Origin of the sequence: Shinella sumterensis (assembly GCF_004514425.2) — a bacterium.
GTDB classification, from domain to species: Bacteria; Pseudomonadota; Alphaproteobacteria; order Rhizobiales; family Rhizobiaceae; genus Shinella; species Shinella sumterensis.
Map to the genome: position 1 here is coordinate 1 of NZ_MYFN02000003.1, position 57,671 is coordinate 57,671.

Sequence of the window (57,671 nt, forward strand, 5' to 3'; positions counted from 1 at the left end):
GACCAAGAACACCATCCTCAAGGTCTATGACGGCCGCTTCAAGGATATCTTCCAGCAGGTCTTCGACGCCGAATTCGCCGAGAAGTTCAAGGAAGCCAAGATCTGGTACGAACACCGCCTGATCGACGACATGGTCGCTTCGGCGCTGAAATGGTCCGGCGGTTACGTCTGGGCGTGCAAGAACTACGACGGCGACGTGCAGTCCGACATCGTGGCGCAGGGCTTCGGCTCGCTCGGCCTGATGACCTCCGTCCTGATGACGCCCGATGGCAAGACGGTGGAAGCCGAAGCCGCGCACGGCACGGTGACCCGTCACTACCGCCAGCACCAGAAGGGCGAGGAAACCTCGACCAACTCGATCGCCTCGATCTTCGCCTGGACGCGTGGCCTTGCCCACCGCGCCAAGCTGGATGGCAATGCGGAACTGGCGAAGTTCTCCGAAACGCTGGAGAAGGTTTGCGTCGAGACCGTCGAATCCGGCTTCATGACCAAGGATCTCGCGCTCCTCATCGGCCCCGACCAGCCCTGGCTCTCCACCACCGGCTTCCTCGACAAGATCGACGAAAACCTCCGCAAGGCCATGGCGGCCTGATCGGCGTCCATAAGCATGAAAAGCCCGGCCATCGCGCCGGGCTTTTTTATTTGGGGGCGGGCTTGCCGCCGCGGGTCTCAGGACGCCGTATCGCCATCCGGCTGGAGCGGCAGGCCGATCTCCGTCAGCAGCGCCTCGGGCGCCACATCCCGCGGGCTGTTGAGATAGTGCTCGAACATCACCTCGTCGCGGATCGACCGGCCCGACGCGGGCAGCCATGCCTCGAAGAGCCAGCGATAGGCAGCACCCATATTCGCATAAGGCCCCTGATGACGCAGCACGGCATAGTCTCCGCCGGACAGCGTGCGTTGCTCCAGCGGCGGCGCGACGGCAGGCGCGGCATCGACCGTGACGCAGGCAAAGGAGCGCAGCTTGTCCTCGGCGACAAGATCGGGATCGTCGAGATACAAGCCGATCATGCGCATGCCGGGTCGAAAGAGGCCGCGCGAATAAAGCGTGCCGTAGAGCGCCTCGAAGGCCTTGCCGATGCCCATATAGGACCCGGTATGCGGAATGCAGAGCAGGTTCTGCGGCGGGAGCGTGCGGATCGTGACGTCGAACATGCCGGTGGTTTCCTCTTGGTTTTCCGTTGCGTAGGCACGGTGGGGGCCCTCCCGCCTGTAGCGGGCCGGCGGCATGCCATAGGCAGCCGAAAAGGCCCGCGTGAAGGATTGAAGGTTGGGATAACCCCATCGCGCGGCGATATCGCGAACGGGACGATCGCTGCGCACCAGATCACCCGCCGCCCGGTGCAGGCGAAGCCGCCGGACGGTCATGGCCAGCGTCTCCTTGTGAACCGCGCGATAGACGCGATGCCAGTGATGCGCGGACAGGCAGGCAATTTCGGACAGGCGGTTGAGATCCAGCTCTTTGTCCAGGTGATCGTGGATATAGTCTGAAACGCGCGTCAGACGCTTCTCGTAGGCCGCCCATATGTCATTGCTGCTCATGTCTCGCCTCCCGTTCGCATGCCTCGAACCATGGCACGGTCCAACTTCGCAAATCTTGCTCATCTGCATGGCCGCGCGGTTTTCCCTTGCGAGCGGTTTGATCCAGAGCGATGTGCATGGCAAAGTGTACCATCAGCCGCTATCCTGCGGAATTCATGGGGAGTTTCACACGGGAGACGACATGGCGCATTTCAAGATTGTCTATCAGGGTTATCCGCTCGACCTTGCCGTTGAGGAACCGCGCATCACCTTGCGGGCGAGCAGTGGATCCTGGCCCGGCCAGACGCTGGAAGACCATGTCGTCCTGGACTTGACCGTGACATCCCCAAAATTCTTCTTCGATCCCAACAATGACCCCGAGGATGACGTTTCCCAATGGTTGAACCCGGCGCTTGATACACAATGGCTCAAAATACCGGTGAAGCGCTTCGAGAACCGCGATTATCGCAGCCTGCAGGACATCCGGGCAGACTTCCAGGGCGAAGGAACGCGAAACGCCCTGACGGGTGAGGATTGGTGGGAAGCCCCCGGCCTCATCACCACCTACAGCGACGAGTTTTTCACGCGTGCGGACATCGCCATCCGTCACGACGGCAACGGCACGTTTTCGGTTCAGCTCTCAGGCACAACCCAGTTCGACACGGCCTTTGACATCGCCTTCAGTGCTCCTCTCAGCGTCAGGTTGGTGGGCTATCGCAACACGGCGACGAAGGATGAACTTTTGGGCTGGTTCGACCGCTTTCTCAAGAAAGACGACTTCACCTTCACGTCTCTGCAACGCGGTGAAGACCTCTATCTCGACGGTACGGTCAAGTGACCGCCGTCCCAATCGTGCCGAGGCTCCGGGAAATTTCCAAAGAGGACGGGCGCGGGCTAACCGGCTGCGGCCGCTCCCGCATCGGGCGCGATGGTGGCCCGCAGGCGGCTCGCGAGGTCCGAGAGGCCTGACGACGGCTGGGCCCGCTTCACCCGGTCGCGGCCCTCGTCCTTGGCGGCATAGAGCGCGCGGTCGGCAGCGGAATAGAGACGATCGAAATCGGCGCCGAATGTCTCGACATCCGCAAGCCCGATGCTCACGGAAAGACTGATCGCGCGGCCCTCCCCGTCATCCAGCGAAAGGGCGGCTATCTCGCGCCGCAGGGACTGGGCGAAAGCCTCCGCCCGATCCATGCCATGATGCGGGGCAAACAGCGCAAACTCCTCACCGCCGAAGCGGCAGAACAGCATGCCACGTTCCATTCGCGCGGAAACGGTCTCGACGAAACGCTTGAGCACGGCATCGCCCGCGGCATGGCCATAGGTATCGTTGATGCTCTTGAAACGATCGAGATCGAAGACGAGCAGGCTGCCGCCGGACCGCCCGGCAAGCCGCGCCTGCACATCATCGAGGAAGGAGCCGCGATTGGCGATGCCGGTGAGCGCATCGGTGCGCGACGCCTGACGGTACAGTGCCTCCCCCCGCTCCTTGATCAGCACCAGCATGGCGACGGCCGCCAGGATCGTATGGGCGAACAGTTCCAGCGAGAAAATCGCGAACCATGCCGAATAGGCCGTGCCGTGGCCGAAGGCCGAAGGCGCCAGCAAGGTCATGGGCACGCGCAGGAAATAGATGACGCCATGCGACACGAAGAAGAGTGCGGCGAGAAACCGCGTCGGTAGCGGGTCCGTGCGTTGGCCGCGCCAGATATCCACGCCCGTCGCCACCGAATAGGCGGTGATCATCAGCGAAATGATGATGACGCGGTTGTTCACGTCCTGCGCCACCGCATCCACGCCCAGATAGGCAACGAGCCAGAGAACCGCTCCGGACAGCACGACGACGCCGTGGACCGGGCGGTTGTCGAACACCCTGAATCCGGCCCACGTCATGGCATAGCCGAAGACGGCGAGCATATTGGCAAGCCCGACCGTCACGAGCGGATAACCGAATGCACGAAAGGTGAAAAGCAGCGTGCAGAGCGAGCCCACCCACATGGACAGGCACCAGTAGCCCGCAGCCGCATGGCGCCGATCGGTCAGCCAGACCTGAAGCAGAAAGATCCCGACGACGGTGGTCGACAGGAACGTGCACATCATCAAGGTCGAAATACTGACGAGATCTTCGATCAAAACAAAAACTCCGCGCGGCACCACGCTACACGGAAACGTTGAAGACTTCGCAAACGAACGGCGGGCCAAGGCCCGCCGTAGCGTATCAGATCGGGTCGATTCCGGCCGCCGGCCGCGCGGTCAGCCGCCGATGGCAGCGGCCACGGCGTCGATCGCCTCGGCCGCCCTGGCGCCATCGGGCCCGCCGGCCTGCGCCATGTCGGGACGCCCGCCGCCGCCCTTGCCGCCGAGCGCTTCGGAGGCGACGCGCACGAGATCGACGGCGCTGAGGCGGCCCGTCAGATCCTCGGTGACGGCGACGACGGCGCTCGCCTTGCCATCCGGCGAGACGCCGATAAAGGCGACGACGCCGGAGCCCAGGCTCTTCTTGCCCTCGTCGGCCAGGCCCTTCAGGTCCTTCGGCTCGACGCCCGTCACGACCTTGCCGAGATACTTGATGCCGGCGACATCGCGCACGCCATCGTCACCGCCGGCCGAGCCGCCGGACAGGGCGAGCTTCTTCTTGGCCTCGGTCAGTTCGCGTTCGAGCTTGCGGCGTTCGTCGGCGAGCGCCTCGACGCGGGCCAGAACCTCGCCGGGCTGCACCTTCAGTGCACTGGCAAGCGACTTCACGCGCTCGTCCTGCTCGGCGAGATAGGCGCGAGCGGCCTCGCCCGTCAGCGCCTCCAGGCGGCGCACGCCCGAGCCGACGGCACTTTCCGAGAGGATGCGAACAAGGCCGATCTCACCGGTGGCGGAGACATGCGTGCCGCCGCAAAGCTCGACCGAATAGGGCCGGTTCGCCTTGGCGCCGTGCAGGCCGGTGCCCATGGAGACGACACGGACCTCATCCCCGTACTTTTCGCCGAACAGCGCCATGGCGCCTTCCGCAATGGCATCATCCACCGACATCAGGCGGGTGGTGACCGGCGCGTTCTGCACGATGATCTCGTTGGCCATGTCCTCGATGACGCGCAGTTCCTCGGCCGTCATCGGCTTGGGATGCGAAACGTCGAAACGCAGGCGCTCGGGCGCCACGAGCGAACCCTTCTGGGCGACATGGGTGCCCAGGACCTCGCGCAGCGCCTCGTGCAGCAGGTGCGTGGCGGAGTGGTTGGCGCGCAGGCGCGACCGGCGCGCATGATCGACCGTGAGCACGACCGCATCGTCGAGCTTCAGCGTGCCGTTCTCGACGACGGCGCTATGCACGAACAGCCCCTCGCCCTTCTTCTGCGTATCGGTGACGGCAAGGCGGGCATTGTCCGAGGTGATGACACCGGTATCGCCCATCTGGCCGCCGGATTCGCCGTAGAACGGGGTCTGGTTCACGACGATCTGCACGCTGTCGCCGGCCTTGGCGCTGCCGACGGCCTTGCCGTCGACGACGATGGCCTGAACCACGCCTTCGGCCGTTTCGGTGTCGTAGCCGAGGAATTCGGTGGCGCCGTGCTTTTCCTTCAATTCGAACCAGACGGCCTCGGTCGCCTTGTCGCCCGAGCCCGACCAGTTGGCGCGGGCCTCGGCCTTCTGGCGCTGCATCGCATCGTTGAAGCCGGAGAGATCGACATTGATCTCGCGGGCGCGCAGCGCATCCTGCGTCAGGTCGAGCGGGAAGCCGTAAGTGTCGTAGAGCTTGAAGGCGGTTTCGCCGTCCAGCATGTCACCCTTCTTGAGCGTGACGGTGGCGTCCGACAGCAGCGAGAGGCCGCGCTCCAGCGTCTTGCGGAAACGGGTTTCCTCGAGCTTCAGCGTCTCGGAAATCAGCGCCTCTGCGCGCACGAGTTCCGGATAGGCGCGGCCCATCTCGCCGACGAGTGCCGGCAGCAGCGACCACATCAGCGGCTCCTTGGCGCCGAGCAGCTGCATGTGACGCATGGCGCGGCGCATGATGCGGCGCAGGACGTAGCCGCGGCCTTCGTTCGAGGGCAGCACGCCGTCGGCGATCAGGAACGCGGACGAGCGCAGGTGATCGGCGATGACGCGGCAGCTCGCGGCGGCCTCGCCCTCGGCCTTGGTGCCCACCGTTTCCTCGACGGCGGCAATCAGCGTGCGGAACAGGTCGGTCTCGAAAACGCTCTGCACGCCCTGGAGGATGCAGGCCATGCGTTCCAGGCCCATGCCGGTATCGATGGACGGACGCGGCAGCGGACTGCGCTCGCCGGGCGCGGTCTGGTCGAACTGCATGAAGACGAGGTTCCAGAACTCCAGGAACCGGTCGCCGTCCTCTTCCGGCGAGCCCGGAGGGCCGCCCCAGACATGCTCGCCCTGGTCGATGAAGATTTCCGAACAGGGGCCGCAGGGGCCGGTATCGCCCATCTGCCAGAAATTGTCGGAGGTCGGGATGCGGATGATGCGGTCGTCGGAGAAACCGGCGATCTTCTTCCACAGCAGCGCGGCCTCGTCGTCATCGGCATAGACGGTGACGAGAAGACGATCCTTCGGCAGGTCGAAGCCCTTGGTGACGAGCGTCCAGGCATGCTCGATCGCCTGCTCCTTGAAGTAATCGCCGAAGGAGAAGTTGCCGAGCATCTCGAAGAAGGTCAGATGACGCGCGGTATAGCCGACATTGTCGAGATCGTTGTGCTTGCCGCCGGCGCGCACGACCTTCTGGGCCGTCGTCGCCTTGGTGTAGGGCCGCGTCTCCAGCCCCGTGAAGACGTTCTTGAACTGCACCATGCCGGCATTGGTGAACATGAGCGTCGGATCGTTACGCGGCACAAGGGGGCTGGAGGCCACGACCTCGTGCCCGTTCTTGCGGAAATAGTCGAGAAAAGTCGACCGGATGTCATTCACGCCGCTCATATCGCGTCCTTCATCTTAGCACTGTCTGCACCGGAACCGGCGCGTCATCCACCCAATTGCCCCACAGCGACGCGACACCGCCTCGCCGGCCGGAGTGCCCGCCCGGAAGGCCTTGTGGACCGTCCATCCGCGAATTCCGTCGAAACCGCGCTTCGCCCGACGCCTTCCGAAGGAAGGCCTGAAACCGCGGGCATGCGCGAGAACTGAAGGCTTTTATCGTCCGGCCCGGCACCTGTCCAGACACGAAGAAACCGGCCCTTCGCGAAGAAAGGCCGGTTTTCCGTCGTTTTCCGAAAGCGTTGCGGGAAGACTACATGTTCGCCGCGTCTTCGGCATCGTTCGGATCGGGACCGCCGTTTTCCAGGAAGCGATCGGCGATGAGACCGGCATTCTGACGCAGCGACGTCTCGATCTCGCGCGCGAGGTCCGGGTTGTCACGCAGGAACGTCTTGGCGTTCTCGCGGCCCTGGCCGAGACGCTGGCTGTTGTAGGAGAACCAGGCACCCGACTTTTCGACGATGCCGGCCTTGACGCCGAGATCGATGAGCTCGCCGGTCTTGGAAACGCCCTCGCCATACATGATGTCGAATTCGACCTGCTTGAAGGGCGGCGCCATCTTGTTCTTGACGACCTTGACGCGGGTCTGGTTGCCGATCACCTCGTCACGCTCCTTCACCGCACCGATGCGGCGGATATCGAGACGCACGGAGGCGTAGAACTTCAGGGCGTTGCCACCCGTCGTCACTTCCGGCGAACCGTAGACGACGCCGATCTTCATGCGGATCTGATTGATGAAGATGACCATCGTGTTGGATTTGGAGATGGAGGCCGTCAGCTTGCGCAGCGCCTGGCTCATCAGGCGGGCCTGAAGCCCCGGCAGGCTTTCGCCCATCTCGCCTTCGATTTCGGCGCGCGGCGTGAGTGCCGCGACCGAATCGACCACCAGCACGTCGATGGCGCCGGAACGGACCAGCGTATCGGTGATTTCCAGCGCCTGCTCACCGGTATCCGGCTGCGAAATGAGGAGGTTCTCCAGGTCCACGCCGAGCTTGCGGGCATAGACCGGATCCAGTGCGTGCTCGGCGTCCACGAAGGCGCAGATGCCGCCCTTCTTCTGCGCCTCGGCGATGGTCTGCAGTGCCAGCGTCGTCTTGCCCGAGCTTTCCGGCCCGTAGATTTCGATGATGCGCCCCTTGGGCAGGCCGCCGATGCCGAGCGCGACATCCAGGCTGAGCGAGCCGGTCGAAACCGTCTCGATCTCCACCACGCTGTCCTTGCCGCCGAGCTTCATGATGGAGCCCTTGCCGAACGAGCGCTCGATCTGGGAGAGAGCCGCTTCGAGTGCCTTGCTTTTATCCACTGTTTTATCCTCTACGAGCCGCAAACTGTTCTGTGCCATTTTGTCCACCTTTAGGTTATTGAAGCAAGACAGGCAACGAACCCGCCGATGAAAGCTATGTACACATTTTGTTCTCTTTTTGCAAGGACCGTTCATCCATTTGAGTGAATTGGCAAATCAGGCGTGTGTTCTACTTTCGTTTCAAGTGGATGATCGTGGATTGAAAACAACGGTTTGACCGCCCTGCAACCTGCCTGGGACGGACGAATCGGCATGCGGATGCGAAGGACTGTGATGACGGACAGAACGATACTGGTGATGGGCGGCGCCCATGTGGACAGGCGCGGGCGCATTGCCGGCGAGACGGTGCCCGGCGCCAGCAATCCGGGCGGGTGGTTCGTGGAAGCGGGCGGCGGCGCCTTCAATGCGGCGCGCAATCTCGCCCGGCTCGGCCGCCGCGTGCGGCTGGTCTCGCCGCGTGGCGGCGACACGGACGGCGAGATCGTCGCGGCCGCCGCACAGGCGGCGGGCGTCGAGGACACGCCCTTCACCTTTCTCGACCGCGCGACCCCGAGCTACACGGCGATCATCGAGCGCGACGGCAACCTCGTCATCGCGCTGGCCGACATGGAGCTTTACCGGCTGTTTTCGCCGCGCCGGCTGCAACAGCGCGCCATGCGCGAGGCGATTGCCGAAGCGGGCGCCCTGCTGACCGATGCCAACCTGCCGGCGGAAACGTTGGAGGCGATGGCAGCGATGGCGCGGGAAGCCGGCATTCCGCTTGCCGCCATCGCCATTTCGCCGGCCAAGGTCGTGCGCCTTGGAAAAACCCTGCCCGCCCTCGCCTTCCTGTTCATGAACGAGGCGGAGGCGCGCACGCTCTGCGGCGCCAGCCCGGAAAACCCGGCCGACTGGCCCGACGCGCTGCGCGCCGTTGGCCTTCGCGCCGGCGTGGTCACGCGCGGCGGCAGAGGCGTCATCGCCTTTGACGAGAAGCGTGCCGCTTCGGTGGTGCCGCCGGCCATACCGGCGCTCGGCGATGTCACCGGCGCGGGCGATTCGCTCGCCTCCGGCTTTCTCGACGCGTGGCTTCGCGGGGTGCCGATCGACGAGGCGTTGCGCCATGGCGTTGCCGCCGCCGTCATCACCGTGCGCTCGCCGCTCGCCGTTGCGGAGGAAATGTCGCAGACGGCCCTTGCCGACGCACTTTCTCTTGTGCCGCCTGCCGAAATCCTGTCATGAGACTTTTTTGCCCAAAATCCTTCAAGGACATCGCATGACCAGACCCGTCTCCTCCCTCCTGCCGATGCAGTATTCGGACGAAGTCGCCGCCGCCAAGGCCCGCGGCGCGCCGATCGTCGCCCTCGAATCGACAATCATCACGCACGGCATGCCCTATCCGGGCAATCTCGATATGGCGCGCAGCGTGGAGACGATCATCCGCGACAACGGCGCCGTGCCGGCCACCATCGCCGTCATCGAGGGCGTGCTGCATATCGGCCTGGAAGCCACCCAGCTCGAGGCGCTCGCGCAGACCAAGGGCGCGATGAAGGTATCGCGCGCCGATATGGCGTTTGCCATTGCCGAGCGCCGTACGGGCGCGACCACGGTCGCCGCCACGATGATCGGTGCTGCGCGCGCCGGCATCAGGGTCTTCGCCACCGGCGGCATCGGCGGGGTTCACCGCGGCGCGGAAGAGACCTTCGACATCTCGGCCGACCTCGAGGAACTCGCGCGCACTGGCGTGATCGTCGTCTGCGCCGGCCCCAAGGCGATCCTCGACATCCCCAAGACGCTGGAGGTGCTGGAAACGCGCGGCGTGCCGGTCGTGACCTATGACAGCGCCATCTTCCCGGCCTTCTGGTCGCGCGATTCGGGCCTGAAGAGCCCGCTGACGCTCAACAGCCCGGCGGCGATCGCCAACTTCCAGACGGTGCGCGACCAGCTCGGCGTCGACGGCGGCATGCTGATCGCCAATCCGGTGCCGCAGGCCGACGAGATCCCGCGCGAGGAGATGGAAATCTACATCACCCGCGCGCTCGACAATGCCGAGCGTGACGAGATCGCCGGCAAGGCCGTCACGCCCTACCTGCTCGACAGCCTGTTCCACCTGACCGACGGCCGCAGCCTCAAGACGAACATCGCGCTCGTGGAGAACAATGCCCGCCTGGCGGCAGAGATCGCCGTCGCGATGGTGGCCTGATAACGACGTAGCGGCCGGTTTGATCCGGCCGCTTTTCGCTACGCGACGTGGGAACACTAGCGATGCTTGGCGAACAAGTCTCGTTGGGCTTGGTTGATCGCGCCTTCGTTCCAATCCACTTCACGCTTTGACGGCGGGATGTGGTCGCGCCGACGGTCATTGTCGTAAAACAGAGTGCCATGGATGCCAAGCGCATCGCGCTTCAGGATTGGGCGGCTCCAGATTGGCGCCAACACAGCACCGGCCATTTCCTCTCCAAGTCGGTCGAGCAAATCCTCGGCCAGTTCGATATCTCGTCCGTTCGGGAAGATTGCTTCAAACTCCGCCTCCGTCGCCTGGAAAAGGCTGTAGGTAGCGTTGTCAGCATCATCGATGATCTGGATGTTCTTCATGTCGCCGTTTTGGCATTGATAGAGCCCCGCTGCAACCGAAGTCAGTGCTATTCGGCCGGACGCTATACAAGCAGTGAAATTGCATCGAGCGAACGTCCGGACATCAAAAAATCAACCGTGCCATCGCAACCAGAGAAGATCAACTCGCGAATAGCTTCTCCGGCATGATCCATCTCGCCACGACCAGATACTGGCTCAATTTTATCCAAGCCTAGGCTCAGGACTCATTGATTAAAGCCAGAAGATGACGGTTGCTGCGATGCAGATGGCTGAGAAGAAAGTATGCGCGCACCGGTCGTATCGGGTTGCGATGCGCCGCCAGTCCTTGAGCTTGGCAAAGAGGTTCTCGACCTTGTGGCGTTTGCGGTAGAGCGCCTTGTCATAGGAATATGGCACCTTCCTGCTGCGGCTTGAAGGAATGCAGGGTTCGATGCCCTTTGCCTCCAAGGCTTGCCGGAAGGTCTTGCTGTCATATCCACGGTCAGCAATCAGCGTCCTGGCTGGTGGCAAGGCATTCAGCATGAGACGAGCGCCTCTATGGTCGCTCATCTGGCCCTCACTGAGCAGCATGATGATCGGGCGTCCCTCGCCGTCGCATACGGTGTGCAGCTTGGAGTTCAGTCCGCCTTTGGTTCGCCCGATACGACGGGGAACATCCCCTTTTTGAGCAGGCTCGCCGCCGTTCGGTGTGCTTTCAGATGTGTGGCGTCGATCATGATACGCTCCGGCCTTGGGCCTTCACCGGCCAGCGCCGAGAAGATGTCGTCGAATACGCCAAGGCGGCTCCAGCAGATGAACCGGTTATAGAGCGTTTTGTGTGGCCCGTAGTCTTTTGGCGCGTCCTTCCATTGCAGGCCATGCTTGATGACGTAGACAATGCCACTGACGACGCGACGATCATCGACGCGGGGAACGCCATGAGCCAGGGGAAAATGCGGTGCGATCCGAGCCATCTGGCTCTCGCTCAACAGAAACAAATCACTCATCACGGTCTCCTTCCAGAAACCGTGAATCACAGCTCAAACCAAATTAATAGGTCCTGAGCCTAGTCTCTTGCTGTATTTGCAAGCAATATAATCACCGTCGGATAAGCACGTGAAGCGAAGACGCCCTACCCTTCGTCCAGCATTTCCCGCACGGCTTCAGCCAGCTGCTTCAGCGAGAACGGTTTTGGCAGGAAGCCGAACTTGGCGTCGGCGGGCAGGTTACGGGCGAAGGCGTCCTCGGCGTAACCCGAGACGAAGATGAACTTGAGATCCGGATAGGACTTGCGCAGTTCGCGCAGCAGAGACGGCCCGTCCATTTCGGGCATCACGACGTCGGACACGACGATATCCACGGCGCCGTTCAATTCGTCCATGATGTCGAGCGCTTCCACGCCCGATCCGGCCTCATGCACCGTATAGCCGCGGGTTTCCAGCATGCGCTTTCCGCCGCGGCGGACGGCTTCCTCATCCTCGACGAGAAGCACGACGGCCGAACCGCCGGTGAGGTCGCGCGGCTCCTTCTCGGCAATCTGTGCGACGGATGCGACCGGCTGGGCGCCGGTTTGCGCGGCATCGGCCGCGGTATCGACGGGAACGGCCTCTTCCACATGGCGCGGCAGCAGGATGCGGAAGGTCGTGCCCTTGCCGACTTCCGAATCCAGATAGATGTAGCCGCCGGTCTGCTTGACGATGCCGTAGACCATCGAGAGGCCGAGGCCCGTGCCCTTGCCGACATCCTTGGTCGTGAAGAAGGGCTCGAAGATCTTGTCGATGATCTCGGGCGGTATGCCGGTTCCCTGGTCGGAAACCTCCACTTCGACATAGTCGCCGGGCGGCAGGTCGCGCAGGTTGCGCGCTGCGGCCTCCTCGGCCTCCACATTCCGGGTACGGAACGTGATGGTGCCGCCGTCCGGCATGGCATCGCGAGCGTTGACGGCGAGGTTGATCAGCACCTGCTCGAACTGGCCGAGATCCGTCTTCACCGTCCACAGGTCGCGGCCGTAATCGACATTGATCTTCACATTGGTGCCGGTCATCCGGTCGACCAGCATGCGCAGGTCGCCGATCACGTCGGTGAGGTTGAGCACCGTCGGGCGCATCGTCTGCTTGCGCGAGAAGGCGAGCAGCTGGCGCACCAGCACCGCGGCGCGGTTGGCGTTGCGCTTGATCTCCATGAGATCGGCAAAGCTTGCATCGGCGGGACGCGCCGACAGCAGGAGATGGTCGGACGAGAGCAGGATGGCCGTCAGCACGTTGTTGAAATCGTGCGCGATGCCGCCGGCGAGCGTTCCGACCGCGTTCATCTTCTGGGTCTGCGCCATCTGAGTCTCGAGCGCCTTCTGCTCGGTGATCTCCACGGCGTAGACGATGGCCGCCTCCTCCGGCGCCTCGTCGCTCTGGTCGATGACGGCGTTCACGTAGAAACGGAAGTGGCGCCCGTCGTCGGCGGGATGCAGCGAATCGATCGGCGGGATATCGCCCTGCCGGTCCTTGGCCGCATCGAACGCGGCCTGCAGGCGCAGCCGGTCCGTCTCGTGCACGATGGTCTCAAGCTTGGCGCCGCGATCGATGTCGTCACGCGACACGACGCCGGAAAACAGCTTCAGGAACGGCGCGTTGGTGCGCAGGATGCGTCCGTTGCCGTCGACGGAGGCGATCGCCATCGGCGTGTTGTTGAAGAAACGCGTGAAACGCATGGAGGCGATCGAAGCGGACTGGTCGGCCTCGCCGCCCTCCTCGCGCGCCAGGACGATGGTGCGGCTGTCGCCGGGCGCACCGTCGCGCATGGAGGACACGCGGTGCACGATGCGCACCGGCAGGCTCTGGCCATTCGTCTTGCGCAGGTCGAGATCGAGCGTCTCGGTGCGCTTCAGGCCAGGCTCGGCCTGCACGGACTGGATGAGCGCAAGCCCCTCGCCCGCCACCACATCGGCGATCGACAGCGATCCCGGATGGAACTTCGTGAGGTCGATGCCCAGCCACTCCGCGAGCGTCGCGTTGAGATAGACGATCTCGCCCTTGCGGCCGGCGGAGAAGAAGCCCGCGGGCGCGTGGTCGAGATAATCGATCGCGTTCTGCAACTCCTTGAAGAACCGCTCCTGATCGTCGCGCTCCGAGGTGATATCCGAGATCTGCCAGATATAGAGCGGCCGCCCGGCCTTCTTGCCGTTGGGCAGCACGCGGGCCTTCAGCCGGTACCAGTGCGCGCCGGAACCGGCCGAGGCGGACGCGTCGAGGGATTTCTGGACGCGGAATTCCTCGGCGCCCTCCTTGCCCTCGTGCAGGCCGTTGGTGAGGCGGTAGACGGCTTCCGTGGCGTCGCGGTTGCGCGACAGCAGCGTCTCGAGCGACTGCACTTCCGCGTCGCCCCGCGCGCCGGTCAGCGCGCCATAGGCGGCATTGGCATAGACGATGCGTCCCTTGCGATCGGTGATGACGGTGCCGTCGGGATGGCTGTCGAGAAAGGCATGCGCGAGATCGTCGGCACCGGCAGGTTCCGGCATGAACTCGATGAAACCGATCAGCGCCGACACGACGAAGAAGATCCCCGCCATGGCAAGCACGCCCAGCACGCCGAGCACGAGTTCGTTGTCGAGCTGGTTCTTGAAAACGATGAAGGCACCGGCCGAGGCCGCCAGCACGACGGCCAGCAGCACGACGCGAAGCGCCATCGCCGGCCGCAAGCCGCGGTCCACGATCGGCAGATTGTCGTCGCCCGGCCGTTTCATCGTCGTCATCAATCCCTCATATGCAACGCGCCTGCCCTTCACGTGGCGCGGCAACGATGCGAGAATCATGTTTAGCTGCCCGAGGGAAGCGCAAAAAGCCGCCGAGGGGAAGCAAGGCCGCGAATTCACAGGGAATATTACCGCCAAAACCCTCGTATTTTCCGCGCGCCGCCATAGTTACGACGCAAGCGCGACGGCAATGGATGCTGGACAACCGTCGCCAAGCGCTTGTAGGACCTCGCAAAAGGCCGTCAGATGCCGTGGTGAGCGGCTGGGGCCGACCGGACAAAAGGAGTGCACGCGCCATGTTGCCTGAGATCCTCGCAGACAACGGTCAGAAGTTCGTCATCGCCGTGGTCGTCGTCCTGCTCGGCCTTCTCTGCCTCGCGCTGGTGCTGTGGATCATCCGGGGCCGTCCGTCTTCGCCCTTCATTCGCGGCGGCCGCAACCGCACGCCCCGCCTTGCGGTGCTGGATGCCGCCGCGATCGATACGCGCCGCCGCCTCGTTCTCGTCCGGCGCGACGACGTGGAACACCTCGTCATGATCGGCGGCCCCACGGACATCGTCATCGAATCGCGGATCGTGACGACGCCGAGCGAAAGCGTGCAGCCTGCCGAAAAGCCCGTCGAGACGGTCGAGCGGGCCGAGCCCACACGACGCGAACCCGCCGTCGCCGCCGTGGAGACACCCGTGGTCACCCGGCCGGCGGCAAGCGTCACGGCTGCAACCCCGACCACCACCACCGAGCGACGGCCGGCCACGGCACAGGATGGCGTCTCCGCCATGGGCAAGGTGCTCTATGCCGGCGATGAGGATGCGCGCCCGGTCCCCGCACGTAGCGTGTCCCAGCCGGTTTCCGCCGTGCAGCAGACGCAGCCGGGCCAGCAGCAGCGCACGCCCGAAAAGCGCGTGGAAGACCTGCTGGAGCAGAACCGCCAGCGCGTGCTGACGCCGCAGCCCGTGGCAACCGCAACGGCTTCGTCCGTGGGCGCCGTGAACCCGGCTGTCGTTCCCGCCCAGAGCCATCAGGTCGCGCAGCAGCGCCCGGTAACCGCCGTTACGGCGACGCCGGTCAGACCGGAAGGCAGCGCCGCGGACAATCCGGCCCTCGTCAGCGAATTCGAAAAGCTGCTCGAAGCGGAGATGGCGAACAATCCCGCGCCGACCGCCGGTGCCGGCCAGGTGCGCACCGCCGCCCAGCCGACGTCGAACCCGACACAGACCGCCGCCATGGCCGGACAGGCGCAGCAGCCGGCCGGCAAGAGCCGTGAGGAGACGGAAGCCGAGATGGCGCGCCTGCTCGGCGAGATCGCCGCCAACCGCAAGGGCTGATGCGGCCAAGAAAAAACCCCTGGAAGCGGAAGCTCCAGGGGTTTGAGTTATTTCGGCTTCCTGAGGAACGAGCGTGGAGGGTTGGCCCCCGGTGCCCGTTTCGCCCGTCAGGCAGACGCCTATTCGTCGCGATACACCTTTTCGCGGCGCTCGTGACGCTCCTGCGCCTCGATGGACAGCGTTGCGATCGGACGGGCGTCGAGACGCTTGAGGCCGATCGGCTCACCCGTTTCCTCGCAGTACCCGTATGTCCCCTCGTCCAGGCGCTGCAACGCGGCATCGATCTTGGAGATCAGCTTGCGCTGGCGGTCACGAGCCCGAAGCTCGATGGCGCGGTCGGTTTCCGAGGATGCCCGGTCTGCGAGATCCGGATGATTGGCGCTTTCTTCGGCCAGATGTTCGAGAGTTTCGCGCGCTTCGCGCAGAATGTCGTTTTTCCAGGCGTTAAGCTTCGCTCGAAAGTAAGCCCGCTGGCTGGCACTCATGAATTCATCGTCCTCATTGAGGACGAAATTGCTAAGATCGATCTTCTCACTCAACGCGATTCTCCTGAAGAACATCTCAAGGCGCGCTGTATATCCCTACAATTACGCCGTTTCAAGCCTTCTGAGACTTACCCACGGTTTTCACGCGTGCCTATGTTTTGGACCTTGCCAGAGTAATATTTCATCAAAATTACAATAGGATGGCAAAACAGCCGCTCCCATATCGCGCCGAAGACGGCATTGCCGCGGCCGTTGGAAGGAAGACCGCCTGCTCCGCCTTCGGCGCGTGCCGAGAATATAGGCACGACTTTCCGTCCCCCAAGGGCACCCTATCAAGATTTTATTTGACGGGCCGCGCTGCCATTCCCCGCAATCGTGAATGCATCCGCCCGCGAAACCGGTTGATCTTTGCCGCGGGGAAAGACATGAAGTCGGAAAGCGGTTCTGATGGTCGGCCGCGGGCGGATGGAGCATCGATTTGACATCTCTCGGCACGCCGGCTTTCCGGCTCTACATCCTTCGCCACGCCCGCGCCGCCTGGGCGCAGCCGGGCCAGTCCGATTTCGAGCGCGCTCTTGACGACGAAGGCTTCGCCGAGGCAGAGGTCATCGCCGAAGAAGCCGCCGACCAGGGCTACCGGCCGGCCCTCATCCTCTCCTCCACGGCCCTGCGCTGCCGTCAGACGGCGGCGCCGTTCCGCCGCACGGTTGGCGAGGAGCTGCCGATCGATTATGTGGATTCGCTCTATTCCGGCGGAATCGAGACCTATGCCGAACTGGCCTTCGCCGCCCGCGCGGAAACGTCGGTGATGATCGTCGGTCACAATCCGATGGTCGAGGCGTTCTTCCATAGCCTCGTCGGCCGTGAGATCGCCGAGACCGCGGCGCCCTTGGGCTATCCCACCGCCGGTCTCGCCATCCTGGATTTCGACAACCGCCCGACATACAGCGACCAGGGCGGCGCCTGCCTGGCGGGCTTCATGGCGCCGCGCCCTCTGCGCTGAAAGACGCGCGGGCGTCCCGGCGCCTCTTTTTCGGCGTCGTCGGGTTTCCTATATCGCCTTCGATGATGGAAGAGAAATCGTGCCCCCCAGCCTGACGACCCTGACCGATGAAGCCCTGCTCGCGCTCGACGCGCTGACGGGCCGCGCCACCAATCTCGTCAACCCGTCGATCCGGCTCGGCGTGACGGGCCTGTCGCGCGCCGGCAAGACGGTTTTCATCTCCTCGCTCGTACACAATCTTCTGAACGGCGGACGCCTGCCGCTGTTCGAGGCCGGGCGCTCCGGCCGGGTCTCGAAGATCCGCCTGGAACCGCAGCCGGATGATGCCGTGCCGCGCTTCCAGTACGAGGACCATATCCGTGCGCTGGTGGCCGACCGCGTCTGGCCGGATTCGACCCGCGCCATATCGCAGCTCCGCCTCACGCTGGAATATGAAAGCGCCTCCGGCTGGGGCCGGCTGTTTTCGCCCGGCAAACTCTCCATCGACATCGTCGATTATCCCGGCGAATGGCTGCTCGATCTTCCCCTGCTGGCGCAGGATTACCGGACCTTCAGCGAAAAGACCGTTGCACTCGCAAGCTCCGGTGTCCGCGCCGAGCTTGCCCGCGACTGGCTGGCTCTGTCCACGACGGTCGATCCGGCGGCCGATGCGTCGGAGGCGACGGCGCGGGCGCTCGCGGAGGCCTTCACCGCCTATCTGCGTGCCTGCAAATCCGACGAGCGCTCGCTGTCCACCCTGCCGCCGGGCCGCTTCCTGATGCCGGGCGATCTGGAAGGCTCGCCGGCGCTCACCTTCGCGCCGCTGCCCGACCTTGCCAAGGGCAACCCGGCGCGCGGTTCCTTGCAGGCGATGATGGAGCGGCGCTACGAAGCCTACAAGTCCCATGTGGTGCGCCCGTTCTTTCGTGAGCACTTCGCCCGCCTCGACCGGCAGATCGTGCTGATCGATGCGCTCCAGGCGATCAATCGCGGCGCGGAGGCCGTGCACGATCTGGAGCGCGCGCTCGGCGACGTGCTGGATTGTTTCCGTGCTGGCTCGAATAGCTTCCTGTCCTCCTTCGTCACGCGGCGTATCGACCGCATCGTGATCGCCGCCACCAAGGCCGATCACCTGCATCATGAAAGCCATCCGCGACTGGAGGCCGTCACCCGCCGCCTCGTCGAGCGCGCCATCGAGCGCATCGGCATGAGCGGCGCGGGCATCGAGGTGATGGCGCTCGCCTCCGTGCGCGCCACCCGCGAGGCCACCGTCAAGCATGGCGGCGAGGACCTGCCCGTGATCGTCGGCGTGCCCATGGCGGGTGAGAAAATCAACGGCGAAATTTTCGATGGCGAACGCAAAACCGCGATATTTCCCGGTGACTTGCCGAAGAATCCGGATTCACTTTTCGAAGCGCTTGAATCGGCTCCTGAAGGCGAACACCTGCTCAACTTCGTGCGCTTTCGCCCGCCCCATATCGAGGAAACCGGCGGCGGGCTGAAACTGTCGGTGCCGCACATACGGCTCGACCGCGCGCTGCAATATCTGATCGGAGACCGGCTCGCATGACCGACCGTCCGCGCAAGCCCGCCGCCTTCTCCCTGCCGGCCGATGCAACCACCCGGCCGGAGAGCGAACGCACCCGTGCGCCCGCAGCCTTCGACGCACCCGTGCGGCTGACCACGGACGCGGAGGACCCCTTCATCGCAACGACGGCGGACCTGCCCGACCTTACCCCGCCCGTCGCCGCACCGCGTCCTCGCCGCATCACGCTCGGCCGCATCGTCTTCGGCGCGCTCGGCGTGCTGATATCGCTCGCCGTGGGCCTCTGGGTCGATGCCCTGATCCGCGACCTGTTCAGCCGCAACGACTGGCTGGGCTACCTCGCCCTCGCCGCCGCCGTGGTGGCGGTCCTCGCCCTTCTCGGCGTCGTGCTGCGCGAGCTGATCGGCCTTCGCCGCCTCGCCGCCGTGCAGGATCTCAAGCACGATATCGAGGAGGCGGCCGCCTCGCCCACGCCGGCCGGCGGCCGGGTCATGGTCGCCCGTCTCGTCCAGTTGCTCGCCGCCCGCCCGCAGACGGCGCGCGGCCGTGCACGGCTTGCCGAAACCGACGGCGAGATCATCGATGCCGCTCATCTGATCGAGCTTGCCGAGCGCGAATTGATGAGCCCGCTCGACCGCGAGGCCCGTGCGCTGATCCTCGGCGCATCCAAGCGCGTCTCCATCGTCACCGCCGTCAGCCCGCGCGCGCTGGTGGACCTCGGCTATGTCATCTATGAAAGCAGCCGGTTGGTGCGCAGCATGGCCGAACTCTACGGCGGACGCCCGGGCAAGATCGGCATGCTGCGGCTGATGCGTGACGTGATCGCCCATCTCGCCGTGACTGGATCGATCGCGATGGGCGACAGCCTCGTGCAGCAGGTCCTGGGCCATGGGCTGGCCTCGAAACTCTCCGCAAGGCTCGGCGAAGGCGTCATCAACGGCCTGATGACCGCCCGCATCGGCATCGCCGCCATGGACCTCTGCCGGCCCATGCCCTTTCGCGCGCTCAAGCGCCCCGGCATCGGCGATTTCATTGGCGACCTGACGCCCGGCACCACGGGCAGCCGCCGCGACGAGGCGTGACCTTGCTGCAACACCCCGGTTTCCCGGGCCGTCATGCGCCATCAAAAGACGCGAGCACGCCCGCCGGAAACCGTCCGTTAACCATTTTCGCGCAAACCTGAACGCACAAAGCAGGCCAACGGCCATCGCCCATCAAGGATCGTTCATGTACTCGCGCACCTCTTTGATCGCCCGCGCCTCCGCAGCGGCCATTCTCGCAGCCAGCGCCATTGCGCTTCCCGCATCCGCCTCGCAGCGCGACAGGGCCTTCTTCGAACAGGTCGCCGGCAACTGGCAGGGCGCGGGTGAAATCGTCGCCGGAAAATACAAGGGCACCAAGTTCAACTGCGACCTGACGGGCAACCCCGTCGCCGCCAAGGGCGCCGGCATCCAGCTCGATGGCTTCTGCCGCGTCGGCGTGTTCAAGCAGCCGATGTCCGCGCTGATCAGCAAGGCAGGCAGCACCTACAAGGGCAAGTTCCTCGACGGCGCCGCCGGCAAGGGCATGGACATCGTGTCCGGCCAGGTCAATGGCAACAAGGTCGTGGTGGGCATCAACCGCCAGAAGCTGAACGGCGCCATGATCGCACGCCTCGACGGCGACAAGAAGATGAACATCACCATCTCGGTGAAGGTCGAAGACAAGATGATCCCGGTCATCGGCCTGTCGCTCGACCGCAATCTCGACGACATCGCCGTCGGTTCGATCAAGTAGTCCGCCACCAGTCCGGGCCGGCGCTTGCCGGCTCTATGCCCGAGACATCCGCCGCTTCCAGCCATGCGGTGACGGGCCGACCTTCGACCATTAGCAACGGCGCGACATCGGCAAGCGGCATGAGCACGAAGCCGCGCCCCGTCATGCGCGGATGCGGCAGCTCCAGCCGCCCGCCGGCCTGCTCCACACCCTCATAGGTCAGAACGTCGATATCGATGGTGCGCGGTCCCCAGCGCTCGATGCGCTCGCGCTTCATGTCGCGCTCGATACCCAGGCAGATGTCGAGCAGAGGCTCGGGCGCCAGCTTGGTTTCGATGAGCGCGCAGGCGTTGAAGAACCAGTCCTGGTCCGTCTTTCCCCAGGGCGGCGTGCGATAGAGCCGCGACACCGCCAGCACCCGGCAATCCGCACGCAAATCGAGCGCGCGCAGCGCCGCGGCCATCGCATGGGCGGGATCGCCGATATTGCCGCCGAGGCCGAGCGTGGCCCGGCGAAACGTCTCAGACGACATGATCGACCGTGACCTGGACATAGTCCAGAACGCCCGGCACCGGCGCATTGGGCTTGCGCACGGTGATGCGGGCGCGCGAAATCTGCGGGAAACGCGCACAGAGAACCGTCGCGATCTCCTGCGCCAGCGCCTCGATCAGATAACGGCGCTGGCCGGTCACGATCTTTTCGATTTCCTGGAAGGCCACGCCGTAATCCACCGTCGAATCGATGGCGTCGTCCGACAGCGGGCGAAGCGGCAGCACGTCGAGTTCCGCATCGACGAAGAAGCGCTGCCCGAGAAACTCTTCCGCATCGTGCAGGCCGTGGCGGGCGAAGAAGGCGCAATTCTTGAGCGTGATCGTGTAGCTGGTGGTCATGGTGTATCCTGTCTCGCCGGCGTTTCGCCCTGCGCCTCGCGCGCAGCGACCCTGCGCCGCGCTGAAAGCATAGCATCGGCAACGGCCAATGCGTCCCTGTTGATTGCGACATCGTGTACCCTGAAGACCGCCGCACCGGCCATGCGCAGCAAGGCGGTCGTGGCGGCCGTGCCAGCATCGCGGTCTTCCGCCGCCTCGCGTCCCGTCACCGCGCCGAGGAAACGCTTGCGCGACGTGCCGGCAAGGATGGGCAGCTCGAAACCGTAGAGTTCGCCGAACCGCGCCATCAGTTCCAGGTTCTCGTCCGCGTCCTTGGCAAAGCCGAAGCCGGGGTCGAGCACCATGGCCTCACGCGGCACACCGGCTGCGCGGGCGATCTCCAGCGACCGTCCGAGGAAGAGATACTGGTCCTCCACCACATCCGGCCGCTTCTCGCGATCACGTCCCGTATGCATGATGCAGAGCCCCGCCCCGCTCTGCGCCGCGACCTCCGCGATATCGGGCTCGCGCTGCAACCCATGCACGTCATTGACGATATGGGCGCCCGCGGCGACCGCAAGCCGCGCCGTTTCGGCGCGGTAGGTGTCCACGGAGATGATGGCATCCGTGGTGCCGGCAAGCGCCTCGATGACCGGCAGGATCCGGTCCTGCTCCTCGGCCGCCGAGACGGATGCTGCACCCGGCCTCGTCGATTCGCCGCCGATGTCGATGATCTCCGCACCCTCTTCGAGACACAGGATCGCCCGCGCCACGGCAGCGTCCGCGCTGTCGAAGCGCCCGCCGTCGGAAAAGGAGTCCGGCGTGACGTTGACGATCGCCATCAGGATGCCGCGCGGGCCGAGCTCCAGAAGCCGGCCATGGGCGAGCGACCAGCGGAAGGGATCGAACGGCGAGAACATGGCGTTTTCCTCCGGCGGTTAACCAGCGATCCCGAATGGGTGTTGCGCTTGCCGAGCCTATGCCCCAAGCTTAGACGAAGTTCAACCGGCGCATTGCCGGCACACCGTCGGGCTTGCCCGCCGGCGCGAAAGGAATACGGATTCGAATGAAGACCATCGCCCGCTTGATGGCCCTTGCCGCCCTCGCCTCGCTCCCTTTCCAGCCAGCCGGTGCACAGACGATCACCACCAAGACCTTCTCCTATTTCCCGGTCGGCGGACGCACCGCCGCCGAACTCGATGCGGAACTGTCGAAGCGCGGGCCGATGATGAAGCGCAGCGGCTCGCGGCATCCGGGCGCGACGAAGATCAAGTGGGGCGGCTCGGTAACCTACGTGCGCCGCAACAACCGCTGTGCGGTCGGCGAGGCCAAGGTCGTGCTCTCCACGCAGATCATCCTGCCGCGCTGGAAGAACCGCAATCGCGCGACCCCGTCGCTGGCGCTGATCTGGGATACGCTATCCAGCGACATCAAGCGCCACGAGGAGCGGCATGCGGAGATCGCCCGCACCCATGCCCGCGACCTGGAGCGCAAGTTGCGGCGTCTGCCGTCGGAACCCGATTGCGAGCGCATGCAGGCGCGCGTGGACCGCGCCACCGCCGACGCCGTCGCGCGTCACGATGCCGATCAGGCCCGTTTCGACCGCATCGAATCGAAGAACTTCAACGACCGCATGATGCGCCTGCTGACGCACCGCCTGAAAAACGGGAAGTGAGTAAAGGCCGCCCGGCCGCTCAGTATTGCCAGCACAATTGCGATGAAAACCCGCGATGCGATGCAAGCTTTGTCGTTTTATGCGTAAAATGACGGATGAATTCTTGCGATAGCGCAAATGCGCAAATCACCCTATGTTCATTTCAACGGTGACCGGGAGGATATGTTTCTCCCCGTGCAGCATGAAGCAGTTTGTAACAGGTTCTCCTGGCGCATCCACATCATAGCAGCAGGTTGTTTCCTCCCTTTCCTCGCTGCGATGCGCCCTCCTCGCCTCGCTTGTCCCATAGACCGGCGAGGCTTTTTTTGCCTCGTCCCTGCGCCTCGATCCCTGCACGGTAACGCCGGTGATTTTTCGCGCCCACGGCAATGGGGCCGGTCGCGCCAAGGCGCGCCGGCTGGCCGCAATCCGTTTTCAGGAATTTGATGTCAGGCCTGGCGCTCGGGAACGTGGACCACGAGACCGTCGAGGGCATCCGACATCTTGATCTGACAGGAAAGCCGTGACGTCGGCCGGACGTCATAGGCGAAATCGAGCATGTCTTCTTCCATCGCTTCCGGCGGGCCGACAAGCGCCGTCCAGGTCTCGTCGACATAGACGTGACAGGTCGCGCAGGCGCAAGCGCCGCCGCATTCGGCCTCGATGCCGGGCACGGAATTGCGCACGGCATTTTCCATGACCGTGGAGCCGTTGGCGACATCCAGTTCGTGACGGGTGCCGTCGAAGGCGACGATGGTGAGTTTGCTCATGATGGGTTCCGAATTCTGTGAGCGGCCCCGGGGCCTCTGACCGGCGCAGCGGGCAGCCGCCCGCCTGCCGGCGTTGCGGCCGAGGTTTCCAACAAAACCCCTCCACAGTCAACATCGCGCCTTGCCGCCCGGCCATCCGGGCGCGAGGGGCTGCCGTTATGTCACAGTTCCGGTCAGCGGCAGAGTTTCAGGATGAAGTTCTCGGCCTCGACGACGGCGGCCGTGACGGCGGCGAGCGCAATCGCATCCGCCGGGTTTTCCTCCAGCGCGGCGGCGGCGCGCGCCACGGCCGTGGCACCGGCCGACTGTGCCGAACCCTTGAGGCGATGCGCGACCGAGGCGCGCGCCTCGCCGTCGAACATGGCCAGTTCCTTCATGCTCTGGCGGGCGTGCCGCGCGAACATCTGCAGCACTTCCAGCTCCAGCGCCTTGTCGCCCATGGTCTGGCGGCCAAGGTGTACCAAATCGATCGGCCGTCCAGTCGAGGCACAGATGCCGCTGGCGTTGTCGGGGGTATCGAAGGCGATGTTGAGCGCTGCCATTTGCCAATATCCTTGTTCGCGCCGCGCGCGCTTGTTTCGTTATGGAGCATGCCACGTTTACGGGCCTGCCCGTCCGTTCGCCCGCCTGACGCGTGGAAACGGATGCCATTGTGGGTGGCGGACGCCCCTATCGGATTAAAAGGCGGCGCAAAATGGGCATGAATCGCAAACTATGGTTAATGCCTGAAAAAAGGCTTTTTTCTCAAGCTTTCCATTGCGATACAGAATCGGCTGAAATTAACTTTCTGTTAAGTTTCAGCCTAAGGGAGATGGCAATCAATTGTGTGATACAGGCTAATGTGTCACTACGATACGGCCGGATAGTCCCGGTGGATAAGCCGTTGGCGGATATACACGCTTCCGTCATTTCGGTCTATCGAACGAATTGGGAATGAACGGCGGTCCGGACGCTGCGCAACCATGAGGGTTCGCGGCAAGACCGGCCGCCAACCGGACGATCTCGAATACGCCCGAGCAGCGGCGGCGCGTATAGGGCTCGACCCGGACATGGTAACGAGGCGTACCCGCATGGCGACGAACAAGACCATTGAGTCGATCGACGACAAGGCATTCCAGGCTCTTGAAGAGGCCTTGAAAATCGATTTCGACGATCTGACCGCGGAGACGCCTTCGAAGACGGATTCGTCGGAGGCCCGTGTGTCTGAACCAGCAAGTCGAATTCAGGGAAAGACGCAAGGTCAGCAGGCGTCCGCCGAGACCCCGCGCAACCTGAACCCCGAGCCCGGCCCGAAGACGCCGGTCTTCGCGCCCGCCAATGACGGTTCGCGCAAGACGCCCGCCGCGATCCTGAAGTCGCTCGACATGCGCTCCTCGCGCGGCCCCATCCGCATGGCCGCGCTCGCCTCCGTGCTTTGGGTCATCGGCGGCGTCGGCGTTGCCAATCTTCTCTATGCACCGCAGATCTGGCAGATCCGCTCCATCGCCGATCTGGTCGCCCTGCCCGGCGCCATCGGCATGCTGGTCGCGATCATCATGCCGATCATGCTGTTCTTCGCCTTCGCCATCATGATCGCGCGCGCCCACGAACTGCGCAGCGCGGCGCGCTCCATGGCGGAAGTCGCCCTGCGCCTCTCCGAGCCGGAAACCGTCGCTGCCGACCGCATCATGTCCGTCGGCCAGGCCGTGCGCCGCGAAGTGTCGGCGATGAACGAAGGCATCGAGCGCACCATCGCACGCGCCACGGAACTCGAAACGCTCGTTCACTCCGAGGTCAACGCCCTCGAGCGCAGCTATTCCGACAATGAAATGCGCGTGCGCACGCTCGTGCAGGAGCTCGGCACGGAACGCGAGGCGATCGTCAGCCACGCCGAACGCATCCGCTCGTCCATTTCCGGCGCGCATGAGCAGCTGAAGGACGAGCTGGCCAGCGCCGGTGAGAGCATCACGGCGCGGCTTGCCACTTCGGGCGAGGCCTTCGCCTCCATGCTCGACACGCGCGCTGCCATGCTGATGGAGAAGTCCGACAGCGCGACGCAGACCATCGGCGCCATGCTCGCCGCGCGCACGGACAACCTCCTGTCCACGCTGAGCTCCTCCGGCCTTGCGCTTGCCAACGAATTCGATACGCGCCTGGAACAGCTGACGCAGAACCTCGACAGCCGCGGCCGCGATCTTCTCCAGCAGTTCGAAACGCGCGCGACCTCGCTCGACGCCAACACGGAGAAGCTCAATGCCGCGCTCAACGAGCGCGCAAAGCAGCTCAATGAAACGCTGATCGCCCGCACCCGCGAGATCAGCGAAAGCCTTTCGATCGGCCAGCACGCGGTGACGAGCGGCCTCGATCACGTTCTCCAGTCGATGAACGCGGCGCTGGACGAAAAGGGCGCGCAGTTCCGCCAGAGCCTCAAGAACGCCGCCGACGACACCGTCATGGACCTCGACCTTCGTTCGGGCTTCTTCGACGAGCGCATGCAGGCGACCGTCGGCCAGATCGCCGGCGCCTTCGACCAGCGCGTCGAGGAATTCGCTCAGGCCTTCGACCAGCGCGCCGGCTCGCTCGATTCCAAGCTGATGGAGAGCCTTGCGCGCATCAACGAGACCGTCGCCAGCGGCCGCGAGGCGATCGACGGCATCCTCACCTCCAGCATCGACCGCCTGGGCAACACGCTGACGGACCAGTCCTTCGCGCTGGCGACCACCATCGCCACCAGCCAGGAAGTGTTCGAAAGCGCCGTTTCCGGCCACGCGGAAGCCATCAGCAACGCTGTCGGCGGTGCACATGAGCGCGTGGGCGCGGTTCTGTCCGAAAAGTCGTCCGCCCTGCTCGGCGGCCTCGCCGAGGTGCAGAGCCGTATCGAAAGCGGCTTCGGCGCGCGCGCCGATGCGCTGGCCGAAAGCATCTCGGGCAGCGAACGCCGCCTGACGGAAGCGCTCGACAACCGCGGCACGGCCATCGCGACCGACATCCAGGCCGCACAGGTTCGCATGGAAGAAGCGCTCGGCGCCCGCGCCGACGAGATCACCTCCACCATCGCGGCAAGCCACAACCGCCTCGACAGCGCGCTTACCGAGCGCACGGCAGCCCTTTCGGCCATGCTGCACGAGACCGGCAGCCAGCTGGAGAATTCCGTGGGTTCGGCGGCCAATCGCGTCGAGACCGCGCTCACCGGCGCCGCCCGCCAGATCGACGAGGTCATCACCGGCCGCACCGCCAACCTCGCCTCCGTCCTGTCCAACAGCGCCGGCTCCATGCAGGCGGCCATCGACAATGCAGCCGACCGCGTCGAGCATGTGCTGTCGGAAGGCAGCCAGCAGCTCGGCGGCGTGCTGCATGGCCAGGCGACCGAGTTCGCCGATGCCTTCTCCGGCCGCGCCGCCGAGATCGCGCAAGCCCTTTCGGGCCGCGCCTCGGAGCTTGCCAGCTCGCTCGTCTCGACGCATGAACAGATCCGCGCGACGCTCGACGACCGCATCCATGCGATCAATGTCGCCATCAGCGAAGGCCGCGACCAGCTCACGGAGACGCTGAACGACCAGACTACCGCGATCGGCACAACCATCGCCACGAGCGCGGGCATGCTGGAAATCTCGCTGGAGCAGCAGCAGGAAGCACTGCGCCGCACCATCGACACCAGCGCCGACCTCCTGAACGAACGCGTGCGCGAAAGCACCGATGCCGTCGCCGAACGCCTCGGCGAGACCACGTCCAAGATCGCGCAGGCCGCCGATGCCTTCGGCGCGCGCATGGAGCAGACCGTCGACAGCGTCGCCAACCGCTTCGACACCACCGGCAGCCGCCTGGAAGAAAACCTCGGCAAGCTGGAAGCCCGCATCGAACACAGCGTCGACAACGTCTCCGGCATCGTCGATACGGCAGCCTCCCGCATCTCCGACACGCTCGGCGCGCGCCTGGCCGACCTGGAGCGCGTGGGCAGCGACGTCTCGCTGCGCGTCTCCGACGCCCTCTCCCGCCCCATCGCCGAAGTCGACCGCATCGGCGATGAAACCACGGCGCGGATCGCCGCCACCCTCGCCGGTCATGTCGGCGATATCGAGCGTGTTGCGGGCGATGCCGCCCAGCGCATCGACAGCACGCTGACCGAGCGCGCGGGCCAGATTGCGCAGGTTACCGACCAGGCCGCCGGGCGCATCGACAGCACGCTGAGCGAGCGCGCCAACCAGATCGCCCAGATTGCCGGCGAAGCCTCCGAACGCATCGCGGCCACGATCGATGACAAGACCGGCCGCATCGAGGAACGCCTCGGCACGATGGACCGGGCGCTCACGATCGGCCTCGACAATGTGAACCGCACGATCGACGGCAAGGCTGCGGGCCTCGCCCAGACGCTGCGCGAAGCCGTTTCGCAGGCGGCGCAGGACATGGATGCCGAAGCCGTGCGCTCGGCCCAGTCGCTGGCCAAGACCGGCGAGGAATTCGTCAGCATCAGCAGTTCGCTGCGCGGCGCGGTTTCCCGTGCGGCCACGGAAATGGGCACGGAAGCCCAGCGAGTGGCCGAGAACATCGCCCGCACCGGCGCCGAATTTGCCGAAAACCTCTCCACCCGCAACGAGGCCTTCGCCCGCTCCATCGAGGAGACCGAAAGCCGTCTGGCCGGTCAGGCCCAGGCCCTGCAGCAGGGTCTCGGCGAGGTTCAGAAGGCGCTGGACACGCGCGGTGCCTCCATCCGTTCCACGCTCGATGAGCGCACCCGCGAGCTCAACTCCATGCTGGCGAGCCGCACGGAAGAGCTGTCGCGCCTCATCAATGAGGAAGCCCGCCCGGTCATCGACGATTACGCGGCCGTCGGCCGCGAGGCTGCCGAGCGCATCTCCGGCGTCGCCCGCGAAAGCGCCGATCGCCTGCGCAACGAGAACGCCGCGCTCATCAACGCGATCTCCGCCCGCACCGCCGACACGCTGGCCGCCATCACGGCCCGCACGGACGAAGCGGCCGGCGCGATGCGCGCCATCGAAGACGGCCTTCAGGCCAATGTCGAGGGCCTGATCGCCCGCCTTTCGGAAAGCAACGGCGCCATCGCCGGCATGGTCGATGCGGCCAGCCAGACGCTGGGCGCCATCGATGGCCGCCTCAGCAGCACGGCCGAGCATTTCAGCTCGTCGGCCGAACGCGCCTCCGAAATGGTCGCCACCACGTCACGCCTGCTGGAAGGCAAGGTCGACCGCCTGTCGGATATCGCGGCCGGGACCCTCTCCCAGATCGGCGGCATCGTCGGTCGTTTCGAGGACCACTCGAAGATCCTGTCGCAGGCGTCCGACCTTCTGGCCGCGGCCCAGTCCAACCTCGTTTCGACGCTCGAGGAACGTCAGGATGCGCTGCGCGCGCTCTCCGTCGGCCTCGTCCAGCGGTCGGAGGAAATCGAGGGCACCATGCGCTCGCTCGAGGGCATGGTGGAAGGTGCGTTCAGCCGCGCCGAGGAACGCTCCAGCCAGATCGCCGGCAACCTGCGCGGCGGCATCCAGGGCTCGTTCGCCGAAGTCGGCCGCATCCTGAGCGAGACCGAAAAACGCGCCGAGACCGCCGCCGCCACGCTGCGCGATTCGCTGGTCAAGGCCGGCGAGGAAGCGGGCCAGTCCGTCGAGGGCGCCTTCGTGCGCGCCGAGGAGCGCACCAAGGAAGTCGCAAACCGCCTGCGCGGCAGCGTCAGCGCCTCGCTTTCGGATGTCGATCGCCTGCTGAACGAATCCGGCAAGAAGTCCGAGGCCGCCACGGCCGTCATGCGCGACGCGATGCGCGAGGCGGTCGAGGAAGCCATCGGCAAATTCTCCGGCGCCACCGAGGAAATCCGCCGCGCCGCCGGCGAAATCCGCCGCGAACTCGACCAGACCCGTGGCGAACTCAAGCGCGGCGCGTTCGACCTGCCGGAAGAAGCGAAGGAAAACGCTGCCCAGATGCGGCGCGCCGTCAGCGAGCAGATCAAGGCGCTGCAGGACCTGTCCGATATCATCGGCAAATCCTCGGCCGCTCTCGAAGTCTCGCGCCCGGCCGTCCAGGCGACACCTGCGCAGCAGCCCGTCCAGCAGCAGGCCCGCGTCGAGCCACGCCGCGAGGAACAGCCGCAGCTTCGCGGCAGCCTCGGGCTGGAGCGCGCAGCCGCCGCCACCGTGCCGCAGCGCGCGCAGCCCCTGCCCGCCGAGACCGATGCCAGAACGGCAGGCGGCGAAGGCGGCTGGATGCGCGATCTCCTGCGCGGCGCCGTCTCGCGTGAGGAAGCCCAGTTCGCCCAGCCGCGCGGCGAAGGCCAGGCGGCCCGCCCTGCCGACAGCCGCAACCCGCGCCATGTCGTGGAATCGCTGAACTCGTTGTCCGTCGACATCGCCCGCGCCATCGATCACGATGCGTCGGTCGACCTGTGGCGCCGCTACCAGCGTGGCGAGCGCGACGTCTTTACCCGTCGCCTCTACACGCTGAAGGGCCAGCAGACCTTCGACGAGATCAAGCGCAAGTACGAGCGCGAGCCGGAGTTCCGCACCGCCGTCGACCGCTATATCTCGGATTTCGAGAAGCTGCTCGCCGACGTCGCCCGCAACGACCGCGACAAGACGATGACGCAGACCTACCTCACCTCGGACACCGGCAAGGTCTACACCATGCTGGCCCACGCGGCAGGCCGCTTCAACTGAGTGAAGCGGATCGTGCAGGACTTGGCGGCCGTCCCCCGGGGCGGCCGTTTTGCGTTATGGCCGATAACGCATTTGTGAGCCGGCCGTGTCGTTTCCGCGCGCCTTTCTCTTATATTCGCAGCCGCCAGCCTCTATATCCCCAGCGAAAGGCCTGATGCCGCAAGGGAGAGAGACGAATATGATTGCAATACAGGGGTTTGGACGCCTTCTCGCGACGCTGGCCGTGGCGCTGGTCGTGATGATGACGGTGGTGGACGTGGCCGAGGCCCGTCGCGCCGGGGGCGGTTTCGGCAGCCGTGGCACCCGCACCTTCTCCACGCCCTCGACGACGCGCACCGCGCCGAACGAAGCCCAGCCCATCGACCGCACGATGACGCGCCAACCATCCACCACCCAGCAGGCGGCAGGCCGTAACAACACGGCGACGAACCCGCGTCCGGGCCTGTTCGGCGGCTTTGGCGGCTCCATGCTCGGCGGCCTGATGCTCGGCGGCCTTGTCGGCATGATGCTCGGCCACGGGCTCGGCGGCGGCATCGGCTTCCTCGGCCTGATCCTCCAGGTGCTGCTCATCGCCGGTGCCTTCCTGTTCATCCGGCGGATGTTCGCGCAGAAGAATGCACCGGCCTATGCCGGCGCAGGCGCGGCGCGCAGCGCCTATCAGGGCGGCAACGGCTCGGATTTCGAGATCCCGCGCATCGGCGGCGGCGGCGAGCGACAGGCCGCAGTCCAGCCGCAGTCCGGCGACGAGATCGGCATAGGACAGCAGGATCTCGAACAGTTCGAAGGCATGCTGAAGGAATTGCAGGCCGCCTATGCGGCGGAAGACTTCCGCACGCTCCGCCAGATCACGACGCCGGAGGCGATGTCCTATCTCGCCGAGGAGATCGGCGACAACGCCACGCAGGGCCTGCGCAACGAGGTGCGCGACATCCATCTCGTACAGGGCGACGTGGCGGAAGCCTGGCGCGAAGGCACCGACGACTACGCCACGGTCGCCATGCGCTACGAAAGCATCGATGTGATGCGCGACCGCGCCTCGGGCAAGCTGGTCTCCGGCGATCCGGACAATCTCACGGAAACCGTCGAGGTCTGGACGTTCCTGCGCCGCAACGGTGGCGACTGGAAGGTCTCGGCCATCCAGGGCGTCGAAGCGGCCTGACACGAAAAGACAAGGCCGCGCGCGACCTCAAGGGGCTGCGCGCGGCCGAAAACGTTTAGATAAGAGATCGATCGATCAGATCGTTTTCAGCGTCCAGCCGACGATGTCGGCGGTGACGGCGGCGAAGGCCGCATCGAGCGCCTTCACGAAAGCCGTGTTACCCGTTCCGCGAACCGGCGCCGTGGCCCGGAACACCTTCTGCGCCCGTACGGAACCGTTGCGATCATTGAGCAGCTTGGCGGAAATCTCGACGATCGCGGTGCCGGCACCGGAGGTCTGAACCTCGAAGGCGCGAATCTCCGTCACGATCTGGTAGTCGATGGCCAGCCCCTGGCCGGGCGTACCGACACCGCCCAGACGGCCGGTATTCTCGAAAGCCTGCACGAGCTTGGCCTGCACCATCTTGGTCAGGCTGTCGCTCCACTGCGACTGCGAGAGATACTGGATCTCCGATGGCGACGGGCGGATGACGATCTGTTCGCTGTCGATCGCCTTCAGCGCGGTCGGCTGCGGCACGAGGATTTGCCGGCTCTTCGCAGACGGCCCCTCGATCGGTGCCGCAGATGTGAGGCTGAACGTATCGTTCTTGGCCGCTCCACCGCCGCAGGCGGTCAGTGACGCAGCCAGAACGGCCGAGAGTGCGATCCGCGTCGCAGGTCCTCTCCGCCACATCTCCATACCCGATACCGTCATATTGTCCTCGAAACCCTTGATATCGATATGTAGCAGCGGCTTTGCAGGCTGTCACGGTAGTGTGGGCCAAGTCCTTGCACGCAAGCGAGACCTGAGCAGCCGTTGTGTAAATACGGCCACACTTCAAGGGGGTCAGCGGCGGGTACGACCGTCATACTGCTTGACGGTCTCGCCGCCGAACAGCAGGCGCTGGGGATTGCGCTCGAAACCGGAGATCGCGCTGTCGAGATTCTGGATGGTGCGGCGCGTATCGAGCACCAGCGCCTCGACATCGCGAAGGCCCGAGCCCGAGAAACGCTGAAGCCCGTCGGCAATCGGCCCTATGCGGCCGTTCAGCGTATCCGCCGCCTGCTTGATCGACTGCAACGTCGCCTTGGCCTCGGCAAACAGCGATTCGGAATCGCCCTCGCCCAGGAAGCCGTCGAGCTTGGCGAGCACGCCGTCGACACGCGTGGACGCCGCGTTCAGCTTGCTGCTCATCTGCTGCACGTCGGTGATGATCTGGTCGATGTCTTCCTGGCGGTTGCCGATCTTGTCGGCGACGCCGGTGACGGACGCGATCGCCTTGCGCGCATCCTGGGTCGCGACCGAGATGTTGTCGATGGCGCCGCTGACCTTCTGCGCGTCGACGGCGGCGATCAGGCTGTCGACCTTATTGAGCGTTACGGTCGCATTCTTGCCGAAGGTATCGAAGGTCTCGGCCGTCTTGCGGAAACCCTCGACCGTCTCCTTCACGTTGCCGGAGGCGTCGGCGATATCCTTGCTGACCTTGTCGACATTGCCGACGAAGTCCTCGACCTTCTTCGGATCGACGGCCTTGATCAGCGAATCGACCGAGGCGAGCGTGGAATCCAGCCGGCCGGAGAGGTTCCTGAACGTCTCGGAAAGCCCGCCGACGCTCTTCAGGAACTCGTCGATATTCTCGCCGTTGGCGGCAAGCGAATCGGAGAAGCGCTCGGCATTCTGGATCGTCTTGGTGAGCGGACCGCGGGCATCGGCGACAAAACCCTGGACATCGGTAATGGCGGCATCGGCCCGCTTGAGGATCTTGTCGGCCGTCGAGAGGATGTTGGTCACGCTCGACTGTTCGGCCTGGAGAACGGCGGCCGTCTCGTTGTCGAAGGCGTCGCGCAGGATGTTCGGATCGCCGGCGGAACCACCGGAAAGCTCGATATAGGCCGCACCCGTCAGGCCCTGCACTTCCAGCACGGCGGAGGTGGATTTCTTCACGGGCGCGCTGGTTGCGACCTCCGTCATGGCGACGGAGAAGCGCGGATCGTCCTTGTCGATGGCAAGGCTGCGCACGGAACCGACGGGAATGCCGTTGAAGCGCACGGGCGAGCCGATGGACAGACCGTTGGCCGAACCGGGAATGCGGATCGCCAGCTGCGCCATGTCACCGCCCCGGCCGTATTGTGACATCCAGTAGACGAACACGAAGGCGGCTGCCATGACCAGCACGGTGAAGAAACCGACGAGGGCGTAATTGGCTTTCGTTTCCATTCTTCAGTCCTGCTCGCAGTTCCATCCGCCGGGACGGGATGCTCCCGGATGCCCTTCATGTCTATCGCACGATCGATCGTGCACGCTTGCCCTGGAAATAGGACTGCACCCAAGGATCGTCAAAGGCCAGCATGTCCTCGATGGTGCCTTCGACGAGAACCTTCTTCTGCCCGAGCACGGCGATGCGGTCGCATACCGAAAACAGGCTGTCGAGGTCGTGAGTCACCATATACACGGTGAGGCCCAGAGTGTCGCGCAGTTTGGCGATCAGCGCATCGAATTCGGCCGCGCCGATGGGATCGAGGCCTGATGTCGGCTCGTCCAGGAAGACAAGCGCCGGATCGAGCGCCAGCGCACGGGCCAGCGCCGCGCGCTTGATCATGCCGCCCGAAAGCTCCGAGGGGAATTTTTCCGCGGCATCGGGTGCGAGGCCGACGAGCTCGATCTTCAGCCGCGCCAGTTCGTCCATCATCGCCTGCGGAAGGTCGAGATATTCGCGCATCGGCACCTGGATGTTTTCCCGCACCGTCAGCGACGAGAACAGCGCCCCCTGCTGGAAGAGGACACCGAGCTTCATGTCCAGCGCCATGCGCTCGGAATCCGTCGCCTTGTCGAAATCCGTACCGAAGATCTGGATATTGCCGCCGCGGCGCGGCAGGAGCCGCAGCACGGTGCGCATCAGAACGGATTTGCCGGTACCGGACGCACCAACGAATCCGAGGATCTCGCCGCGGTAGATGTCGAGATTGAGCTTGTCGAGCACGATCTTCGTGCCGAAACCGACGGTCAGGTCCTTGACCGAGAGAATGACGTCCTTCTGATCTGCCGTAACCGGGTCCATCTGCATTCCTAGAAGTCGATTGCGGAGTAGAACACGGCGAAGAGGGCGTCTACGAGGATGACGACGAAAATCGACTTCACCACCGAGGCGGTGACATGGCGGCCGAGCGATTCGGCGCTGCCGCCGACCTTCAGGCCTTCCACCGATGCGACGATGCCGATGATCAGCGCCATGAAGGGCGCCTTGATCATGCCGGAGACGATGGTCGAGAGATCGATCGCCTCGCGCAGGCGCGACAGGAACGTGTCGAAGGTGATGCCCGAATAGGCCCGGGCCACGAAGGCGGCACCGGCGAGCGCCGCAAAGTTGGCGATGATCGTCAGAAGCGGCAGCGCGACCGTGAGCGCCACCAGACGCGGAAAGACAAGGACGCCGATGGGGCTGAGCCCCATCACCTTCAGCGCATCGATCTCCTCTCGCATCTTCATCGAGCCGATTTCGGCGGTGATGGCGCTGCCGGAGCGGCCGGCGATCATGATGGCCGTGAGCAGGACGCCGATTTCGCGCAGCTGCAGGATACCGACGAGATCGACGACGAAGACTTCCGCCCCGAAGTATCGCAGCTGGAAGGCGCCCTGCTGGGCGATGATCGCGCCGATGAGGAACGACATCAGCAGAATGATCGGAACGGCGCGCACGCCCATATGGTCGATCTGGTGCACGATGGCGGCGGGCGAAACGCCGCTTTTGCGGCCGAGCTTGAGCTGCGCCCCGCGCACCGCCGAGCCCAGAATGAACATGGCGGCGACCGAGTCGTTCCAGATGTCGACCACGACGCGGCCGATGGGCGCAAAGATGCGCTCGAAACGCGAGCCGGACGCGCTGCGCGTATCGCCGGCTTCGGCCAGCTTTTCGGGCAGTGCCGCAATGAGGTCCGCATAGCTTGCGCCCGGCCGGTCGGTGATGGTGACCTCGCCACCGCCCGACTGGTGCGCGGTGATGGTGCGCCGCAACAGCCAGGCGCCGGCGGTATCCATTTCCTCGACGCCGCCGAGGTCGATCTCCAGCGGCCCCGTCGTGCCGCCCTTCATGCCGTCGAGCTGTTTGGAGGCGGCGACCGCCGTCGTGTTGATCCAGCGGCCGGAGAGACGCCAGATCTCGCCGTCTCCACCCGTCAGGCTCTCGGTCTTTATCCCTGCGGGGGTATCGGTGTTCGTGGCCAAGTGTCTTGCATCTTCCCGTGCGTGGGACAACATGCCCTGTCTTATCGACTCGCGCATCGTCTGTCACCGAACGAAGGGGCAAAAGCCCATCGCCTTGCGCTTTTTTCAATACCGGGAGAGCCGATCCGATGAACAGAACACTTCTCGCCGCCGCCGAGAGCTTCCCGATTGCCGGCGCCTTCACCATTTCGCGCGGTGCGAAGACGACGGCCGGGGTGGTGACCTGCACAATCGGCGCCTCGGGTGCCCTCGGCCGCGGCGAATGTGTGCCCTATGCGCGCTACGGCGAATCGGTGCCGGGCGTGCTTGCCGCCATCGAGGACATGCGCGGCGCCATCGAGGACGGCGTCGGCCGCGAGGAGCTTGCCCGCCTCATGCCGGCGGGTGCGGCACGCAATGCGCTGGACTGCGCCCTCTGGGACCTGGAGGCCAAGCTGTCCGGCGTGCCGACATGGCAGGTGCTGGATACGACGGCGCCGCAGAAGCTGGTCACGGCCTATACGCTTTCGCTCGGCGAACCGGAGACCATGCAGCGACAGGCCGCCGAACATGCCTGGCGTCCCCTGATCAAGGTGAAGGTCGGAACGGCAGACGATGAAGCCCGTATCCGCGCCGTGCGCGCAGGCGCACCCGACAGCGCCATCATCCTCGATGCCAACGAGGGCTGGACGCCGGACAATCTCGCGCATCACTTCGCCGTCTGCGAGGAGGCCCGCATCGCGCTCGTCGAACAGCCGCTGCCGGCGGATAACGATTCGGCGCTGCGCGGCATGGCGCGCTCGGTCATCGTCTGCGCCGACGAGAGCGTGCACCGCACGAGCGACGTCGCCGGCCTTGCCGACCGCTACGACGCCATCAACATCAAGCTCGACAAGGCCGGCGGGCTGACGGAAGCGCTGGCGCTTCGCCAGGCGGCACGGTCCCACGGCCTGAAGATCATGGTGGGCTGCATGGTCGGCACGTCGCTCGGCATGGCGCCGGCCGTGCTTCTGGCGCAGGGCGCCGACTTCGTCGATCTCGACGGCCCGCTGCTTCTGGCGCGCGACCGGGAGCCGGCCCTGCGCTACGAAGGCTCCGACGTCTATCCGCCGGAGCCGGCGCTCTGGGGCTGAGCCGATGGCGCGAGCAACCGGCCTGCCAGGACGCAGATGAGACCGGCTGCGGCGACCAGCGACATCAGGTAGAAGCCCTGAACGCCATACCAGCTGAAGGCATAGCCCGAGACGAAGGTCGCCAGCGCCGTGAAGATGCCGGTGTAGAAGAAGTACAGCCCCTGCGCCGCCGCCTCCTGCTCTTCCGCCACCCGCTGCACGAGCCGGCTTTGCGCGCTCATGTGGATGAGCGCATAGGTGAAGGCGTGTAGGCATTGCAGCGCGAAATAGCCGGCAAACGACATCTCCATCGGAAAGACGATCCAGCGCACGACGGCCACCGACGCGCCGACGATCATCATCGACCAGAGATTGAAACGCCGCCTGAGCTGGACGGCGAGCAGGAAGAACACCACTTCCGCCAGCACGCCCGCGCTCCAGAGGATGCCAACATCCACGCCGCTGAAGCCCATCTTCTGCCAGTAGATCGCCGAGAAGGCGAACAGCATGGCGTGGCTGGCATTGACGAGGGAAACGCCGATCAGCATCAGCTGCACATCGCTCTGGCGCAGCGTGCTCTTCGTCGGCATCGTCGCTATGGCGGCGATCGGTGACGGCCGGCGCGGCTTGCCGATCTTCGGCGCGATGAGCGCGCCCACGACAGTCAGGACGAAAGCCGCCGCCATCGCCGGCAGCACCATGGCGCCGCCATAGAGCCCGGCAAGCCAGCCGCCGCCCATCGTGGCGACGATGAAGGCCAGCGAGCCCCACAGGCGCATGCGGCCATAATCGAAGTTCCAGCGCCGCACGCCCGACAGCATGATCGCCTCGGTGATCGGCACATAGGGCGAATAAACCGCGCCCTGCAGTGTGTAGAGCAGCAGGATCGGCCAGAACGAGCCGGTCGCAAACAGCGCCAGGGCCGTCAAAAGCGAAAGCAGCCCCGACCACAGGAGGACGATCGAGCGCTCGCCGATCCGGTCGGCGATGACGCCTGCGACCGGCGCGGTGAAGACCCGCACGAACAGCGGCACGGCAAGCACGATGCCGATCTGGAAATCGGTAAGCGACAGCGTTTCCAGCCAGACCGGGAAAAACGGGAGCGCAATGCCGTTGACCATCATCGGCGCGCAGAAGACAAGCGCGATCCGCACGGCGAAGAACGGCGGCGCGCCGGTGGTAACTCTGAACCCGGAAGGGGGCGTCATTGGCGGGAAACCTGCATTGAAACGCTTGCCGCTCTATCACGCCGCAGCGCGCAGGCCAATCCGGGATTTTTCAGGCGTCGGCGCCTGCCATGAAGCCGCCTCAGGCGGCCTCCGCGCCAACCCGCTCGCGCGTCTCGATGGCCGGCATCTGGTGCGACACGGCGAGCACCGCGGCGGGCCGCGAGGCCATCGTCTGCCAGGTGATCAGCTCCATCTCGCCGTCATGGTGTTCGGCAATCGCCGTGCAGCTCTCCACCCAGTCGCCGCTGTTGATGTAGCGGATGCCGTCGATCTCGGTAATGACGGCGTGGTGGATATGGCCGCAGATGACGCCGTCGGCATTGTTGCGGCGCGCCTCTTCGACCACGACCTTCTGGAACTCGCCGATGAAGTTGACGGCCGACTTGACCTGCTGCTTCGCCCAGGACGAGAACGACCAGTACGGCAAGCCCAGCCGGCGGCGGATGGCAGCGAAGACCACGTTGATGGCGATGGCCGCGTCATAGGCCCAGTCGCCGAGATAGGCGACCATGCGGGCATGGCGCACGACCACGTCGAACTCGTCGCCGTGCAGCACCAGATAGCGCCTGCCGTCCGCGCCTTCGTGGATCATGCGCTCGGCGACCTCGACACCGCCGAAATGCGTGCCGGGGAAATCGCGCAGGAACTCGTCGTGGTTGCCGGGGATATAGACGATGCGCGTGCCCTTGCGCGCCTTGCGCAGGATCTTCTGCGTGACGTCGTTGAAGGCCTGCGGCCAGTACCAGTTGCGCTTCAGCCGCCAGCCATCGACGATGTCGCCGACCAGCACGATGGTCTCGGCCTCGTGATGCCGCAGGAAGTCGAGCAGGAAATCGGCCTTGGCGGCCTTCGATCCCAGATGCACATCCGAGATGAAGAGTGTGCGGAAGTGGCGGACGTCGGGATCGGCGGGGGTCACGGTCATGCGTTCGTCTCCGGGTGGCCGGCCACCGCGATCATCGTCATGACGGGCGGCTCTCGGTCTCCTGAAAACCAGAGTCCTATTTCAGATTGATGACACAGCTATGCATTTTCGAAAGGCAAATAGGCATTGCACCGGCTGTTGAATGCGGCTTTATGGTACACCCGTTAAACTTCACGTCGCGGCGGTTTTGTGCCACGAAGGCCGCAACGAAAACAGAATATGGCAGGAGTATCATGAGCACCGGTGACAAACCGCGGACGCAGAACGGCCCCGCAAGCGGAGACATCGACCAGCAGGCGCTTTTCTTCCACCGTTATCCCCGTCCCGGAAAGCTCGAGATCACCGCCACCAAGCCGCTCGGCAACCAGCGCGACCTCGCGCTCGCCTATTCGCCGGGCGTCGCCGCGCCCTGTCTTGCCATCCGCGACGATCCGAGCACGGCCGCCGATTATACGGCGCGCTCCAATCTCGTCGCCGTGGTGTCCAATGGCACGGCCGTCCTCGGCCTCGGCAATATCGGCCCGCTCGCCTCCAAGCCCGTCATGGAAGGCAAGGCCGTCCTGTTCAAGAAATTCGCCGGCGTCGATGTCTTCGACATCGAGATCGACGCGCCGACCGTCGGCCAGATGGTCGATGTCATCTCCGCGCTCGAGCCGACCTTCGGCGGCATCAACCTCGAGGATATCAAGGCCCCCGAATGCTTCGAGGTCGAGCGCCAGTTGCGCGAGAAGATGGACATCCCCGTCTTCCACGACGACCAGCACGGCACGGCCATCATCGTGGCGGCCGCCGTCCTGAACGGTCTTGAGCTTGCCGGAAAATCGCTCGCCGACGCCAAGATCGTAGCCTCCGGGGCGGGTGCGGCCGCGCTCGCCTGCCTCAACCAGCTCGTCGTGCTCGGCGCCAAGGTCGAAAATATCTGGGTCCACGATATCGAAGGCCTCGTCTACAAGGGCCGCGAAGCGCTGATGGACCAGTGGAAGGCCGTCTACGCGCAGGAGACCGACAAGCGCGCGCTGGCCGAAACCATCGACGGCGCCGACGTCTTCCTCGGTCTTTCGGCCGCCGGCGTCCTGAAGCCGGAACTGCTCGTGCGCATGGCCGAAAAGCCGCTGATCATGGCGCTCGCCAATCCCACGCCGGAAATCATGCCGGAAGAGGCGCGCGCCGCCCGCCCGGACGCGATGATCTGCACCGGCCGTTCTGACTTCCCGAACCAGGTCAATAACGTCATCTGCTTCCCCTACATCTTCCGCGGCGCTCTCGATTGCGGCGCGCGCACGATCAATGAAGAGATGAAGATGGCCGCCGTGCGCGCCATCGCAGCGCTCGCCCGCGAAGAGGTGTCCGACGTCGCCGCCCGTGCCTATTCCGGCGAAACGCCGGTCTTCGGCCCGAACTACCTCATCCCCTCGCCCTTCGACCAGCGGCTCATCCTGCGCATCGCGCCGGCCGTTGCGCGCGCGGCCGCCGAAACCGGCGTGGCCATGCGCCCGATTGCCGATTTCGACGCCTATCTCGACCAGCTGAACCGCTTCGTCTGGCGTTCGGGCTTCATCATGAAGCCGATCTTCGCGGCGGCGAAGAATGCCGAGAAGAAGCGCGTGATCTTCGCCGAAGGCGAGGACGAGCGCGTGCTGCGCGCCGCCCAGGTGCTGCTGGAAGAGGAAATCGCCAAGCCCATCCTCATCGGCCGCCCGCAGATCATCGAGACGCGCCTCAAGCGCTACGGCCTGCGCATTCGCCCCGACAGCGATTTCGAGGTCATCAATCCGGAAGACGATCCGCGCTACCGCGACTATGTGGACGACTATTTCCGCATCGTCGGCCGCAAGGGCGTCATCCCGGAAGCCGCGCGCACCATCGTGCGCACCAACCAGACGGTTATCGGTGCGCTGGCCGTCAAGCGCGGCGAGGCCGATGCGCTGATTTGCGGCGTCGAAGGGCGCTATGCCAAGCACCTGCGCGATGTCAGCCAGATCATCGGCAAGAAGCCGGGCGTGCTGGACTTCTCCGGCCTCAGCCTGCTGATCTCCCAGCGCGGCGCGACCTTCTTCACCGATACGTACGTCACCTTCAATCCGACGCCCGAGGAAGTCGCGGAGATGACGGTGATGGCGGCCAAGGAAATCCGCCGGTTCGGCATCACTCCGCGTGCCGCCCTCGTCTCGCACTCGAACTTCGGCTCGCGCGATTCCGACAGCGCCTACAAGATGCGCCGCGCGATGGATATCGTGCGTGAAATCGACCCGACGCTGGAAGCCGATGGCGAAATGCACGGCGATGCCGCGATTTCCGAAACGCTGCGCCAGCGCGTCATGCCGAACTCGACACTGTCGGGCGAAGCCAACCTGCTGGTCTTCCCGAACCTCGACGCCGCCAACATCACGATGGGCGTGGTCAAGACCATGACCGACAGCCTGCATGTCGGCCCGATCCTGCTCGGCGCCGCCCTGCCCGCCCATATCCTGTCGCCGTCGGCCACGTCGCGCGGCGTCGTCAACATGGCGGCACTTGCCGTGGTGGAAGCCTCCTATCCGGATTGATGCCGCAAGCGGCCTATCGAGACGGACGGCCGCCGGCAAACCGGCGGCCGTTTTCGTCAGGACGGTCCCGAAAGGCTGATCCTGCGCGTGATGCCGATCGCTTCGAGAAACGCCGCGTCGTGGCTGACGACGACGAGCGCGCCGTCATAGGCCCGCAGGCCCGCCTCCACCGCCTCGATGGAATCGATATCCAGATGGTTCGTCGGCTCGTCCAGCACGAGCAGCGCCGGCGGCTGCCCGGCACCCAGCACGCAGGCGAGACCGGCCCGCAGCAACTGCCCGCCGCTGAGGCTGCCCGCCACCTGCAAGGCCGCATCCGCCCGGAACATGAAGCGCGCCAGGGCCGCCCGGCAGGCATTCTCGTCCGCACCGGGATTGATCCGCCGGAAATTGTCGCGGATCGACAGGGCCGGGTCGAGCAGGCTCACCCGCTGGTCGAGCAGGGCGAGATCGGTGAAAAGGCGCACGCTGCCCTTCGCCGGTTGCAGGTCGCCCGTCAGCAGCGACAGGAGCGTGGTCTTTCCCGAACCGTTCGGGCCGGTGATGGCGATGCGCTCCGGCCCGGTGACGACGAGGGAGAAATCGCGGATAACCGGTTGCTCCGGCCGGTAACCGGCCGTGACATCCTCCATGCGCAGGACCACCCGGCTTGCCGGCAGGTGCGTCGGCGGCACGCTGACCGTCAGGGGCTGGAGCACTTCGATACGCGCGCGGGCCTTGGCGACGGCGTCGCCCGCCTCCGCCTGCCGGCCTTCGGCAAGCCGCGCATTCGCACCGCCCGTCAGCTCGCTGCGCTCCTTCATGGCACCGAGAACGATGCGGGGGATATCGCCCCGCGCCCGCTTGCGGCGGCCGGCACTGTCCCTGCGAGCCTGCCGTTCGGCGATGGCTTGCATGGTGCGCGCCACCTCACCCGCATGCTTTTCCGCATCGGCGAGATCGCGATGGGCCGCGGCCAGCTCGAGCGCCTTGCGCTGCCGATAGGCGCTCCAGTTTCCACCATAGCTGCTGGCGCCGAGCGATGTCAGTTCGACGATGACGTCCATCGTCTCCAGCAATTCGCGGTCATGGCTGACGACAACCGCGCCGGCCCGCCAGCCGGCAAGCAGGTCGAGCACCGCCTGCCGGCCCTCACGGTCGAGATTGTTCGTCGGCTCGTCGAGCAGCAGGAAGTCCGGCTCCTGGAACACCAGGGCCGCAAGCGCCGCCCGGGTACGTTGCCCGCCCGACAAGGCCGAAAGCGGGGTGTCCGGGCCCGCCTGAAGCCCGAGACGCGCGAGCGCGGCTGAAAACCGCGCCTCCACGGTCCAGTCGGCATCGGCAAGCGCGTCGGCGTCCGCCTCGCCGCGCTCCGCACGGGCGATGAGGTCGAGCATATCGGCAATGCCGAAAAGATCGGCGACGGTCTCGCCAGCGGTGACCTGCACGGTCTGGCGCAGCACGCCAAGCGTGCCGTCGACGGTGATGGTCCCCGATTGCGGGACGAGGTCGCCCGTGACGAGCCTGAGCAGCGTCGTCTTGCCGACGCCATTGCGGCCGACAAGGCCGGTGCGCGCGGCGCCGAAGGTCAGGTCGAGATCGGAAAGAAGCGTGTGCCCGTCAGGCGTGGACCACGAGATTTTGGAAAGCGCGATGGAATGCGGCATGGATGCGGATATCCCCGATGACAAAACGAAGTCGATTTGCGGTCGGGTTGAAATCCATGAAGCACCATCCGGTCGGCATTGACGATGGCCGCAATCTAGGAGCTGACCAAGGCGAATGCAAGGCAGGCGGGTATCGAGGCCGTTAATCACGAATGCCTGTCGGCGTTGCACTTGTCCCGGTGCGCCCTATGATAAGCTGACGAAGACCGGTTTTCGCCGGCCGTTTCGACATGCTCGAAGATCGATAGGGATCGATACCGTGAAGGGACGCAGTCGCTTCCTGTTTGCCGTCGCAACCGGCCTGTCGCTTCTTTTCTCCGGCGGCACGGCGTTGGCCGACGTGTGCCAGCGCCTGAAAGCGGAACTCGCAGGCCTCTCCAAGGTCGTGGTGGATACCGCGAACGCCCGCAAATACGCTTCCGCCATCGCCCGCCAGAACATCCAGCTGCGGCAGGCCAGGAGCGACCAGCGCCGCCTGCGCTGCTCCAGCGGCAGCATCATCGTGATCGGCGGCGCGAATGCCGATGCCTGCGCCACGCTCGCCACCGTGATCGTCAAGATGGAGCAGAACCTCCAGATCCTCGACAGCAAGCGGCGTGACCTTTCGGGTGGCGGCACGTCGAAAGCCAGGCGCAACCAGTTGCTCTCCAGGCTCAAGGCCGAGGGCTGCAACAACGCGAAGGTGACGCCGGTTGCCGCGACCGAGCGCCTGCGCTCGCTCGACGACACACGCACCCTGCCGCTGGGAACGACGCCAGAAGGCAGCGACCGGCTGCAATTGCGCTCGCTGGGCGGCAATGCCGGGCACGGGAACCTGCGCACCGTCTGCGTGCGCACCTGCGACGGTGGCTTCTTCCCGATCTCCTCCAACGCTTCGCCGATGGATTTCCGCCGCGACCAGCAGGTCTGCGCCATGATGTGCCCGCAGACCGAGACGGAACTGTTCTACCAGGCGATGGGCCGCGGGCAGGAAACCGAGCAGATGACCTCCACGGTCACCGGCCGCGCCTATGTCGAATTGCAGAACGCCTTCGCCTACCGCACGCGCGATCTCTCCAAGCCCGGCGCCTGCGGCTGCAACCTTTCGGCCTACTATCAGGAAATGATCAAGCGCGAAAAGGCGGCCCGCGGGGAGACGACGACGGAAACGGCACCCGATGGCGGGGCCGGCTCCGTAAGCACGATCCACACGCTGCCCCGCAAGGAAGAGGCGAAGGTTCCGGTCAAGGCTGCCGAACGCGATTACGACCCGTCCAAGCAAAAGGTGCGCACGGTCGGCCCGGCCTTCCTGCCGGAAAACGAATCCGCGATAGACCTCGGCCGCCCGGCCGATGCCGACGTCAACTGACGTCCGGCCAGCGCTCCTCGAAGACCAGTTCCTCCAGCGGCAGGCGCTGCCGCCAGCCCTTCACGGCCAGCTCCGGTTCACCATAGAGCTGATCGACGAAACCGACGCACAGCCAGGCGACGATCTCGATATGGTCAGGAATGCCGAGGATCGCGCGGATATCGCTATCGTGAAAGATGCTGACCCAGCCGACGCCCACCCCTTCCGCCCGCGCCGCAAGCCAGAGGTTCTGCACGGCACAGACGGTGGAATAGACATCCATGCGCGGATTGTGCGTTCGCCCCAGCACGACGGACCCTGCCCGTGTCGGATCGCAGGTCACGCAGATGGAAAGCGGCGCCTTCAGGATGCCTTCGAGCTTCAGCGCGCGATAGCGTGCCTGCCGTTCGCCGGAAAACATCGCCTGCGCCTCGGCATTGGCTTTCAGGAAGGCCGCATGCACTGCCTGCCGGGTGGGCAGGTTGCGCACGAGAAGGAAGTTCCACGGCTGCATGAAACCGACCGACGGCGCATTGTGCGCCGCCTGCAACAGCCTGCGGACCAGATCGTCCGGCAAGGGATCGGGCAGGAACTGGTCGCGCACGTCGCGGCGTGTTTCGATGGCGCGGTAGACGGCCTGCCTCTCCTCACATGGAAAGGCGCCCGCCCGGACCAGAGGGTCCCACGGTTCGGTTCGCATCGTCATCTCCCCAACAATGCGCAAAACCTGCCGCCGTCCGCGCGGTTCGGTCTATCTCGCCAGGCCGGTCTTCTGACTTCGGTTCACACGGCCTCGCCCTGCCTTCCCGGTTGAACAACCAGTGGCAAAACCCTGAATCGATTCAAGGTTTTATGGACAAGCCGTCCCCGTCACAGCGTTGGGCACGTACCGGACCTGGGTCTCCCCGCACCGGTTTCCCGATTCTCCCGCAAGCGGGCACCTGACGGCCGGATTGTGCACGGCACGGCTTAACGATCAAGCCTGCGGCGGCAAAACGGCGTTATCGCCTCAACCGTTATCGACCACTTTCTTGAGAGGCTGTGGCTTCAGACGCGCCTTGCGGTTCTTGTCAGCGAGTTCGACACCGGAAAAAGCCAAAAGCTTGTAAAACTGGTTGTGACCATACGGCTTCAGAGCGAAGTTTGGTTGACACGCTTTCAAAGTCTTCATGAGGTCCGGCAGCGCAACCCATGGGCCATCCAGCGGCGGCGCCTCAACGAAAATGCGTTGCAGGAGTTCACTCTTTAACGCCCGGCGAACATCTGGCGCCTGTTTTGCAACAGGCTTTTCGCTGGCGTTCACCGGCGCTGGACATGAGTCGGGTTTTACAACATCGATGGTCCTGAAGACGTCAAAAGCCGTCTGAAAGCGGCTCGAGGCTTTCGAGCACGCCATGCCAACGGCGATCTTGCCAGCGCGACGAATTCGCATTGCCAGCTGGGTGAAGTCACTATCGGCGGTGGCGAGGCAGAACACATCCACTTGACCCGAATGAAGTTCGTCCATGGCATCGATCACCATGGCGATATCGGCACCGTTCTTGCCATTCGCACCGGCCACAGTCTGCCGGGTGGTGAGGGCATGAAGTGCGGCGGCATCCAACCAAGGCTTGAGCGATGGCTTCGAAAAGTCTCCATAGATGCGGCGATCGAGCAGCAGGCCGTGCCTTGTCGCTTCTTCAACGAGTTTGCCGGCGGCACCTGAAGGCACGTTCTCTGCATCGACGAAAAGGACAGCCCTGCGTTGCGTCATACCCACTCCTTGAGATGGAATGCATATTAGCATCGCCCTCATTGCCTGCAATCAGAGGGGCCGCATTATGATTACACAGGTTAACGCACAACTACCAGACGCAGAAGACCAGAAACGCGCCCCTTACCCCCGGTCGCGAAAGCGGTTGGTGATGGGGTAGCGGCGGTCGCGGCCGAAGTTCTTGCGGGTGATCTTCACGCCGGGCGCCGACTGGCGGCGCTTGTATTCGGCGATATAGAGCAGGTGTTCGATCCGGTGGACGGTCGCCGCGTCGTGGCCGCGCGCCACGATCTCCTCCGTGCTCATCTCCAGCTCGACGAGGCATTCGAGGATGTCGTCGAGCACCGGATAGGGTGGCAGGGAATCCTGGTCGGTCTGGTTCGGCCGCAACTCTGCGGACGGCGCCTTGTCGATGATGTTGTGCGGGATCACCTCGCCGGTCGGGCCCAGCGCGCCCGGCGGCACATGCTGGTTGCGCCAGCGCGACAATGCGTAGACCTGCATCTTGTAGAGGTCCTTGATCGGGTTGAACCCGCCGTTCATGTCGCCGTAAAGCGTGGCATAGCCGACCGACATTTCCGACTTGTTGCCCGTCGTGACCACCATCGAGCCGAACTTGTTGGAAATCGCCATCAGGATCGTGCCGCGCGTGCGGCTTTGCAGGTTTTCCTCGGTGATGCCTTCTTCCGTACCCTCGAAGGTCTCCGACAGTGCCGAAAGGAAGCCGGTCACGGGCGCCTCGATCGGCACAATGTCGTAACGGCAGCCCAGCGCCTTCGCGCAATCGGCGGCGTCCTTGAGCGAATCCTCCGACGTGTAGCGGTATGGCAGCATCACGCAGCGCACGCGCTCCTCGCCCAGCGCATCGACGGCGATGGCTGCGCAGATCGCGGAATCGATGCCGCCGGACAGGCCGAGCACGACATTCTTGAAGCCGTTCTTGTTGACGTAGTCGCGGAAGCCGAGCAGGCAGGCGCGGTAATCCGCTTCCTCGCGCTCGGGAATGTGCGACATCGGGCCGCCGTCGCAGGCCCAGCCGTCGCCGTGCCGCTTCCACGTCGTGAGCGCGATGGTCTCCTCGAACTGGCTCATCTGGAAGGCCAGTGTCTTGTCGGCGTTGAAGGCGAAGCTCGCGCCGTCGAAGACAAGCTCATCCTGCCCGCCAAGCTGGTTGGCATAGAGGAGCGGCAGTCCGGTCTCGATGACCTGCTTCAGCACGACCTGGTGGCGGATATCGACCTTGCCGCGATAATAGGGCGAGCCGTTCGGCGACAGCAGGATTTCCGCGCCGCTTTCCGCCAGCGTCTCGCACACGCCGAGTTCGCCCCAGATGTCCTCGCAGATCGGAATGCCGAGGCGCACGCCGCGGAAGTTCACCGGTCCCGGCATCGCGCCCTGATCGAAGACGCGCTTCTCGTCGAATTCACCATAGTTCGGCAGGTCCACCTTGTCGCGCACGGCGATGACCTTGCCTGCATCCAGAACGGCGATGGCATTGTAGCGGCCGGTCTCGTCCTGCCGCGGAAAACCGATGATGACGCCCGGGCCGCCATCCGCCGTGTCGGCAGCGAGATCCTCGACAGCGCGGTGGCAGGCCTTCAGAAAGGCCGGCTTCAGCACGAGATCCTCCGGCGGATAGCCGGAGATGAAGAGTTCCGTCAGCAAAAGCAGGTCGGCGCCCTGCGTTGCGGCGTCCGCACGCGCGGCGCGCGCCTTGGCCAGATTTCCGGCCACATCGCCAACCGTCGGGTTCAATTGCGCGACAGCAATGCGCAGCGTCGTCTTTTCAGTCTCGGAAGTCATCTCTGCGGACCCGTCTCCTCTTGTGTCCGATCGTGCAGCCCGCACGCTCGGACGGTCGCAAGCTCTTTAGAACATACCGCGCGCTTTTGGAATGAACAGCCGCACCGATTGAAAACAACGGGATGCAAACCCGGTTCGCCCGCATGCGGCGCTCCACCATTGCTGCGCGGCAACAGACTGAACCAAAGCGTGTGGGCAACGTTGAAGGAAGCGTTCATCTCCTGTTCAAGATGACATCCATATGACAGAGAGACGAAAGTTTTGTGAAATCGGAGAAGGCCTTGGCCCTGTTAACGACCGCAGCGGTGGCAGTCGAAGCCACGGAGAAACGCCCCGGCAGGATAGGCTTTCTCACGCGCCATGCCAAGACGCTGGCGGTTTTTCGGTCGCTCGCCGTCTCCGGTATCCTGGCGCTCGCAACCGTCGTCGCCATCGAGCTTATCACGCGCGGTTCCGTCCAGCAGACCTATGCCTACCTCACCAATCTCCAGCAGCCCGGCTGGACGACGACGGGCGTGTTCTTCCTGCTCTATCTCGCACTGGATGCGTTGATCGGGCGGCAGCACAAGGCCGTGCTGCTGGTCTCGCCGCTCGTTATCCTGATGGGGGTGATTTCGCAGCAGAAACAGGTCTTCCTTACAGATCCTCTCTACCCGACCGACCTGTTGTTCGGGCGCCAGATCCTCGAACTGATGCCCGTGCTGGTGCGGGACCGTCCGTGGACCGCGGCTGCCCTTGCGCTTGCCGTCGCGGTAGGCATGGCCGGCCTCATCGCCCTGTGGATCTTCGCCTGGCGCCGCTTCCGTCCGCTGACCCGCAAGGAACGCCTGGCGCGGCTGGCGCTTGCGGTGCCGCTGCTGGCCGGCTTCGCCTCCATCATGGACTACAACGAGTTCTCCTGGATGCGTGACCGCCTGAAAGTCTTCCCCATCATGTGGGATCAGGCGGAGAACTATCGCCACAACGGCTTCATGATGGCTTTTGCCATCAACCTGCCCATGGCCAATGTGCAGGCCCCCGCGGGCTACATGGTCGATGCCATCGACAAGATTCCATCCAAACCTCTGCCTGCCGGCACCTCCCATCGCACGAAGCCCGACGTCATCGTCGTCATGAGCGAGTCGCTCTGGGATCCGACACGGCTGGAAACCGTGAAGCTTTCCGCCGACCCGATGCCGGTCATCCGCGAAAACGAGGGCGGCAACGTCTTCTCGCCGGAATTCGGCGGCCTCACCGCCAATGTCGAATTCGAGGCGCTGACGGGCTTCTCCAACGCCTTCCTGCCGACCGGCAGCATTCCCTACCAGCAGTATATCCGCAAGCCGATCCCGTCGCTCGCCACCTTCTTCCGCGCCGAGGGTTATACGGCGCGCGCCATCCATCCGTTCTCGGGCTGGTTCTGGAACCGCTCCAGCGTGTACAAGGCCTTCGGTTTCGAGACCTTCAAGGATGCCGACAAGATGCCGCCTTTGGCCAAGCGTGGCAACTTCACGTCCGACGAGGCGCTGACGAAGGAAATCATCCGTCAGGCCGATATGCAGGAAGATCCGTTCTTCTTTTTTACCGTCACGCTCCAGGGCCATGGCCCCTATGATGACGGCCGTTACGCGAAGACCGATATCGGTGTCGAGGGCAAGCTCGATCCGCGCAGCGAGCGCATGCTGGCAAGCTATGCCCAGGGTGTGAAGGAAGCCGACGACAGCCTCAAGATGTTGATGGACTGGGCAAAGGAACGCGACCGCGAAACGATCATCGTCGTCTTCGGCGATCATCTTCCACCGCTCAACACCGTCTACCAGAATTCCGGCTACATGAAGGGCATCACCGCCTCGCGCAAAGGCACGCCCGAACAGATGAAGAAGGAACACGAGACCCCGCTCGTCGTCTGGTCCAACAAGACCGGCGCCGAGAAGGATATCGGCACGATCAGCCCGGCGTTCCTCTCCTACTACATCCTCAAGGAAGCAGGCTTCGAGCACCCCTACTACACGGGCTTCCTCGGCGCCGTGCACGACAAGCTGCGCGTCATCGACCGCTACATGCTGATCGATGCGAAGGGCAAGGCGACGACGGACTGGTCGCGCAAGAAGACGATCGACCCGCTGGTGCGCGATTTCCGCTTCCTGCAGCACGACATCATGTTCGGCAAGCAATACGGTCTGGAACGCTTCTTCGATTCCCATGCGGAACTGATGAGCGCGGGCTACTGATTTTCGCCGGAAAAGCGCTAGGTTAGGCTTCGATTCGCTTTCCCGGAGCCGCCCCATGAAAACCCTAGACGATGCCGCGCAGGTCCTCTTCGGCAAGCCCGCCGAGGAGCTGGACGAGACCGAACGCCAGGTCCTTATGAATTCGCGCGCCGGGCGCATCCTCGCCGAGGATACCAATGCGGCCTACGAGTCCAAACAATCGCTCGGCGAGCGCGTGGCCGATACCATCGCGCGTGTCGGCGGGTCTTGGACCTTCATCATCGGCTTCCTCGTCTTCCTCCTCGTCTGGACGGTCCTCAACACCATCATCCTCACCCGCGAGGCCTTCGACCCCTACCCCTTCATTTTCCTCAATCTCGTCCTGTCCATGCTGGCCGCCTTGCAGGCGCCGATCATCATGATGTCGCAGAACCGCCAGGCGATGCGCGACCGTTTCGCGGCGTCGAAGGACTACGAGGTCAACCTGAAGGCGGAAATCGAACTGATGGCGCTTCATCACAAGATCGACACGCACTTCCTCAACGAGATCGCGGCGTTGAAGATGGAAGTGCTGCGCCTGCACGACGCGCTGCGGCAGCGGGACTGACAACCAGCCTCAACCTGTGGTGCGCACCACATCCAAAAAGCAATCTATAGGAGAAATTAAGACTTTCGATGCACGATAAACGTGCATCCCTCCCGGATGCGGAAATGCCTGACCGCCGACCATCCCACGGAGGAGATGTCATGCACGCCCTCGCCCGTCTGTCGAAAGACCGCGCCGGCACCTCGGCGCTGGAATTCGCGATCATCGCGCCGCTGTTCTTCCTGGCGCTCTTCACGATGATCGCCTACGGCATCTATCTCAGCGTGACCCACTCGGTGCAGCAGATCGCGGCGGATGCCGCACGCACCGCGGTGGCCGGCCTCAATCCGGCGGAGCGCGTCATGCTGGTCAACCGCTATCTCGACGCCTCGCGTTTCGACTACTCCTTCATCAACAGGGCAAAGATGCAGGTCGTCGTCGCAGACGATCCGGGCAACCCCGACCAGTTCACGGTGACCATCGCCTACGATTCAAGCGACCTGCCGATCTGGAAGCTCTTCACCTTCGCCCTGCCGCAGGAAGAGATCCGCCGCTACGCGACGGTGCGCGTGGGGGGCATGTGAAATGGACCGTCATCCCTTCTTAAAAGACCGCGCGGGCAATATCGGCACGCTCGCGGCCCTCAGCCTGCCGCTGATGGTGTTCTCGCTCGCGCTCGGCGTGGACTTCGGTTACCTCACGGTGCAACAGCGCGCGCTTCAGGCCGATGCCGATCTCGCCGCCATCGCCGCCGCCTCGAATGTTATGGAAGCCGAGAAGGCCACGGCCGCCTTCTTCTCGCTCAACCGCGTGCCCGCCAAAGTCACGGGCAGGAACGGCCTGTCCTTCCCGGCCGACCCATCGCTCGACCTCAGCAAGACGACAGTTGCCGAGGCCACGGTCGAGCGCGGCCGCTACGTCGCCGACCCGGACCTACTGCCGCAGGATCGCTTCACGCCGTCAGCGACGGATGCGGATGCGGCACGGGTGCAGCTAACGCGCCCGGCAGACCTCTTCGTCGCCTCGATGTTCATGCCGCGTTCGCCCGTGCTTTCGGCGACGGGTGCGGCTTCGCGCACCAAGACAGCCGCCTTCTCGATCGGAACCCGGCTCGCAAGCCTCAACGACGGCATCCTCAACGCGCTGCTCGGCAAGCTTCTCGGCACCAACCTGTCCTTGAAGGTCATGGATTACCGCGCGCTCGTCGATACCGACATCGCCGTCCAGCCGTTCCTCAAGGCCGTCGCGACAAAGCTCAATCTGACGGCCGGGACCTATGAAGACGTGCTGAACGCCGGCATCACCATGCCGGAACTATTGGCATCCATGCGCACGGTGCAAGGCCTGTCGAGCACCGTCAATTCGGCTCTGCGCGCCCTTGAGCAGGCAACGAGCAAGAGCAAGGTCAAGCTGCCGCTTTCCCGCATTCTCAACCTCGACCCGAAGAAGGGCATCGCGGTAGCAACGGGCGGCGACTGGGATATGTCGGTCAATGCCATGCAGATCGTGTCCGCCGGTGCGGCCCTTGCCAACGGCACGAACCAGGTGGCGCTCGACCTCGGTGCGGGCGTGCCGGGCCTCGCCGGCGTCAAGGTGGCTCTCGCCATCGGCGAGCCGCCGGTGGAAACGCCGGCCCACCGCCTCGGCGCCCCCGGCAGCGCGGTGCGCAGCGCCCAGACGCGCCTTGCCGTCGAGGTCGGTGTCGACGGACTTGCGGCCCTCGCCGGCATCCGCATAAAGCTGCCGCTCTATGTGGAAGTGGCAGCCTCAGAAGCGAAACTTGCCGATATCCGCTGCCTCGGCGGCACCACGGCCAATGCCAACGTCACCATCGACGCCGTGCCGGGGCTTGCCGAAATCGCGATCGGCGCCGTCGATCCGTCCGTGCTTTCCAACTTCTCCACCGAGCCGCGCGTCAAGAAGGCCCGGATCGTCGATTCCGGCCTGGTCAACATCGATGCCATCGCCCATGTCGAAGCCCGGAACCTGACGAAAAGCAGGATCACCTTTTCGCCGACGGAGATCGCCGCCCGCGCCACGAAAACCGCCTCGACGCGCGATGCCCTCACCTCGATCACGAAGTCCCTGCTGGAAAATCTCGATCTCGACATCCAGGTCTTGTTCCTCACGATCGGCACGCCGAAGGTGCTGACCGCAGCACTGGCCGCAACGCTCGGCGCGGTGACGCCAGCCATCGACGACCTGCTCTACAATCTGCTGCTGGTCGTCGGCGTTCGCATCGGCGAGGCCGATATCCGCGTAACGGGCGTGCGCTGTCAGCGTCCTGCCCTGGTGCAGTAAGAACGGCTCACCGCGCGGCGTCGTAGCGCGGCGCGTCGCCCTCGATTTCGTAGTAATCGCCCTTGTCGGCACAGAAGATATGCTTGCCGATGGCCAGCCCCGTCGGCAGGTCGAAAGAACCGACCATGATGGATATGTTGTCCGATCCATCGCCCTTCCAGAACAGCGCCGAACCGCAGATGCGGCAGAAGCCGCGGCTCGCCGCCTCGCTCGCCCGGTACCAGGTCACGCTCTCGCCACCCTCGACCTCCAGCCGGTCGTCGCTCACATTGGTCGCGGCGTAGAAATGCCCGGTCTGGCGGCGGCACTGGCTGCAATGGCATGCGGTCACCGCGCGCAACGGACCGGAGGTGCGAAACCGCACAGCGCCGCAAAGACAATGTCCCGTGTGGACTTCGCTCATGTCCTTCTTCCCCTGGCTTCCCCTGGCAAGCGCAGCGCGCAAATGAAAACCGGGCCAGCTTGTCCAACTGGCCCGGTCCTGTCAATTTCACATTCCTGAATGCTTCCATCAGCCCCGCTCATCGAGTGGAACCGAAGCAAGAACGAAAGGCGATCAGCCGTTCACGACCATGCGCTTTTCGTCACGTCCGCCCTTCATGCGCTCGGCAAGAAGGAAGGCGAGCTCGAGCGCCTGGTCGGCGTTGAGGCGCGGATCGCAATGCGTGTGGTAGCGATCGGCGAGATCGTCACCCGACAGCGCACGCGCGCCGCCGGTGCATTCCGTCACGTCATTGCCGGTCATCTCGATGTGGATGCCGCCCGGATGCGTGCCTTCCGAACGATGGATCTGGAAGAAGCTCTCGACTTCCGACAGGATGCGCTCGAACGGACGCGTCTTGTAGTTGTTGAGCGTGATCGTGTTGCCGTGCATCGGATCGCAGGACCAGACGACCTTCTTGCCCTCGCGCTCGACGGCGCGGATGAGCTTCGGCAGGTTGTCGGCGACCTTGTCATGGCCGAAGCGGCAGATCAGCGTCAGGCGGCCGGCCTCATTCGACGGGTTGAGCAGGTCGATCAGCTCCAGCAGGCCATCGCCGGTCAGCGACGGTCCGCACTTGAGGCCGAGCGGGTTCTTGATGCCGCGGCAATATTCGATATGCGCGTGATCGGCCTGGCGCGTGCGGTCGCCGATCCAGATCATGTGGCCGGAGGTCGCGTACCAGTCGCCCGAGGTGGAATCGACACGCGTCAACGCCTGCTCGTAACCGAGCAGCAGCGCCTCGTGGCTGGTGAAGAAATCCGTCTCGCGCAGGTTCGGATGGTTCTCCGAGGTGATGCCGATGGCCTTCATGAAGTCCATCGTCTCGGAAATCCGGTCGGCGAGCTTGCGGTAACGCTCGGCCTGCGGGCTGTCCTTCACGAAGCCGAGCATCCACTGGTGCACGTTGTCGAGATTGGCGTAGCCGCCCATCGCGAAGGCGCGCAGCAGGTTCAGCGTCGCAGCCGACTGGCGGTAGGCCATGATCTGGCGTTCCGGGTTCGGAATGCGGGCTTCCTCGGTGAATTCGATGCCGTTGATGATGTCGCCACGGTAGGACGGCAGCGACACGTCACCCTGCTTTTCGATGCCGGACGAGCGCGGCTTGGCGAACTGGCCGGCGATACGGCCGACCTTCACCACCGGCTGCTGGGCGCCGAAGGTCAGGACCACGGCCATCTGGAGGAAGGCGCGGAAGAAGTCGCGGATCGTATCGGCACCGTGTTCGGCGAAGCTCTCGGCGCAATCGCCGCCCTGCAGCAGGAAGCCCTTGCCTTCTGCGACATTGGCGAGCGATGCCTTGAGGCGACGTGCCTCACCGGCGAAGACGAGCGGCGGAAACTTCGCGAGGCGCTCTTCGGTCGCCGCCAATGCGGCGAGATCGGGATATTCCGGAACCTGCTGGATGGGCTTCTGCCGCCAGCTGTTCGGGGTCCAATTCTGTGCCATGATACTCACCTGTCCTGAAGCGCCCGAAAAACGGCGGGCGCCTCTCCGTTTGAAGATGCGGGCTTATAAACCGTTAGATGGTTCTTGCATAGCCGCAGTTCCAGCGCCTGCAATGCAATTGCGACGGCTGCGCCATCCCGGTAACAGGCGGTAAAGCACAGAATATCGAAGCGGCGTTGCCTGTCAGCGACCTCGAGACACTTCGGGCGCGAATATCCATCTGGAAACAGGACTTTGTCTCGATTTCAACCGTTGCCGCCTGCGGGCCGCGGCGATGCGGCTGAACAGAGTGTTCACCCATTGCAGGCCCCGCCAGTCCATCCGCTCGAGCGGATCGGCCAGGCTCTTGTGTCTCGTTTCATGCGACATGGCCTCCTGCCGGTCGAAGGCGATCATCCATTCCGGGCTCATGACAAACTCCTGTCTTGATGTCCGTCATGAGGTAGCGGCTGGCGCCCGCGCTTCGTAGATGCACGAATGAAACGCCCGTTTCACCGGCGAGCGATGCCGAGCGGCGCAATTTGCGCTAAGAAGGATGGTGTGAAGAGGGAACGGAAATGTCGGAAGTCGACTGGAGCGATCTGCAGCTTTTCTTTCATGTCGCAGCCGAAGGCGGCCTTGCGGGCGCAGCAGCGATAACCGGCATCAGCGCGCCGACGATCGGGCGGCGCATGCTGGCGCTGGAGCGCTCCATGGGCCGCACGCTGTTCGTCCGCAGCCAGCAGGGCTACCGGCTGGCGCCGGATGGCGCCGTGCTGTTCGAGCATGTGCAGACCATCCGCCGCACGACGGCCGACATCACACGCTGGCACGGCGATGCCTTCACGCTGCCCATCGTGTCGGTCGCCGGCAATATCTGGCTGGCCGGTTTCGTCGCAGACAACCTCGCCGAACTCAGGAGCAGGGATGACGGCTTCCGGCTGTGCTGCAAGCTGCTGTCGGCCATCGGGGACCTCACCCATCGCCACAGCATGATCGCGCTTCTCCACGATGCGCCCAGGACCGGCAATGTCGCCGTGCGCAAGTCCGTCGACGTCGCCTATGCGGTCTATCGCGCGGCCGGTGCCGATCCGGGCGACGCGCTGCCCTGGATATCGATCGGCACGGAGGTTGCCATATCAGAGCCGGAGAAATGGGTGTTCCGCCACCACGAGAACCAGATCCACACCTGGACGAACGCGCCCGACATCCTGGCCCGGCTGATTGCCGGCGGCGCCGGGCGCGGCGTGCTGCCGACCTTCGTGGGAGATGCCCTGCCGGCGCTCGCGCGCGACGGCGATCCGATCGAGCCACTCACCCATCCCCTCTGGCTGGCCGTCAACGACGACGACCGCCATCGCCCGGAAATGCGCCTGGCGCTCGACCGGCTCGCAGCTCTGTTCAAGCGCCATGAGGATCGCTTCGCGGGCCGCCTGCCGACGGCGAAACCTGCGGCCCTCAGATCCGCTGGCCGTTCCTGACGCGGTAGCTCGGCTGGTACATCGTCACCAGTTCCTCGGACGCCGTCGGGTGCACCGCCATCGTGCGGTCGAAATCGTCCTTGGTCACGCCGGCCTTCAGCGAAATGCCGAGCAGCTGCGCCATCTCGCCGGCTTCGTGACCGAGGATATGCGCGCCGATCACCTTGCGGTCGGCGGCATTGACGACGAGCTTCATGATGGTCTTTTCCTGCCGGCCCGAAAGCGTGGCCTTCATCGGCCGGAATTCGGCGCGGTAGATTTCAAGGTCGTCGAACCTCTTCGCCGCCTCTTCTTCGCTGAGGCCCACCGTGCCGATTTCCGGCTGGGAGAACACGGCGGTGGCGATCAGGTCATGGTCGGGCGAGACCGGGTTGCCGCGGAACTCCGTCTCGATGAAGCACATGGCCTCATGGATGGCGACGGGGGTGAGCTGCACGCGGTCGGTCACGTCGCCCAGCGCGAAGATGCCGGGAACGTTTGTCCGTGAATAGTCGTCAACGATGATCGCGCCGCGCTCATCCGTCTTCACGCCCACCGTTTCCAGCCCGAGGCTGCCGGTGTTGGGCGCGCGGCCCAGCGCCAGCATCACCTGATCGACATGCAGCGTCTCGCCCGCCTTGGTCGTGACCGTGCGGCGCCCGTCCGCCGCCTCCGCGACGTCGATGATGAGGTCCTCGCACAGCACGCGGATGCCCTTGGCGATCATCGCCGACTGTAGGCCCTGGCGCATGTCCTGGTCGAAGCGCGAGAGGATCTGCTTGCCGCGATAGATCAGCGTCGTCTCGACGCCGAGCCCGTGGAAGATGTTGGCGAATTCGACCGCGATATAGCCACCGCCGGTGATGACGATGGATTTCGGCACTTCCGGCAGGTCGAAGGCCTCGTTGGAGGTGATGCACAGCGCGTGCCCCGGCAGGTCGGGATGCGGCGTCGGATGCCCGCCGACGGCAATCAGGATACGCTCGGCCGTCACCTCTTCGCCCGTGGCCGTCAGGCGCACCGTGTTCGGTCCGACCAGAACGGCGCGCGTGGCGAGGATCGTCGCCGCCGCATTGTCCAGTCCCTTGCGGTAGAGCCCTTCGAGACGGGTGATTTCCTTCTCCTTGGCCGCGACAAGCGCCTTCCAGTCGAAGGTGCTCTCGCCCACCGTCCAGCCGAAGCCGGCGGCATCCTCGAAATGCTCGGGAAACTGCGACGCATAGACATAGAGCTTCTTCGGCACGCAGCCACGAATGACGCAGGTGCCGCCGAAGCGGAATTCCTCGGCGATCGCCACCTTCTTGCCCATGCTCGCGGCCAGGCGCGCGCTGCGCACACCGCCGGAGCCGCCACCGATGACAAAGAGGTCGTAATCGAAAGCCGTCATGGGGATCTCCTGCGGACGTGGCCGGACGATGGCGTTGAGA

At 64.7% G+C, this 57,671-nt stretch carries 47 protein-coding genes and 1 riboswitch; of the genes, 20 read left to right on the plus strand and 27 right to left on the minus strand.

The annotated features are described in order from the left end of the window. On the plus strand, nt 1-592 hold a 592-nt coding region (locus B5M41_RS07095), incomplete at its 5' end, for an NADP-dependent isocitrate dehydrogenase (RefSeq protein ID WP_230640016.1). A gap of 77 nt (nt 593-669) precedes the next feature. Here the strand turns inward: B5M41_RS07095 and B5M41_RS07100 are convergent. Beyond that, nucleotides 670-1,542: an AraC family transcriptional regulator gene (locus tag B5M41_RS07100; protein WP_134653311.1), complete on the minus strand. Its 873-nt coding sequence runs from the start codon at nt 1,540-1,542 to the stop codon at nt 670-672. 181 nt (nt 1,543-1,723) lie between these two features. Between B5M41_RS07100 and B5M41_RS07105 the strand changes: the two genes are divergently transcribed. After that, nucleotides 1,724-2,359, plus strand: coding sequence for a hypothetical protein (locus tag B5M41_RS07105; RefSeq protein WP_167719555.1), 636 nt, complete (start codon nt 1,724-1,726; stop codon nt 2,357-2,359). A gap of 56 nt (nt 2,360-2,415) precedes the next feature. On the opposite strand, the gene B5M41_RS07110 is transcribed toward B5M41_RS07105, so the two are convergent. The 3 genes from B5M41_RS07110 to recA form a co-directional block, all read right to left on the minus strand. Beyond that, on the minus strand, nt 2,416-3,651 hold the full coding sequence (locus B5M41_RS07110) for a GGDEF domain-containing protein (protein ID WP_134653313.1): 1,236 nt from the start codon (nt 3,649-3,651) through the stop codon (nt 2,416-2,418). Between the two features lie 120 nt (nt 3,652-3,771). Further along, nucleotides 3,772-6,432 (minus strand): alanine--tRNA ligase, encoded by a 2,661-nt coding sequence (alaS, locus tag B5M41_RS07115; protein WP_134649938.1) that lies wholly within the window; start codon nt 6,430-6,432, stop codon nt 3,772-3,774. A 310-nt stretch (nt 6,433-6,742) separates the two neighbouring features. Next, the gene (gene recA / locus B5M41_RS07120) at nt 6,743-7,831 is read right to left on the minus strand and encodes a recombinase RecA (protein WP_134649939.1); all 1,089 of its coding nucleotides are present in this window, start codon (nt 7,829-7,831) and stop codon (nt 6,743-6,745) included. Nucleotides 7,832-8,065: 234 nt separating this feature from the next. Between recA and B5M41_RS07125 the strand changes: the two genes are divergently transcribed. Together B5M41_RS07125 and B5M41_RS07130 are read left to right on the plus strand one after the other, a co-directional pair. Continuing rightward, nucleotides 8,066-9,013: a carbohydrate kinase family protein gene (locus B5M41_RS07125; RefSeq protein WP_134649940.1), complete on the plus strand. Its 948-nt coding sequence runs from the start codon at nt 8,066-8,068 to the stop codon at nt 9,011-9,013. A 34-nt stretch (nt 9,014-9,047) separates the two neighbouring features. Beyond that, nucleotides 9,048-9,974, plus strand: coding sequence for a pseudouridine-5'-phosphate glycosidase (locus B5M41_RS07130; protein ID WP_134649941.1), 927 nt, complete (start codon nt 9,048-9,050; stop codon nt 9,972-9,974). Between the two features lie 56 nt (nt 9,975-10,030). Here B5M41_RS07130 and B5M41_RS07135 read toward each other — a convergent pair whose 3' ends face one another. The 3 genes from B5M41_RS07135 to cckA all read right to left on the minus strand — a co-directional run bounded on the left by B5M41_RS07135 (nt 10,031) and on the right by cckA (nt 14,090). After that, entirely contained in the window at nt 10,031-10,366 is a 336-nt protein-coding gene (locus tag B5M41_RS07135) for a hypothetical protein (protein WP_134649942.1), read from the minus strand. Between the two features lie 231 nt (nt 10,367-10,597). Next, nucleotides 10,598-11,352, minus strand: a protein-coding gene (locus tag B5M41_RS07140; RefSeq protein ID WP_134649943.1) for an IS5 family transposase whose coding sequence is annotated in 2 segments (ribosomal slippage) — nt 10,598-11,019 and nt 11,019-11,352 — 756 coding nt in all. Because the reading frame shifts where the segments join, the coding sequence is not laid out codon by codon here. A gap of 125 nt (nt 11,353-11,477) precedes the next feature. Then, a complete protein-coding gene (cckA, locus tag B5M41_RS07145) occupies nt 11,478-14,090 on the minus strand; it encodes a cell cycle histidine kinase CckA (protein ID WP_134649944.1) in 2,613 nt (870 codons plus the stop codon). A 296-nt stretch (nt 14,091-14,386) separates the two neighbouring features. Here cckA and B5M41_RS07150 point away from each other — a divergent pair, with 296 nt between their 5' ends. Beyond that, complete coding sequence (locus B5M41_RS07150) at nt 14,387-15,415, plus strand: flagellar biosynthetic protein FliO (RefSeq protein ID WP_167719166.1); 1,029 nt, start codon at nt 14,387-14,389, stop codon at nt 15,413-15,415. A 119-nt stretch (nt 15,416-15,534) separates the two neighbouring features. Here the strand turns inward: B5M41_RS07150 and dksA are convergent, their stop codons facing one another. After that, nucleotides 15,535-15,954 (minus strand): RNA polymerase-binding protein DksA, encoded by a 420-nt coding sequence (gene dksA, locus B5M41_RS07155; RefSeq protein ID WP_134649946.1) that lies wholly within the window; start codon nt 15,952-15,954, stop codon nt 15,535-15,537. A 424-nt stretch (nt 15,955-16,378) separates the two neighbouring features. Here dksA and B5M41_RS07160 point away from each other — a divergent pair, with 424 nt between their 5' ends. The 4 genes from B5M41_RS07160 (at nt 16,379) to B5M41_RS07175 (ending at nt 20,204) form a co-directional block, all read left to right on the plus strand. Further along, nucleotides 16,379-16,903, plus strand: a complete 525-nt coding sequence (locus B5M41_RS07160; RefSeq protein WP_167719169.1) for a SixA phosphatase family protein — start codon at nt 16,379-16,381, stop codon at nt 16,901-16,903. 79 nt (nt 16,904-16,982) lie between these two features. Next, on the plus strand, nt 16,983-18,452 hold the full coding sequence (locus B5M41_RS07165) for a YcjX family GTP-binding protein (protein WP_134649948.1): 1,470 nt from the start codon (nt 16,983-16,985) through the stop codon (nt 18,450-18,452). Beyond that, complete coding sequence (locus B5M41_RS07170) at nt 18,449-19,510, plus strand: YcjF family protein (protein ID WP_134649949.1); 1,062 nt, start codon at nt 18,449-18,451, stop codon at nt 19,508-19,510. The genes B5M41_RS07165 and B5M41_RS07170 overlap by 4 nt, the downstream gene beginning before the upstream one ends. A 145-nt stretch (nt 19,511-19,655) precedes the next feature. After that, complete coding sequence (locus B5M41_RS07175) at nt 19,656-20,204, plus strand: hypothetical protein (RefSeq protein WP_134649950.1); 549 nt, start codon at nt 19,656-19,658, stop codon at nt 20,202-20,204. Here the strand turns inward: B5M41_RS07175 and folK are convergent. From folK to folP, 3 genes are read right to left on the minus strand one after another with little or no spacing between them, the layout of a single operon-like run. Then, nucleotides 20,197-20,715 (minus strand): 2-amino-4-hydroxy-6-hydroxymethyldihydropteridine diphosphokinase, encoded by a 519-nt coding sequence (gene folK, locus B5M41_RS07180; protein WP_134649951.1) that lies wholly within the window; start codon nt 20,713-20,715, stop codon nt 20,197-20,199. The genes B5M41_RS07175 and folK overlap by 8 nt on opposite strands. After that, on the minus strand, nt 20,705-21,073 hold the full coding sequence (gene folB / locus B5M41_RS07185) for a dihydroneopterin aldolase (protein ID WP_134649952.1): 369 nt from the start codon (nt 21,071-21,073) through the stop codon (nt 20,705-20,707). The genes folK and folB overlap by 11 nt, the downstream gene beginning before the upstream one ends. After that, nucleotides 21,070-21,972 carry a dihydropteroate synthase gene (gene folP / locus B5M41_RS07190; protein ID WP_134649953.1) on the minus strand — a complete coding sequence of 301 codons (903 nt, stop codon included), beginning with the start codon at nt 21,970-21,972 and terminating at the stop codon, nt 21,070-21,072. Before folP ends, folB begins: the two co-directional genes overlap by 4 nt. Before the next feature lie 146 nt (nt 21,973-22,118). On the opposite strand from folP, the gene B5M41_RS07195 reads away from it, so the two are divergent. Next, nucleotides 22,119-22,727 carry a DUF922 domain-containing Zn-dependent protease gene (locus B5M41_RS07195; protein ID WP_134649954.1) on the plus strand — a complete coding sequence of 203 codons (609 nt, stop codon included), beginning with the start codon at nt 22,119-22,121 and terminating at the stop codon, nt 22,725-22,727. A gap of 428 nt (nt 22,728-23,155) precedes the next feature. Here B5M41_RS07195 and B5M41_RS07200 read toward each other — a convergent pair whose 3' ends face one another. Continuing rightward, on the minus strand, nt 23,156-23,476 hold the full coding sequence (locus B5M41_RS07200; RefSeq protein WP_134649955.1) for a 2Fe-2S iron-sulfur cluster-binding protein: 321 nt from the start codon (nt 23,474-23,476) through the stop codon (nt 23,156-23,158). Nucleotides 23,477-23,649: 173 nt separating this feature from the next. Further along, nucleotides 23,650-24,018 (minus strand): Hpt domain-containing protein, encoded by a 369-nt coding sequence (locus B5M41_RS07205; RefSeq protein WP_134649956.1) that lies wholly within the window; start codon nt 24,016-24,018, stop codon nt 23,650-23,652. Nucleotides 24,019-24,546: 528 nt separating this feature from the next. Between B5M41_RS07205 and B5M41_RS07210 the strand changes: the two genes are divergently transcribed. Both B5M41_RS07210 and B5M41_RS07215 read left to right on the plus strand, forming a co-directional pair. After that, nucleotides 24,547-30,120 (plus strand): apolipoprotein A-IV repeat region-like domain-containing protein, encoded by a 5,574-nt coding sequence (locus tag B5M41_RS07210; protein WP_134649957.1) that lies wholly within the window; start codon nt 24,547-24,549, stop codon nt 30,118-30,120. Nucleotides 30,121-30,298: 178 nt separating this feature from the next. After that, nucleotides 30,299-31,279, plus strand: a complete 981-nt coding sequence (locus tag B5M41_RS07215; RefSeq protein WP_160869154.1) for a Tim44 domain-containing protein — start codon at nt 30,299-30,301, stop codon at nt 31,277-31,279. Between the two features lie 75 nt (nt 31,280-31,354). On the opposite strand, the gene B5M41_RS07220 is transcribed toward B5M41_RS07215, so the two are convergent. The 4 genes from B5M41_RS07220 to B5M41_RS07235 all read right to left on the minus strand — a co-directional run bounded on the left by B5M41_RS07220 (nt 31,355) and on the right by B5M41_RS07235 (nt 35,512). Next, nucleotides 31,355-31,972 (minus strand): ABC-type transport auxiliary lipoprotein family protein, encoded by a 618-nt coding sequence (locus B5M41_RS07220; RefSeq protein ID WP_134649958.1) that lies wholly within the window; start codon nt 31,970-31,972, stop codon nt 31,355-31,357. A 132-nt stretch (nt 31,973-32,104) separates the two neighbouring features. After that, nucleotides 32,105-33,475, minus strand: coding sequence for an MlaD family protein (locus tag B5M41_RS07225; RefSeq protein WP_134649959.1), 1,371 nt, complete (start codon nt 33,473-33,475; stop codon nt 32,105-32,107). Between the two features lie 61 nt (nt 33,476-33,536). Continuing rightward, on the minus strand, nt 33,537-34,316 hold the full coding sequence (locus B5M41_RS07230) for an ABC transporter ATP-binding protein (RefSeq protein ID WP_160869158.1): 780 nt from the start codon (nt 34,314-34,316) through the stop codon (nt 33,537-33,539). Between the two features lie 8 nt (nt 34,317-34,324). Continuing rightward, nucleotides 34,325-35,512, minus strand: a complete 1,188-nt coding sequence (locus B5M41_RS07235; protein WP_134649961.1) for an ABC transporter permease — start codon at nt 35,510-35,512, stop codon at nt 34,325-34,327. A 95-nt stretch (nt 35,513-35,607) separates the two neighbouring features. On the opposite strand from B5M41_RS07235, the gene dgcA reads away from it, so the two are divergent. Further along, nucleotides 35,608-36,591, plus strand: a complete 984-nt coding sequence (dgcA, locus tag B5M41_RS07240; RefSeq protein WP_134649962.1) for an N-acetyl-D-Glu racemase DgcA — start codon at nt 35,608-35,610, stop codon at nt 36,589-36,591. Here dgcA and B5M41_RS07245 read toward each other — a convergent pair. After that, nucleotides 36,561-37,778, minus strand: a complete 1,218-nt coding sequence (locus B5M41_RS07245) for an MFS transporter (RefSeq protein WP_134649963.1) — start codon at nt 37,776-37,778, stop codon at nt 36,561-36,563. The genes dgcA and B5M41_RS07245 overlap by 31 nt on opposite strands. Before the next feature lie 100 nt (nt 37,779-37,878). Further along, the gene (locus tag B5M41_RS07250; RefSeq protein ID WP_134649964.1) at nt 37,879-38,724 is read right to left on the minus strand and encodes a UDP-2,3-diacylglucosamine diphosphatase; all 846 of its coding nucleotides are present in this window, start codon (nt 38,722-38,724) and stop codon (nt 37,879-37,881) included. Nucleotides 38,725-38,957: 233 nt separating this feature from the next. Between B5M41_RS07250 and B5M41_RS07255 the strand changes: the two genes are divergently transcribed. After that, nucleotides 38,958-41,270, plus strand: a complete 2,313-nt coding sequence (locus B5M41_RS07255; protein WP_134649965.1) for an NADP-dependent malic enzyme — start codon at nt 38,958-38,960, stop codon at nt 41,268-41,270. 56 nt (nt 41,271-41,326) lie between these two features. On the opposite strand, the gene B5M41_RS07260 is transcribed toward B5M41_RS07255, so the two are convergent. Then, nucleotides 41,327-42,916, minus strand: coding sequence for an ABC-F family ATP-binding cassette domain-containing protein (locus B5M41_RS07260; protein ID WP_134649966.1), 1,590 nt, complete (start codon nt 42,914-42,916; stop codon nt 41,327-41,329). A 259-nt stretch (nt 42,917-43,175) separates the two neighbouring features. Between B5M41_RS07260 and B5M41_RS07265 the strand changes: the two genes are divergently transcribed. After that, on the plus strand, nt 43,176-44,264 hold the full coding sequence (locus tag B5M41_RS07265) for a DUF2865 domain-containing protein (RefSeq protein ID WP_167719171.1): 1,089 nt from the start codon (nt 43,176-43,178) through the stop codon (nt 44,262-44,264). Here B5M41_RS07265 and bluB read toward each other — a convergent pair. The 3 genes from bluB to B5M41_RS07280 form a co-directional block, all read right to left on the minus strand. Next, nucleotides 44,257-44,943, minus strand: a complete 687-nt coding sequence (gene bluB / locus B5M41_RS07270) for a 5,6-dimethylbenzimidazole synthase (protein ID WP_134649968.1) — start codon at nt 44,941-44,943, stop codon at nt 44,257-44,259. The two genes, B5M41_RS07265 and bluB, sit on opposite strands and share 8 nt — an antisense overlap. 45 nt (nt 44,944-44,988) lie before the next feature. Continuing rightward, nucleotides 44,989-45,203: riboswitch (cobalamin riboswitch) on the minus strand. Between the two features lie 49 nt (nt 45,204-45,252). Then, nucleotides 45,253-45,996, minus strand: a complete 744-nt coding sequence (locus tag B5M41_RS07275; RefSeq protein ID WP_134649969.1) for an NYN domain-containing protein — start codon at nt 45,994-45,996, stop codon at nt 45,253-45,255. Nucleotides 45,997-46,119: 123 nt separating this feature from the next. Further along, on the minus strand, nt 46,120-47,799 hold the full coding sequence (locus tag B5M41_RS07280; protein WP_134649970.1) for an NAD+ synthase: 1,680 nt from the start codon (nt 47,797-47,799) through the stop codon (nt 46,120-46,122). 305 nt (nt 47,800-48,104) lie between these two features. Between B5M41_RS07280 and B5M41_RS07285 the strand changes: the two genes are divergently transcribed. From B5M41_RS07285 to B5M41_RS07300, 4 genes are all read left to right on the plus strand, one after another. Beyond that, a complete protein-coding gene (locus tag B5M41_RS07285; protein ID WP_230640027.1) occupies nt 48,105-50,009 on the plus strand; it encodes an LTA synthase family protein in 1,905 nt (634 codons plus the stop codon). Between the two features lie 55 nt (nt 50,010-50,064). Further along, nucleotides 50,065-50,595 (plus strand): DUF1003 domain-containing protein, encoded by a 531-nt coding sequence (locus B5M41_RS07290; RefSeq protein WP_134649972.1) that lies wholly within the window; start codon nt 50,065-50,067, stop codon nt 50,593-50,595. A gap of 140 nt (nt 50,596-50,735) precedes the next feature. Then, nucleotides 50,736-51,158, plus strand: a complete 423-nt coding sequence (locus B5M41_RS07295) for a TadE/TadG family type IV pilus assembly protein (protein ID WP_134649973.1) — start codon at nt 50,736-50,738, stop codon at nt 51,156-51,158. Between the two features lies 1 nt (nt 51,159). Next, nucleotides 51,160-52,875, plus strand: a complete 1,716-nt coding sequence (locus tag B5M41_RS07300) for a pilus assembly protein TadG-related protein (RefSeq protein ID WP_134649974.1) — start codon at nt 51,160-51,162, stop codon at nt 52,873-52,875. A 7-nt stretch (nt 52,876-52,882) separates the two neighbouring features. Here the strand turns inward: B5M41_RS07300 and B5M41_RS07305 are convergent, their stop codons facing one another. The 3 genes from B5M41_RS07305 to B5M41_RS07315 all read right to left on the minus strand — a co-directional run bounded on the left by B5M41_RS07305 (nt 52,883) and on the right by B5M41_RS07315 (nt 55,216). Then, nucleotides 52,883-53,278 carry a GFA family protein gene (locus B5M41_RS07305; protein ID WP_134649975.1) on the minus strand — a complete coding sequence of 132 codons (396 nt, stop codon included), beginning with the start codon at nt 53,276-53,278 and terminating at the stop codon, nt 52,883-52,885. A 153-nt stretch (nt 53,279-53,431) separates the two neighbouring features. Beyond that, nucleotides 53,432-54,805: a class II 3-deoxy-7-phosphoheptulonate synthase gene (locus B5M41_RS07310; RefSeq protein ID WP_134649976.1), complete on the minus strand. Its 1,374-nt coding sequence runs from the start codon at nt 54,803-54,805 to the stop codon at nt 53,432-53,434. A 183-nt stretch (nt 54,806-54,988) separates the two neighbouring features. After that, complete coding sequence (locus B5M41_RS07315; protein WP_134649977.1) at nt 54,989-55,216, minus strand: hypothetical protein; 228 nt, start codon at nt 55,214-55,216, stop codon at nt 54,989-54,991. Nucleotides 55,217-55,362: 146 nt separating this feature from the next. Between B5M41_RS07315 and B5M41_RS07320 the strand changes: the two genes are divergently transcribed. Further along, nucleotides 55,363-56,265: a LysR family transcriptional regulator gene (locus B5M41_RS07320; RefSeq protein WP_134649978.1), complete on the plus strand. Its 903-nt coding sequence runs from the start codon at nt 55,363-55,365 to the stop codon at nt 56,263-56,265. On the opposite strand, the gene gor is transcribed toward B5M41_RS07320, so the two are convergent. Next, nucleotides 56,243-57,631 (minus strand): glutathione-disulfide reductase, encoded by a 1,389-nt coding sequence (gene gor, locus B5M41_RS07325; RefSeq protein WP_134649979.1) that lies wholly within the window; start codon nt 57,629-57,631, stop codon nt 56,243-56,245. The two genes, B5M41_RS07320 and gor, sit on opposite strands and share 23 nt — an antisense overlap. Nucleotides 57,632-57,671 lie beyond the last annotated feature (40 nt).

What these genes read in the sequence shown, in the direction of transcription:
- B5M41_RS07275 (WP_134649969.1), bottom strand. Translation starts at nt 45,996, where the DNA reads ATGACGCAACGCAGGGCTGTCCTTTTCGTCGATGCAGAGAACGTGCCT.
- dgcA (WP_134649962.1), top strand. Translation starts at nt 35,608, where the DNA reads ATGAACAGAACACTTCTCGCCGCCGCCGAGAGCTTCCCGATTGCCGGC.
- alaS (WP_134649938.1), bottom strand. Translation starts at nt 6,432, where the DNA reads ATGAGCGGCGTGAATGACATCCGGTCGACTTTTCTCGACTATTTCCGC.
- B5M41_RS07260 (WP_134649966.1), bottom strand. Translation starts at nt 42,916, where the DNA reads ATGCCGCATTCCATCGCGCTTTCCAAAATCTCGTGGTCCACGCCTGAC.
- B5M41_RS07235 (WP_134649961.1), bottom strand. Translation starts at nt 35,512, where the DNA reads ATGTTGTCCCACGCACGGGAAGATGCAAGACACTTGGCCACGAACACC.
- B5M41_RS07215 (WP_160869154.1), top strand. Translation starts at nt 30,299, where the DNA reads ATGATTGCAATACAGGGGTTTGGACGCCTTCTCGCGACGCTGGCCGTG.
- B5M41_RS07195 (WP_134649954.1), top strand. Translation starts at nt 22,119, where the DNA reads ATGAAGACCATCGCCCGCTTGATGGCCCTTGCCGCCCTCGCCTCGCTC.
- folP (WP_134649953.1), bottom strand. Translation starts at nt 21,972, where the DNA reads ATGTTCTCGCCGTTCGATCCCTTCCGCTGGTCGCTCGCCCATGGCCGG.
- B5M41_RS07255 (WP_134649965.1), top strand. Translation starts at nt 38,958, where the DNA reads ATGAGCACCGGTGACAAACCGCGGACGCAGAACGGCCCCGCAAGCGGA.
- B5M41_RS07250 (WP_134649964.1), bottom strand. Translation starts at nt 38,724, where the DNA reads ATGACCGTGACCCCCGCCGATCCCGACGTCCGCCACTTCCGCACACTC.
- B5M41_RS07245 (WP_134649963.1), bottom strand. Translation starts at nt 37,778, where the DNA reads ATGACGCCCCCTTCCGGGTTCAGAGTTACCACCGGCGCGCCGCCGTTC.
- bluB (WP_134649968.1), bottom strand. Translation starts at nt 44,943, where the DNA reads ATGCGAACCGAACCGTGGGACCCTCTGGTCCGGGCGGGCGCCTTTCCA.
- B5M41_RS07130 (WP_134649941.1), top strand. Translation starts at nt 9,048, where the DNA reads ATGACCAGACCCGTCTCCTCCCTCCTGCCGATGCAGTATTCGGACGAA.
- B5M41_RS07290 (WP_134649972.1), top strand. Translation starts at nt 50,065, where the DNA reads ATGAAAACCCTAGACGATGCCGCGCAGGTCCTCTTCGGCAAGCCCGCC.
- B5M41_RS07305 (WP_134649975.1), bottom strand. Translation starts at nt 53,278, where the DNA reads ATGAGCGAAGTCCACACGGGACATTGTCTTTGCGGCGCTGTGCGGTTT.
- B5M41_RS07320 (WP_134649978.1), top strand. Translation starts at nt 55,363, where the DNA reads ATGTCGGAAGTCGACTGGAGCGATCTGCAGCTTTTCTTTCATGTCGCA.
- B5M41_RS07105 (WP_167719555.1), top strand. Translation starts at nt 1,724, where the DNA reads ATGGCGCATTTCAAGATTGTCTATCAGGGTTATCCGCTCGACCTTGCC.
- B5M41_RS07225 (WP_134649959.1), bottom strand. Translation starts at nt 33,475, where the DNA reads ATGGAAACGAAAGCCAATTACGCCCTCGTCGGTTTCTTCACCGTGCTG.
- recA (WP_134649939.1), bottom strand. Translation starts at nt 7,831, where the DNA reads ATGGCACAGAACAGTTTGCGGCTCGTAGAGGATAAAACAGTGGATAAA.
- B5M41_RS07300 (WP_134649974.1), top strand. Translation starts at nt 51,160, where the DNA reads ATGGACCGTCATCCCTTCTTAAAAGACCGCGCGGGCAATATCGGCACG.
- B5M41_RS07200 (WP_134649955.1), bottom strand. Translation starts at nt 23,476, where the DNA reads ATGAGCAAACTCACCATCGTCGCCTTCGACGGCACCCGTCACGAACTG.
- B5M41_RS07170 (WP_134649949.1), top strand. Translation starts at nt 18,449, where the DNA reads ATGACCGACCGTCCGCGCAAGCCCGCCGCCTTCTCCCTGCCGGCCGAT.
- B5M41_RS07280 (WP_134649970.1), bottom strand. Translation starts at nt 47,799, where the DNA reads ATGACTTCCGAGACTGAAAAGACGACGCTGCGCATTGCTGTCGCGCAA.
- B5M41_RS07100 (WP_134653311.1), bottom strand. Translation starts at nt 1,542, where the DNA reads ATGAGCAGCAATGACATATGGGCGGCCTACGAGAAGCGTCTGACGCGC.
- B5M41_RS07210 (WP_134649957.1), top strand. Translation starts at nt 24,547, where the DNA reads ATGGCGACGAACAAGACCATTGAGTCGATCGACGACAAGGCATTCCAG.
- B5M41_RS07295 (WP_134649973.1), top strand. Translation starts at nt 50,736, where the DNA reads ATGCACGCCCTCGCCCGTCTGTCGAAAGACCGCGCCGGCACCTCGGCG.
- B5M41_RS07230 (WP_160869158.1), bottom strand. Translation starts at nt 34,316, where the DNA reads ATGGACCCGGTTACGGCAGATCAGAAGGACGTCATTCTCTCGGTCAAG.
- B5M41_RS07125 (WP_134649940.1), top strand. Translation starts at nt 8,066, where the DNA reads ATGACGGACAGAACGATACTGGTGATGGGCGGCGCCCATGTGGACAGG.
- B5M41_RS07220 (WP_134649958.1), bottom strand. Translation starts at nt 31,972, where the DNA reads ATGACGGTATCGGGTATGGAGATGTGGCGGAGAGGACCTGCGACGCGG.
- B5M41_RS07310 (WP_134649976.1), bottom strand. Translation starts at nt 54,805, where the DNA reads ATGGCACAGAATTGGACCCCGAACAGCTGGCGGCAGAAGCCCATCCAG.
- B5M41_RS07315 (WP_134649977.1), bottom strand. Translation starts at nt 55,216, where the DNA reads ATGAGCCCGGAATGGATGATCGCCTTCGACCGGCAGGAGGCCATGTCG.
- folB (WP_134649952.1), bottom strand. Translation starts at nt 21,073, where the DNA reads ATGACCACCAGCTACACGATCACGCTCAAGAATTGCGCCTTCTTCGCC.
- B5M41_RS07135 (WP_134649942.1), bottom strand. Translation starts at nt 10,366, where the DNA reads ATGAAGAACATCCAGATCATCGATGATGCTGACAACGCTACCTACAGC.
- folK (WP_134649951.1), bottom strand. Translation starts at nt 20,715, where the DNA reads ATGTCGTCTGAGACGTTTCGCCGGGCCACGCTCGGCCTCGGCGGCAAT.
- gor (WP_134649979.1), bottom strand. Translation starts at nt 57,631, where the DNA reads ATGACGGCTTTCGATTACGACCTCTTTGTCATCGGTGGCGGCTCCGGC.
- B5M41_RS07175 (WP_134649950.1), top strand. Translation starts at nt 19,656, where the DNA reads ATGTACTCGCGCACCTCTTTGATCGCCCGCGCCTCCGCAGCGGCCATT.
- B5M41_RS07150 (WP_167719166.1), top strand. Translation starts at nt 14,387, where the DNA reads ATGTTGCCTGAGATCCTCGCAGACAACGGTCAGAAGTTCGTCATCGCC.
- cckA (WP_134649944.1), bottom strand. Translation starts at nt 14,090, where the DNA reads ATGACGACGATGAAACGGCCGGGCGACGACAATCTGCCGATCGTGGAC.
- B5M41_RS07205 (WP_134649956.1), bottom strand. Translation starts at nt 24,018, where the DNA reads ATGGCAGCGCTCAACATCGCCTTCGATACCCCCGACAACGCCAGCGGC.